The sequence below is a fragment of the Leucobacter coleopterorum genome (genome assembly GCF_011382985.1).
Lineage (GTDB): Bacteria > Actinomycetota > Actinomycetes > Actinomycetales > Microbacteriaceae > Leucobacter > Leucobacter coleopterorum.
Map to the genome: position 1 here is coordinate 57,672 of NZ_CP049933.1, position 57,671 is coordinate 115,342.

Genomic DNA, 57,671 nt, shown 5'->3' on the forward strand with positions numbered 1-57,671 from the left:
CAATTGCACACTTGGGAATCCCGGATCCGTTTGTCGAAGAACAGCAGCGGGGCCACGAGCGGACGCCGCCGTACGACCTTCTTGCCGAGCAGAGTGCACTCGGTGGCATGCTGCTTTCCAAAGACGCTGTCGCCGACGTTACAGGTCTGGTCAAAGGCGTCGATTTTTACGTGCCCAAGCACGAGGTCATCTACGAGGCAGTTCTTGCGCTCTACTCGCGCGGTGAGCCAACCGACGTGATTACCGTTACCGACGAGCTCACAAAGACCGGAGAGCTGCAGCGCGCCGGGGGAGCCGAATACCTCCACTCGGTAACCAGCATCGTCCCGACCGCCGCGAACGCAAGTTTCTACGCTGAAATCGTCGCCGAGAAGGCACTGCTGCGTCGCCTGGTTGAGGCCGGGACTCGTATCGCTCAGATGGGTTACGCCGGTGAGGGTGAAGCGATTGACCTCGTGAACGTTGCTCAGTCTGAGATCTACGGTGTTACTGGTGAGGCTCAGGGCGAAGACTACGTTCCTCTGCATCTTGCGGTCGACGCGGCCCTTGAAGAGATTAACAAGGCGAATAGCTCAGACGGTGGCATGCTTGGTGTGCCAACCGGCTTCAGCGAGCTTGATGCCATGACCAATGGCTTCGCCGGCGGCCAGATGATCATCATCGCCGCGCGACCGGCCATGGGTAAGTCAACGCTGGCTATGGACGTCGCCCGTAACGCCTCGGTGCACGCCAACGCACCAACCGTGTTCTTCTCGCTCGAGATGGGGCGTGCCGAAATTGCGATGCGATTGCTCGCTGCCGAGGCGAGTATTCCGATGCAGACCCTGCGTAAGGGCGCACTCGATAACCGCGACTTTCAGAAACTCGCGGCCACGCAGGCCCGCGTCGCAGAGGCGCCGCTCTTCATTGATGACAGCCCGAACCTCACACTCGTTGAGATCCGCGCTAAGTGCCGCCGGCTCAAGCAGCAGCACGGCCTCAGAATGGTCGTTATTGATTACCTGCAGTTGCTCTCCAGCGGCAAGAAGTCAGAGAGCCGTCAGCAAGAGGTCTCCGAGTTCTCGCGTGCGCTGAAGTTGCTCTCGAAGGAGCTTGATGTACCGGTGATTGCGCTATCGCAGTTGAACCGTGCATCGGAGCAACGCGCTGACAAAATGCCCGCAATTAGCGACCTTCGTGAGTCGGGCTCGCTGGAGCAGGACGCGGATATGGTAATCCTTTTGCACCGCGAGGCAGTGGGAGATCGAGATAGCCCTCGCGCGGGTGAGGCCGACTTCATCTTGGCCAAGCAGCGTAACGGCCCCACCGGCACGGTTACCGTGGCTTTCCAGGGTCACTACTCGCGTTTCCGTGACATGCCACAGGGAGTTTGAGTTGGTGTGCCTCCCGCAAGCGTCCCAGGCGGGCAGCTGACGACCCCGCGGGGAGAAGGCACAGCGCGGCAAGGTAGAGTGGATGCAGTTTGAAGGAAGGAAAGCCATGACAGCAGAGGTGTCGTCTGTCGCTCCTTCGCAGACCCCACTTCCCTCGCGTTCTGTTCGTCTCGTTCGAGTGGGCGTTCTGGCGGTCGTTGGGATTGTCATTGCGTTCTCTGCGACGCTGCACGAGCAGCTCGGTTTTGATGTCGCAGTTGCCGCTGTCGCCGTTGGTGCTGTGGGTATCGCGCACGTGATCGAGTGGATCTCGGTTCGTGCGGCGGGTGGTAATACTGTTCCTCTGTTGCTTGGCGTCATCGGTATTCTCGCTGCGGTCGCTCTCGCGTTCGCCTCGACAACGATTGGCTTCGCCATTGTCATTGCCGCTTGGGCGCTCGCGAATGCACTCCTCGAGTTCATCGGTGCTGCAACCAGGCCAGGCACGCGCCAAGACGCCACACTGCTGGGCGCTCTCGGTGTGCTGCTCGCCATGCTTGTTCTGTTTGTTCGAGAAGATCAGGTTGCGATCCTCGGCTTCCTCGGAACCTACGCCATCATTGCCGCAGTCTTCCTTGGCATTGCGGCCTTTGACCACGGGCGCGCAGCTGCCAAGCACCCCAACAACTCAGCTTCGGCCACACAGGCCTAACCTCACCCACTGCAGTACGTAGAAAGCACACGATGACCCAGACGCCCGAGCCCGCATCCCAGAACCCTGTGACCCCGTCACGCCGGGATCGCCTGCGACCGCTTGAACTCGTCGGCTTCGCTGGCGTGCTTGCCGTGTTCGCGGGTCTCATCGTACTGATGGCTACACGCGACATTGTGCTCGCGGCCATCAGCCTCGGCATCGCCTTTATTGCGTCCGTCATCATGGTTGCGCTTGTTGGCCTCGGTAAAAAGCCAAGCCAGGAAGACATCGAGGCACGCGTGGATCTGCAGCACCCCGAAGGCGATAAAAACTGGCACTAACGGGGCAACCCTCAGCAGGGTTGAGCTGGGAAGTCCCTAGCCAGCACTAATGGCGAAGTCGCCTCGCCCAAGCCCTTGCGTCACGACTTGAGAGTGCGAGCAGCACCAGAATGTCGAGCGCCAAGGTCAGCAGTGTCGTGCGAACGGTAATCTCCTCGCCGTTCACAAAGTAATCGATAGCGGAGACCGTGATGCTCAGTGTGGTCCACACCATTACGAGCACACGCGCTGTATTACTGCCCCGCCACACCCAGCGGGCAAGCAGTACCAAAAACAGGGTCCAGACAGCGCCGAGGCCGAGCAAGATACTGAGCAGTATCCGAGCGGTGTCGGGATCCTGAGCGAGATCCGTGTCGGCGATTGTATCGGGCCACTCGCGTATGAATGCGATCCACCACACCACAGCGGCAGCCGCACGCAATAGCACGATGACGGTGCCACCGACGATCGGTGCTGGCCGCGGGGCATTGTGGGGAGTCGAGACTCCTGACGGAACAGCTCGGCTGCGGGCTCGATAGCTGAGCGTTTTGTGTGACGGTCAGTCATGGTTCGCTCCCGTCACCCGGTTCACGTCAATAACCGGCAGATCACCGTCGGTGCGGATGGTATCGCCGCCCCGTTACGTGAGTGGTAGCCGGTGGAGAAGTTCTCGAGTGTTTGCACGGTTACGTCGGAGTCACCCGCGAGCACGGTAGCCACAACGTGATCACGCTCAACGTCAGTGTTGGCATCGATCCTGTGGGTGATCTGCAGCGTGAAGAGTGATAACCCAACGGCACGGTCGAACGTGCCTGCGGCGAGCCAGTCGACTCGCGTTCCACCCGGTAGCAACCAGCCCTTCGGAGTGCGCCAAAAACGCACGTGGTGACGCTTTGCTGGGTTCCCCTCGACCTCCTGTTGGTAAGCGAAGTCGTGCACCCGCCCGAACAGAAAGAGGGGACTGACCGGTGCCTCGTCGTAGCTGCGACGCTTCAGGGTGGCGGTGACGATGCGCCAGGACGAGCGCAGGGTGATGGGATCGGCGCGGATCCACCCCGCCCGCTCCATTACCGTGTGGAGCTGGGCCTCGTCGCCCAGCACCGCCACGTTGATGGGGTCACCCAGCAGGCCGTCGCTCGTGCGGGCGCGACCGATGAAGTACTCGGGCACGTAGATGGCGGTGAGGATCCGGTGCAAACGGGGGAGTACGAGGTAGGCGAGCATTCCCCAAAAAGCAACAAAGAACAGGATCCCGAACCAGCCGAACTGGAAGCTCTCGGTGAAGATGAGCCAGGCAAGCCAAATTGCTGCGATGCCCGCGAACACAAAAAAGAACTGGTCGAAGACGGCGGTTGCCGACAGGCGCCCGCGAGGCGGCTCGAGTTGATCTTCCTTGTTCCCCATGTTCACATCGCAAGTCACAGCGGCTTCCGTGTGGTGCGCAGTAGATTGTGAAAGCGAAAGGGCGCAGAGACGTGAGATGGCGAGGTGGCAGAGTTCTGGCGAAGCAACTTCTCCCACATACTGAATCGTTGATTCTCCATCGGACTTGTCGACTCGGGTGAGACCACATCTCGCGCAACAGACAAGCATCCCGTGACCCTGCATGCGGGGATGAGATCTTGCTGTCTGCGGGGCGTGTGAACCGGGGTTGCGTCAATCTCGGCGGCATCGGTGGGGGCGGGCGCATCGTGTGCGCCCGCCCCCACCTCATGGGTTCTACCTAACCTAGGTCGCCTCGATGGTCCCGGCGACGGCGGTGTGTCAGCACCACCAGTGCACCGAGCAGGGTGAGGATCGCGACCCCTCCGGCAAACGCCATGTTTGCCTCAGCGCCGGTCCGGGGCAGGTTGCCTGGAGTGCCTCCCGGCGGGTTCGGCCCCGGAGGCGGCTTCGGCGGGTTCTGCGGTGGCTGAGCCGCGCAGTTCGGTGTCGCCGGCGGGTAAACGAGGACCGCTGATGAGGACGGGTTGATCCTGATCTCCATCACGGCCTCGCCGCGCAGGTTGTAGAACGGAGCGTTAGGATCGAGGATCCAGGTGCCGTCTGGTAGCTCTGTCCAGCCCGGCCACGCGATCGGGTTGCCATCGGCGTCAACCGCGGCTCCCGGCCAGAGGATCTGACCCTCGATCTTTGTGCCGTTGGTCCAACCGACCGGAACCTCGATCGGGTCGACCTGCGAAGCGCCATCTGCAAGCAGCGCGGCGGCATCGCTCGCGTCGATTGTAGGATCACGCTTCTCGTAGGCATCCTTCGTCCACCAGATGAGCGAGATCTTCGGGATCGTCTGCAGGTTGGTCGGAGTGACCGAGTACGACGCGATCGGTGTGTCCTTCACACAGACGGCATCCGCGGTCACTGCGATCGTCTTCACCGGTGTGGTGTCCGATGCGCAATTGTCGGCCATATCGGAGTCCGTCTCACCCTCGGAAACACACGCGGTGTTGATGATCGGTGCATACGGGTCCGACTCGTTCGCACGGGGCAGATCACCAACGCTCACCTCAAAGGCGAACTCGGCGGTTGCCTCCGGATCAAACGGACCCTCAAACGTCGCGGTGAAGACACCATCGACAACCTCTGCGGTCCAACCGTCTGGAGCCTCCAGAGTGCCATCAACGTAGGTAAGACCGGTCGGCAGTGTGTCGGTCACCACGACCGCACTTGCCGGGTCCTTGCCCTTGTTGGTGACCACCAGGTTGTAGTCGATCTTGTCACCCTTGCCGGCATCGACGGCAACCTCTGGGATCGGATCGTGCGTCTTTGCGATCGTCAGGTTCACGTCGCGAACCCGCTCGGTTGTGTCGCAGTCGTCTCCGTCGGCCAGTATCGTGGGACCCCTGTCCGGCAGAACAATCTCTGGGATTGGGCACTCACCGCCGCCGAATGGCGTGACAACGTTCAGGATTGTCTCTCCAAACGAGTCAGGTTTAATAGTGACCTTGTAGCTCACCGTGACCTCTTGAGCGTCGGGCACCATTGTCGGAACATTCCACCTGAGCGTCTTTGCATCCGGATCGTAGACGAGCGACGGATCCAGCGGCTGCACCAGGTCGGCCTCGTCAAGAACACTGAGCAGGCTGTCGAGTGCGGTGGCACCCGTTACCGTTGCCTTGCTGATGTTCTTGGCGTGCAGTGTGTAGGTAATCGTGGACCCCGGGTCAACGACACTTCCGTCGGCAGGATCGCTGCTCTTGGTGAGCTGCCACTTCGGTGTGTAGTGTGTCGTCTCACAATCGCCAACACAGGTTGACCCCTCCGGCGGAGTGACTACGTTGTGCAGGGTCGCGCCCCACGCATCATCGTTCACCTTCACTGTGTAGGTCACAGTGGCTGTGCCGGTGAGAGTGTCCATGCTCCACTCAAGAGTGGTGCCGTTGAGCGTCGCCGTGCCGACCGAAGCGGTCGGGGTGCCCTGCAGCGTTGCGTCATCCAACACATCCGACAGGTCGTCGGTGATGAGGATGTCGTCGGGATCCACGCCCGCCGTGTGCGTTGCGGTCACCGTGTAGGTCACCGTGCCGCCCGGAAGAACCGTGGATCCGCTTGCCGGGCTGCTCGACTTCTCAACCGTCCAGGCCTGTTCGGCAGCGGTGTTCGTGATCTGGCAGGTCACGTCGTCACCCTCGGCGAGGGTGACGGTGCTTCCTGTCAACTGACCACCGTCGCAAGTCCAGGATCCCGCCGTATAGCCCGTTGCGGTTCCCGCCTCTGAGAGGTCGTACGCACCGACCTGAACGTTTGCCCCTGTGATGCTCGGGTCGGTTCTCTTGCCGCTGATGGGTGTTGGGCCCTGCGCGGTGAGTGTCCAGTCTCGCGGAACAGCATCACCGTCAGTGTCGCCATTGTCAACGTTCTTGATGAGCGTCAACTTGGGTGAAACTGCGGTGTTGGTGATTGTACAAATCACGTTGCCACCATTTGGAACCGTGACAACTCCGTCGTCAACGACACCACCGTCACAGACCCAATCGCCAGCATCGAAGCCCGAGGGGCCACTCTCAGAGAGCGTGTAGTCACCGGCGAAGATGCTGGCCGACTGTACGCCACCATCTGCGGTGACGCCGGTTCCGTTGCCGGTAACCGGATCTTGACCAGTTATGTTGCTCGGCGTTGCCGTCAACGTCCAGTCAGCCGGCACCTTCGTGCTGCCGGTGCTGTTCGCCTCAACATCCTTGATGAGCGTGATGGTCGCTGGCAGATCTTCGTTCGTGAACGTACACACCACGTTGTCTCCGAGGCCCAGTGTGACTGTTGGGTCAGCGACAGTTGTGCCGGTATCGACACCGCGGTTCTCACAGACAAGATCTTCGAGTGAGTAGCCCAGCGGGTCGATGTTGATCTCACTCAGGTCGTACGTGCCGATCGGCACGGGGACTGCTGTGACTTCGGGAGTGCCGCTAAATCCACCGACTGTACTGCCACCCGTAGCCGAGAGACTGAACTCCCCATCGGTTCGTTTGCCACCGTGGGTGTTGAGAACCTCTTTCTCAAGCGTGATCACTGGCCGCACTGCCGTGTTGGTGATGGTGCAGGTCGCATTCTCACCGGGTGTCAGCGTGACCGAACTCTCGTCAGAGGTTTCGGCTCCGGTGCAGCTCCAATCAGAAGCGGTGTAACCCGCGGGACCGCCGGCCTCACTGAGGTCGTAGACACCCGAGGTGACCTGCTGGCTTGTGACCTCGGGGCTATTGCCGGCGCCGGTAACCGTGTCGGGTCCCTCGGCAGTGAGCGTCCAGGCCGAGGGTGAGGTCGTTGCGCCAGAGGTGCCGTTGTCAACAACCTTCACCAGGCTGAGTGTTGCCTTCTGGTCATCGTTGACGAAAATACACGTGACGTCACCGAGTGCGGGAACCGATACCGAGGTGGCATCCACGAAGGTGCCGTCCGGTCCAACGTCGCACTTGAGCGAGCTCAGTGAGTAGCCGGCGAGACTCGACTCACTGAGGTTGTAGGTTGTGCCTGGGCGAACTGAAATCGTCTCGCCGTCAACATTGCCCGCAACTGTCTGAGCGACGAGCCCCACCGGGAAGGTGCCGGTTGGAGTTGCGGTCAGGCTCCAGTCGGCTGGAACCCTCGAGCCACCGTCGTCGTTGACGACCTGCTTGACCAGGTTGAGTGACGCTGTGCGGTTGACCGCGGTGCAGCGAACCTTGAACCCAAGAGGCACGATTACCGCGCCGTTAATGCCGTCCGCAAATCCCGGAACAACTTGGCCCTGCGAGTTGATCTGCACACAGCTCCAGCTACCTGTGGAGGGTGGCTGCGGATTACCACCCTGAATGATGCTCTGCGTGTAGAGTGGGCTGCCACCCGACTCAGCGAGTGGGTAGGAGATGTTTGGAGTGACCAGGGCGGTTGCGCCCGGCGATCCTGACGCCCCGTTCGGCCCCGGCAGCGCACCACCCGGTGCGACTGCGTCGAGTGTCCAGCTCGTGGGATCAGCGTTGCCACCCTGCACCTGCTTGACCAGCGTCAGCTCAGAGGTACAGGTCACCGTGTTGGTGAGCATGTAGGTGTTTGTTGCCGCGATGGTCGCGTTGTAGGGCACCGCCAGCGAGACCGTCGAGCCGTTCTGCTCCGTGATCTTTGAGTCGGTCAGTGTGCACAGATCACGACCGGTGAAGGTTGTGGTCTCTGAGATCGCCAGGTTGCTGCCGACCACAAGGCCGGTGCGCGGGTTGCCCCAGGCCTGGTTTGTGCCACCGAGCTGCAACTGTGCGTCAATGCCGATGGGCTGGTTGCCGTCTGCGTAGGTGACCCCGTTGACCACCCAGGTCTTGTCGACTACGAGACTCGCGAGAGGTTGCGGCGCTCGGTTGTACACGCGACAGCTGATCGCGGCCGTTGCCGGTGCATCAACCGAGAAGGCGTTTGGATCGACGGCATCATTTGTGACTGTCACCCCTGCGCCGGTTGCGATGTTGGTACACACCGCTCGTTTTCCGCCCTGTGTAACGAGGGTGTAGCCGGGCTGCTGTGCCTCAGCCACTTTGACGGTGCCGGTGGTGGTGCCGCCCGAGTAGCTCAGTGGGAAGTTGACCGCGCCGGTGCCGTCGGTTGCGCCGCTCTGTGAAGCAGGTGAGACTCCGGTTGTTGTGGTGCTTGCCGTGAAGTTCCAGCCGGACTCGGGGGTTGCACCAGTGATGTTCTCACCCGTGTTGCCCGAGGGGACAACCTGCTTCACGACCGAAATAGATCCCGCGCAGTTGCCGAGGGCAAGCTGTCGGAGCGTTGCACCCGCGGTTGCGTAGTCATCGGTCTGGTAGTAGTCGTCGTTTGCAACCGGGCCAGAGATCGCGCGCAGGTTGTCCGGTGAACCACCGACGCCGTCACCGACGCCGAAGGCGATAATCTTGGTTCCCTGTGCCTTCAGAGCGTTTGCCGAGAAGATGCCGTTCTCAACCTCACGGAAGCGGGTGCGGTCGCCGGGGCCCTCGGCCCCTGCATACACCGTCGGGTTACCGTCGGTGAGGACGATCGCAACGTCGTATATGGTCGGGCTGCCCACGGCCTGGAAGATGCCGCGGTCCCAGTTGGTCGTGCCGCCAGCGGTGTAAGTGTCGATGCGGTTCTTCACCGTTGTTGCACCTGCCGCTGTTGATACTGCCGTTGTGGTGAGGTTTGCGCCGGTTGGAGCGGGGGCCACGTTTGCGAAGGTGTACAGAGCCATCTCACTCGGTGTGCCGGTGAGTGCATCTACGAAGCCCTTAGCCGCGGTGCGCAGCTGAGAAACGTAGGGCGACACCGAACCCGAGAGATCCATGATCAGGGCGACACTCAGGCCACACTGCTGCGGGAAGGCTGGGTTATTGCGCGAGTTCTGCCAGACGCCACCCGATGCCTGGTTGTTCGTCGAACCTGATGCAATCATAAAGTCGACGGTTGAGGTGTAAGTGGTGTTTGGCAGCAGGTTTGAGCCGGTGCGGAACTGGTAGGCCGTGCTACTGGGGCTTGTGCCGGTAGCGATTGTGTTGTTTGCAAAGAAGCCGCTGGGAACGCCAGACTGCTTGATCCAGAAGCGAGCATTCCTGTTCACACCAGCGGGGTTTCCACCGCCCGCATTCTGGGTGTCGGGAATTGTAAAGCTACAGTCTCCGTCGGCGTCAGATACGCAGGTTGCCCATGCTTCTGGGCGAGGATTGGCATCGGGGCCACCCGCACCGCCGTTGTACAAACGCAGTGTGACACCAGCGAGCGGTGCAATGCTCGTGAGAGTTGTGCGGTCACCGCCCACTTTCACAGTAATGACTGAGGTTGAAGTTGTGGGTGCCGGCACCGACAGCGGCGTAATGACTGCCTCGGACGCTGCTGCCTTCGCGGCAGGTTTGCCAGCTTTGGGCTCGACTTTTGGCTCCGGCGCTGGAGTGGGCTCTGCGGTGGGATCCGTGCCCGTGTCTGTGGGAGTCGCAGGATCCGTTGGTGCAGGTGTCTCCACCTTTGGAGTGTCTGCCGGGTCCGCAGGTGGTGTGGTCTCCGTGGGCGTCGTTGCCCCGGGAGGCGTGGTCTGATCTTGTGCGGTGGTTTTTGCTGCCGAGGTGCTGTTATCAGCAGGAACCGTTGTCATGCTCTCGTCAACAGCCTGCGCGGCTAGAACACCACCCATGTCTGTGAGGGTCAGCCCAAATGCAAGTGCTGGTGTGAGCACAAGCGCTGCAATCGTTTTTGGCCGGAAGAGTCCCTTTTGATCACCTCCAGGGGGCTGTACCACCTGCCAGACGATGGTGTTCGGCGTTGCCGCCGCGGACTCGCATCCTTTAAAAACCGCATGTCGCGACCCTCCCCATATACAACTCTGTATGGCGCTGCGCAAGTGACGCCGTGGGGCAAGCGTAAATCCTGGAGGGGATTTTGCGTAAGTCCCCAAAGACCCTTGAGTAAACCCGGCCTCTTGGTGTATGCGCAATAAGTCGAAATCTCAAGTTCTTGCGCGACAGGCGTTTCGCTTATCATCGCATATGCGGAGTTTTGTCTATTTTTTGCAGGAGCTTGTTGGTAAATGTTTACCAAAAAGTAATACGGCTATTTGATTTCCTGCACCCGTCCAGTGTCTGCGGGGTGGTTTTTGGGTTTGGTCAATGTTTATCCACATCCGTAGTTGATGGGTTCTGCTAGCAGCACGTGGTCCAGGCGCTTCTTTCAGCAACTTCTTGAATCATCGGATGAATGTAAGTATATGCTTACCTTGATCCCATGTTTCGAAAAGGAGTGAATGTGACCTGGCCAACGAGCCCAAAAACCGCAGTTATCCGCAAGGCCTCGATTGTGCTGGCACTGGGGCAGCCCTGCTGCTCTCGGCGTGCAGCGGCGGTGATCCCGCAACTGAGGCTGAGGCCAGCGACGGTTCGGGATCCGCGGCCACCGTCACCATCACCGACAATCACGGCGAGATCGAGGTGCCGGTCAACCCCAAGACGATCGTGGCCCTCGACAACACCACCTTCGAAACGCTCAGCGAGTGGAACATCAAACTGGCGGCGGCCCCCAAAGGTGTCATGGGATCGGCCTGGCCCGGGTACACCGACGACACGAAGGTCGCCGACATTGGCAATCACCGCGAACCCAACCTCGAAATGATCGTCGCGGCGCAGCCCGACCTGATTATCGGCGGGTATCGCTTCGGTGACTACTACGACGAAATCAAAAAACAGAACCCGCAGGCCGCGGTCATCGAGATCGCACCGCGCCCAGACAGAGACGTGTTCACCGAGCTTGAGCGTCAGACCGAGATTCTCGGCCAAATCTTTAACCGCGAAGACGAGGCGAAGGCACTGAACGAAACACTCGACACAGCTATTGCGGGTGCAAAGGCCGCCTACAACGGCACGGACACGGTGATGGCCGTCAACACTTCAGCTGGCAAAATCGGCTACATCGCGCCGGAGGTTGGCCGGTCACTCGGACCCGTGTTCCCCGCGCTCGGCTGGAAACCAGCTCTTGAAGTTGAGGGCGCAACCGACAACCACCAGGGCGACGACATTACGGTCGAGGCAATCGCTGACTCCAACCCCGATTGGATCGTTGCGCTTGACCGTGACGCCGCCTTTGCCGCGGCAGACCGCGAGGCAGGATCGGCCCCCGCGACCGAGCTCATCACCAAGTCGGAGGCCCTGAAGCATGTGCCCGCGGTGCGCGAGGGACACATCGTGGTACTTGACCCGAACTTCTACTTGGAAGAGGGCATCCAGTCGTACACCGATCTCTTCAACCAACTGCAGAAGGCGTTCGCCGCTTAGCTCACCCGATGCTCACGACTCCCATCGAACCCCCACGTCAGAAGCGCCGCTGGCGGGCGCTTGCGACCGCGATCCTTGTTGTCTGCGGATTGCTCGTTGCCTCGCTCGCCATCGGTGTGTATGACATTACGGCTGACGACTTCGGTGCCGAACTGGTGTGGATCACGCGAGTGCCACGTACGCTTGCACTTGTGCTGGCGGGTGCCGCGATCGCCACGAGCGGGCTCGTCATGCAGATGCTCACACAAAACCGCTTCGTCGACGCGACAACCTCGGGTACAACCGAGTGGGCGGCGCTTGGACTGCTGCTGAGTGCCCTGTTGCTGCCGGACCTTGGGCTCGTGGGCAAGATGGTGGTCGCGAGTTGTTTTGCCTTCGCCGGCGCGATGCTGTTTATGCTGATCCTGAGCCGCGTGGTGATTCGCTCGACGCTGGTGGTGCCACTCATCGGGATCATGCTGGGGCGGTGGTGAGCGCCGCGACCACGTTTCTCGCTGCGCAGTTCAACCTGCTGCAGATGCTCGGCACCTGGTTTATGGGCAGTTTCACGCAGGTGGTGCGCGGTCGCTATGAGGTGCTGTGGGTGGTGGCGGTCGTCACGATCCTGGTGTTTGTGCTGGCGGATCGTATTACTGTGGCGGGGCTCGGTAAAGACGTGGCGACGAGCATTGGCGTGAACTACCAAACGATTCTTGTCAGTGGTACGGCACTCGTGGCGGTCGCCGCGGGCGTCACGGTTGTGGTGGTCGGATTTCTGCCGCTGCTCGGGCTGGTTGTGCCGAACATCGTGTCGATGATTCGTGGTGACAACGTGCGAGCCAACCTGCCATGGGTGGCGCTCGGTGGCATTGCGCTGGTCACGCTGTGCGACATCGTGGGGCGACTGATCATTCGTCCGTTTGAGGTGCCGGTGTCTATGGTGCTCGGGCTCGTCGGTGCGGTTGTGTTCATCACGCTGCTGTTTCGGCAGCAGCGTGCGTAGTCTTGTGGGCCGACTGTGGCCCGTGCTCGCGGCTGTGACGCTCGCAACTGTATTTGCGCTCGCGATCCTGAGCTACGACAACCCAGCCCCGCTTGGCAGCCCCGGCTACTGGGTCATCGTGCAGTCGCGAATGACCGCCCTCGCCACGATCGTGTTTGTTGCGGTGAGCCAGGCGCTCGCTACCGTGCTGTTTCACACGGCGACGAACAACCGCATCTTGACCCCGTCGATTCTTGGCTTTGATGCGCTGTACGTGCTCACCCAGACCGCACTCGTGTTTGTGTTTGGCACGGCGGCATCGAGCCTAGAGGGGATTCCGAAGATTCTCGCGCAGAGTGCCTTCATGGTGCTCTTTGCGACGGCGCTGTACGGCTGGTTGTTTTCAGGGAAGCGGCAGAACTTGCACCTGCTGTTGCTGGTGGGGGTGGTGCTTGGCATTGGCTTTGGATCCGTCTCGACACTCATGCAGCGACTGCTCACACCGAGCGAATTTGACGTGCTGAGCGCGCGGTTGTTCGGCAGCATCGGTAAGGGAAACCCCGAGTACCTGCCGTTTGCCGCCGGCATTGTCGGCGTGATCGTGCTGTTTGTGTGGCTGCGACGGCGCACCTACGACGTTGTTGCGCTCGGTCGTGATGTCGCGATTGGGCTCGGTGTGAACTACCGGCGCGAGGTGCGCACGATCCTGATTCTTGTTGCCGTGCTGGTGTCGGTTGCGGTGACGATGGTGGGGCCGATGACGTTCTTTGGGTTTCTCGTCGCGACGCTCACCTATCAACTCGCCCGGGGTGACTCGCACGCTGAGACGATTCCGCTCGCCATTTCGATTGGCCTCGCGACGCTGCTCGGGGCGACGTTTGTGCTGAAGCACGTGTTTGCGGCGGCGGGACTCGTCACGGTGATTATCGAGTTTGCTGGTGGGCTGCTGTTTTTTGTTGTGCTGTTGCGAAAGGGGATGCGGTGAGTGTGACTGCTGAGAATACCGCTGTTGCTGATGCCGGGATTGAGGTCTCGGGGGTCGGTAAACACTACGCTGGGCGTCAGGTGCTTGGGCCGATCGACCTGAGCATTGCGCGTGGCGGGGTGACCGCGTTGATCGGAGCGAACGGGGCTGGTAAGTCGACGCTGCTCACCATTATCGGGCGGTTGTTGGAACCCGATAGCGGCAGGATCACGGTTGGTGGTCTTGATGTGCGCGCGACCAAGTCGCGGCAACTCGCTACGGTGGTGTCGATCCTGAAACAGGAGAACCACTTCACCGCACGACTCACGGTGCAGCAGTTGGTCACGTTCGGGCGGTTTCCGCACTCCGCCGGGCGCATCACGGAGGCTGACCGGCGTGCGATCCACGCGGCCATCGCCTTTCTCGACCTGGCCGGCATGGAGGATCGTTTTGTCGACGAACTCTCGGGTGGGCAGCGGCAGCGTGCGTTTGTGGCGATGGTGCTGGCGCAAGACACCGATTACGTGCTGCTCGATGAACCCCTCACCGGACTCGACATGCGGCACGCGGTCGGCATGATGGCGCAGGTGCGAGCAGCGGCCGACGCCCTCGGCAAAACGATTGTGCTGGTGGTGCACGACGTGAACTTTGCGGCGGCCTACGCGGATCGGATCGTAGCGCTCGCCGACGGGCGAGTTGTTGCCTCGGGTACACCTCTCGAGATCATCACGCCCGAGGTGCTCGAGCGGGTCTTTGAGACGCCTGTTGACGTGATCCGCCACGGGGAGCACCCGGTTGCGGTGTATTACCGGCCGTGAGGGGCGTGGGGTTGGCGCGACAGTTCTGACCCTGTCAGCCACGCACGTTGAAGTGTGGCTCGAAGAGCAGCTCAACGGCGGCATGGGCTGCCGGGGCGTTGCCCGCGCGGCCTGCTTCGCGGATGCGCACCGAGGGGCGGTGTAACAGACGGCCAGCGAAGTGGCGCAGGGCCGCCTCTATCGCGGCGCGCTGCTGGGCGGGGCCGTCAGGATCGCCGGAGGTTTCGTGAGTCCCGGTCCCTCGGGGTGTAACGCGCTGCAACTCGTCGTCCAGCAGTTCGTAGACGTGACCGCGCAGGGCGACGAGAGCCGGCATCGCGTCGTTTTCGGCGCGCAGGGCCGAGAACTCCTCGACGGCGTCGCGCACGATCCCGCGCGCCTCGGCCTCGGCGCTCAGCTCGGCGAGCGGTGCGTGTTTTGCGATGAGATCAAGATCGAGCAGCTCAATGCCCGACACAAACTCGGCTGCCCGCTCGACGTTGCGGGGCACACCCAGGTCTATGACAAGCCGTGGCCTCGCCGCGCTGAGAAGTACCGAGCGGCCGGGCTTTGAGTCCGCCGAGCGACCCGCCACAGTTTCACAGAAGGGCCTTCGGGCTGGGCGCTGCGTACGAGAAAACAGCTCCGCACTCAGGATCGGCTCTTGTGCGAGGCTTGTCGTGACGATCAGGTCGGCCTTGGCAAGCGCATCCTCAAGTTCGTGCGCTGCGATCGCCGAAATGCCGTGTGAGGCAGCGAATGTCTCGGCTCGCCCCGAGGGTGAGAACACCGACACACGAGTGGCACCACGTGCACGAAGCGCGGCGAGGCTTGCGCCCGCGTACATGCCGGTGCCAACGAGCACAATTTGCGCGGTCGCCCAGTCGCCGATGCGACTCTGCGCCATGGCGAGGGCTAGCCGCACCAGTGAGCGCCCCGCGGTCTGCACACCGGTGCGATGTTTGATCTGACGAGAGGTACGTGCCGCAAACTGAAACAGCCTCTCTAACTCGCTTGAGGTGCTGCCCTGATCCCGAGCTTGCTCAAGTGCTCGCCGCACCTGGCCGGCGATCTCACCCTCACCAACAACGACCGACTCGAGGCCACCCGCGACGGAGAACAGGTGCTCAACGGCGTCGAGATCCGAGCGGAGCACAAGCCGGTCGCGCAGGCGCCGCTCTTCGATGCCCGTGACTCCCGACACGCGGCTGATGCTCTGCTCAATCGCCGCGGGTGACTTGACGTCAAGGTACGCCTCAAAGCGGTTGCAGGTTGCGAGTACAACTGAGCCGTCTGTGAGGGACGAGTCTGCGAGCGCCTCGACCACCGACCCGGTGTGTTGCTCAATGGCTCCCAAAAAGTCAAGGTTGACGTTTCTGTGCTCCAGGGAGAGACAAACTAACACGTCGCGCGGCCAACTTTCGTCGAATCGTCAGTGGTGTAGATGGCCGAAAAACGGCTAATTCTGCCGCTCACGGGCGGGCGAAATACACCCGGATCCTGCGAACAACTTCATCAGATGAACATGCTAGCATCAACATCTGATGAATACGTTACCCATCACGCACCCCCTCAGCGCAGGTCGTACAGGGGCCGCCCCGCTTATTCAGTCACTCGGGGGAATACGCCCGGATCGGCTCCCCGTGTGGTTCATGCGGCAGGCCGGCAGGTCACTACCCGAGTACCGCGCGCTGCGCGCGGAGACGTCGATGCTCGATGCCTGCCTCGATCCAGCGCAGGCCGCCGAGATCACCCTGCAACCGGTGCGCCGTCACGGAGTTGACGCCGCGATCTTCTTCAGCGACATCGTTATCCCGCTCAAGATGGCGGGAGTGGAAGTCGACATTGTGCCCGGTCGCGGCCCGGTGTTTGCGAGGCCCGTTCGCACCGCGGCTGAGGTTGAGCGGCTGCGCGCGGAGCACCCGGTGGAACGGCTGCGTGAGGCGATGGCACCAATTCGTGAGGCGGTGCGGTTGGTGACAACCGAGCTCGGTGAGACACCCCTCATCGGGTTTGCGGGTGCCCCCTTCACCCTTGCCGCGTACCTCGTTGAGGGAGGCCCCTCCCGCGAGCATCTCCGCGCTCGCACACTGATGCACGCCGATCCCGCCGCCTGGAACGACCTGCTCAACTGGACCGCCGAGCTGAGTGGGGTGTTTCTCGAGGAGCAGGTGCTTGCGGGGGCGAGCGCCGCACAGCTGTTTGATTCTTGGGCTGGATCGCTGAGCACCCACGATTACGCGGCGCGCGTTGCCCCCTCTTCGGTGCGCACGCTCAAGCGGGTGCAGCAGTTGCGCTGGATTGATCCGGCTGTGGGTGACGGCACCGAGCACAAGGTTCCCACCATTCACTTTGCGGTGGGGCGGATCACCTGCTCGAGGAGTTCACAAAACTGCAGACGAGCGCACTCGGTGTCGACTGGCGGATCCCTCTTGATCTCGCCAGTGCACGGCTTGACCATGCGGTTCCGCTGCAGGGAAACCTCAACCCGGCGCTGCTGTTTGCGCCGGAAGCGGCACTCGAGGCGCACCTTCACGATGTGATTGAACGCGGGCGGAGCGCGCCGGCTCATGTGCTCAACCTCGGCCACGGTGTTCCGCCGGAAACCGACCCTGAGGTGCTGACTCGAATTGTGCGGCTGGCGCATGCTGAGTGACGATGGTGAGACTCCTCGCGTCGCAATTATCGGAGGGGGCATCGCGGGGCTCGTCGCCGCCTGGGAACTCGCGCGCAACGGTATCAACGTGGTGGTTTTTGAGCGTGAAGCTCGGCTCGGCGGTCGAGTCTGCGCCGGTGAACTTGGTGGTGTTCGTTTTGATCTCGGCCCTGAATCGTACGCAACACGAGGTGGTGAGGTCGAGCGACTGCTTGCGGACCTGGGTCTGCAGGGTGGCATCACCGCAACCTCCGGTGGTCGCAGCTGGATAGTGGGCGACGGTCGGGAGTCGCCCCTGCCAGCGGCGGGAGCTATTGGTATTCCCTCGCGTCCCTGGAGCGCCGAGTCCAGGCGAGTCATTGGGATTGTGGGAGCCGTGCGCTGCGCGATCGAGCCGTGGTTACCGCGGCGGATCGGCCAGCAGCAGCCTTCGCTCGGAGGTCTCGTTCGGGTGCGCCTCGGGCAGCGCACCCTGGACCGTCTGGTCGCACCCGTGGTCAGGGGCGTCTACTCTGCAAACCCGTACGAGCTGCCACTCGAAGCGGTGCCGGGGCTCGCGAAGTCTTTTGCCGAGCGGGGGTCTTTGCGTTCGGCCGCACGACAACAACGCGGCAGCGCACGGGCGTCGGGGGCGGCTGTGGCGGGGTTGCGCGGTGGTGTGCACACCCTCGTTGCCCATTTGGAGCAAGAGCTGGAGCGGCTCGGTGCGCGGATCCATCTTGGTGCCGGGGTGACCGAGGTGCGTGCGCTCAACGATGGTGATGCCGTCTCCGGGAGCGCGGGCGGGAGCTGGAGCGGTCCGGTGCCCGATTACCCTGGCCGCGGCTACGAGGTTGTGGCCGACGGGCAAGTTGACGCGACTGAGGCGGTTGTTGAGACGGTTGACGCGGTTCTCGTGACTGTTCCGGGCATCCTGACGGCGATCAAGCGGGGTGCTGACCCCGTGCCAGCCGCTCTGCAGCAAACCCACCTTTCATCAGATGAATCAACCAGGTCTGATGAATCTGCACCACCCGAGTCTGCCCCAAATGCAGCGACCCCGATCGAGGTCATTGCGATCCTTGTCGACGATGCCCGTCTCAACTCGGCACCCCGCGGCACGGGAGCACTCGTTGCGGAGGACGCTCGGCGCGCAACACCGTCCATCGCGGCGAAGGCACTCACCCACGTCAATGTGAAGTGGGCCTGGCTCGCGGAACAGCTCGCGGCGGACCACCACCTGCTGCGACTCTCGTACGGAGAACACGGGGCCGCTGCGGTCACACTTGACATGTCTGACTCCGAGGTGAAACGGCTCGCCCTCGCAGACGCAGGCGCGATCCTCGGCCTTGATCTGCAACCGGCTGCACTGAAGGGCATGGCCAGGCGAGTGCATGCCATGCCGCGGAAAAGCGCAGCCCCGCTCGAAGACCCCTCACCATCGCAGCGCATTTTCACGGCGGGTGAGTGGGTTGCCGGGACGGGGTTCGCGGCGGTCATTCCCTCCGCGCGAGCTTCTGCTCAGGCGCTTCGAGAGGCGCTCGCAACAACCGCGCGGCCAAGTCACGCCTGAAATAGAAGTCCGAACACCAGCCACACGAAGGAGTTACACATGAGCACCGGTCACACGAGTGAGCCGAGCGCTGAAACGGCCACCCCGCAGGGGTACGCGCTCTGGGCAATCTATCGCCGAGACGCGCACCGCCCGGCTGGCGCCGACACCGCGTTCGATCCTTTCGCCGAGGCTGCCGAGTTGCAGCAGGTGCAGGCCGAGGTCGAAGCGAGCGGCGTCACTGTACGCGGCTGGTACGACGTCTCGGGATTGCGTGCCGATGCCGATCTGATGGTGTGGTTGCACGGCCCGACGGCCGAGGGGCTGCAGGCGGAACTGCGACGTCTGCGCCGAACCGCGACGCTCGAGAGGCTGCTCCCCACCTGGCACGCGCTCGGCGTGCACCGCGATGCGGAGTTCAACCGCGCACACGTGCCTGGCTTCTTGCGGGGTGAGCACGCCCGCGAGTGGCTATGCCTCTATCCCTTTGTGCGCAGCACCGAGTGGTACCTGTTGCCGACCGAGGAGCGCAGCGCAATGCTCGCTCATCACGGTCGGGTTGGTGCCGCGCACCGCGGTGTGGTTGCAAACACCGTGTCGGCGTTTGCGCTCGGTGACTACGAGTGGCTGCTGCCGATGGAGTCCGACGAACTCACCGAGTTGGTCGACATGATGCGGGATCTGCGCGCGACCGAGGCCCGGAGGCACATGCGCGAAGAGACGCCGTTTTACACGGGCCGCCGTATCGAGGCGGCAGAGATTCTGGAGGTCGTACGGTGAGCACACGCGAGGCACAACAGGTAGCGGACCAGGAGGTTGCCACCGCCCAGGCGACCGTCCCTCACGCGAGTGAGGCCGCGCGATCCGGACCGGAGCACGTTGAAACCCCAACGGCCTACGACGCCATTTTGCTCGCGGGTTTTGGTGGACCGGAAGGCCAAAGCGACGTGATCCCGTTTTTGCGAAACGTGACGCGCGGTCGCGGCATCCCCGACGAACGCCTTGAAGAGGTCGCGCACCACTACCGTCACTTCGGCGGTGTGAGCCCCATTAACGACCAGAACCGTGAGTTGAAGGCTGCCCTTGAGGTTGAGCTTGCCTCGCGCGGCATCGATCTGCCGGTGCTCTGGGGGAACAGGAACTGGGATCCGTACATCACCGACGTGCTCAAGGACGCTCATGAGCGGGGCCACGAGCGGATCATCGCGATCGCGACGAGCGCCTACTCCTCGTTCTCGTCGTGCAGGCAGTATCGCGAGAACTTTGCGCAGTCACTCGAAGACGCGGGACTTGTTGGCAGCATGACGATCGACAAGGTGCGTCCGTTTTTTGATCACCCGGGGTTTGTTGAGCCATTCATAGAGGGCGTTCGGGCGGGGATCCAGCAGCTGCGCAAACAACTGCCCGACCTTGACGTTGCGCGCGAGCTCCGTATCCTCTTCGCCACACACTCCATTCCGACCACCGATGCCGAGCGCTCGGGGCCCCGAGACCGCGATTACGGCCCCGGTGGTGCCTACGCCGCGCAGCATCTGGCGGTGAGCGAGGTTGTTGCTCACGCGGCGGGTGAGGGTGCCGCGTGGGATCTGGTGTACCAATCGCGAAGTGGCCCCCGTCGCAGCCGTGGCTTGAACCCGACATCAATGACGCGATCGCGCTGCTGCCCGAGGCGGGTGTGCGGGCGGTTGTGATCGTGCCGATCGGCTTTGTGAGTGACCACATGGAGGTGCTGTGGGATCTCGACACCGAGGCGCTTGAAACCTGCGAAGAGCACGGACTCGCCGCCGTGCGTGTGCCGACCCCGGGCAATCACCAGGCTTATGTGAAGGGTCTCATTGATCTGGTGCTGGAGCGCCGCGATGGCACTCCGGCGAGTGAGCGACCCGCTCTGACGAAGCTTGGACCGTGGTTCGACGTGTGTCGCCCCGGCTGCTGCGAGAACGTTCGGGCCGGGTTCAAACCCGCGGCTGCGGGGATCGCGCCGTGACCGGACGTGTGTTTGCGCCGGGAGAGCATCCCGACTCCAGGCTCGGCGTGCGGGGGGACACGTATCTGTCGCCGCAGCCCGGCCTGATCCGTTTTGGCACGCGGCGTAGCCGTCTCGCAGTGGCGCAGACAACGCAGGTCGCCGAAAAGGTTGCACGTGAAACGGGTGCCGATGTGGCGCTCGTGACGGTCACCACAAAGGGAGATGTGTCACGTGCCCCGCTGGCAGAACTCGGGGGCACCGGTGTGTTTGTGAGTGCGCTGCGCGACGCGCTGCTCGATAACCGCTGCGACCTTGCGGTGCACTCCTTTAAGGATCTACCGACCGGACCCTGCGAGGGCATCGTGGTTGGTGCGGTGCCCGAACGTGCCGATCCGCGCGACGCACTCTGTGCCCGTGACGGGCTGACTCTTGCTGAGTTGCCGACGGGGGCGCGTGTTGGCACCGGCTCGCCCAGACGGGCGGCTCAGGTGCTTGCGGTGCGCCCCGATCTGCAGGTCGAAGACATTCGCGGCAATATCGACACCAGGCTCAGCTTTGTTGGTGACTCGCTCGACGCGGTTGTGCTTGCCGCGGCCGGGCTGGATCGTGCGGATAGCTCGAGTGTGATCACCGAGCGCTTCGACCTGAGTGCGGTGCCCACCGCGGCTGGGCAAGGTGCGCTCGCAGTTGAGGTGCGCGGTGCAGACTCGGGATCAGGCGCGACCGTGCTGACAGAGCCACGTATTGTGACGGCGCTGCGGGCTCTTGAGCATCCGGCTTCACGAATGACGGCTGAAGCAGAACGTTCAGTGCTATTGACGCTGGAAGCGGGATGCGCCGCCCCGATCGGCGCGACGGCGCACATCACAGGTGGCAAGCTGCAACTGCGGGCGACCGTGTACCGTACCGACGGGACTGCGCAGCTGGAGGTCGTTTCGGCGGTGCCGCTTGGCAACGGAACGGCAGGTGAGGCCATTGTGCTTCAACTGGGCCGTGACGTGGCCGGTGAACTGCTGAGCCGAGGGGCTGCCGAGCTGACCGATCTCGGGGCGGTGCTCGTGCGCCAGGGCAACAGGTAGCGCTGATTGATGGCTGAGACGGGAGGGCTGATTCCCGCAGACGCTTCGCTTCGCGGGGCACGCGTGATGATCCTGCGTGGTGGATCATGGGGAGAACGTGTCTCCCGGCAGGTGCGTGATCGTGGGGGTGAGCCGGTCGTTCACCCGCTGATTGCAGTTGTGCCCGCGGAGACACCCGCGTTGCGCGAGGCGATCGGGCGCTGGAACCGGGGGACCTACGACTGGGTTGTACTGACCAGTGCAAACGCGGTCGAGGCGATACTGGCGGTGGCTGGTGCCTGCCCAGGCCGGGCTAACGCACTTGGCGCAGGATCAAAGACGCCAACCCGTATCGCAGTTGTCGGTCCGGGCACCGCCACCGCAGCGCGGGCTGTCGGTCTTGGCGTTGATGTGATGCCCGAGCGCGACTTCTCGACCGAGGGACTGATGGTGGCACTCGGTGTCGAGTTGGGTGCCGAGGCTACCGCCGAACGGCAGCGCTTCCTCTTGCCCCTGTCGAATCTGAGCGATGATCGCCTGCAGACCTGGCTGGAGGCAGCCGGGCACCACGTTGATCGGGTGACCGCCTACGAAACGGTCCAGGTTGATCAGGATGCGCGATCCCGAACCGCGTTTGCCACCGCCGTTGCCGAGAGTGACGTGATACTCGTCACCAGTGGATCAGCCGCTCGTGCGCTCGCCGCAAACCTCGACGCTTTCGATGCTGCCGTGCTGCCCACCATCGCGGCCATTGGCGAACCGACGGCCGCCGCCCTTCGTGGTGTGGGCCTTATACCCCAGCTTGTCGCAGGTTCCCAGACCATAGACGGCCTGCTCGCCGCCGTTGCCGCACAAACAAACGAACCCCACCAACAGAAATGACAGTGATGCACACGACCGTCCCCACTAGCCTTCGACCGCACCGGCCCCGGCGCCTGCGCAGTTCGCCCGCCATGCGTCGCCTAGTCGCCGAGACCCGATTGCACCCGGCAGACCTCGTGCTGCCGGTGTTTGTGCGCGAGGGTATTCACGAGCCAAGTCCGATCACCTCTATGCCCGGGGTGATGCAGCACACGCTTGATTCCGTGCGTGCGGTTGCCGTTGAGGCTGCCGCAGCCGGGTTGGGTGGCATCATGCTGTTTGGGGTGCCCGCGGAGCGCGATCCTCTGGGGAGTGCCGCGGTGGATCCCAATGGCATTTTGAATCGTGCCCTTCGCGCGGTGGCTGCCGAGGTCAGCGGTGATCTCGTCGTACAGAGTGACCTTTGCCTCGACGAGTTCACCTCGCACGGACACTGCGGTGTGCTCGATGAGGTGGGGCGGGTCGACAACGACGCAACGCTGCAACACTACGCGCGCATGGCCGTCGCGCAGGCGGAGGCGGGGGCGGAACTGCTCGGTCTCTCGGGCATGATGGACGGCCAGGTTGCGGTGGTGCGCGAGGCGCTCGACGAGGCTGGTTTTGTCGATGCGGCGATTCTGGCGTACGCCGCCAAGTATGCGTCCGCCTTTTATGGCCCGTTTCGCGAGGCGGTCGACTCGCAGTTGCAGGGGGACCGGCGTAGCTACCAGCAGGATCCAGCCAACCGCCGCGAAGGTCTGCGGGAGGCTTATCTCGACCTCGATGAGGGTGCCGACATCGTGATGGTCAAACCCGCGATGAGCTACCTCGATGTGCTCTCTGATGTCGCGCGGGTGAGCACGGTGCCGGTCTGGGCGTATCAGGTTTCTGGCGAGGCGGCGATGATCGAGGCTGCCGCGGCGAACGGCTGGATCGACCGTGAGGCCGCGATCCGCGAGTCGCTGCTCAGCATCTCCCGCGCCGGAGCCGACACCATTCTGAGTTACTTCGCGCTTGAGGTTGCGGGGTGGCGGCGGTGATCCGCTGTGTTGGCCTCCCGCGCGGCCACTCTGCCAACATTGCCGACCTCAACAACCTGGAGCTACGACCATGACACACCTAACCAACACTGAGCTCGAATCCCGCGCCGGGCGGGTGATCCCCGGCGGGGTGAACTCTCCTGTGCGGGCCTTTGCTTCGGTGGGCGGCACGCCACGCTACTTCGTCTCAGGGAGTGGACCCTACGTCACCGACGTCGAGGGCCGAGAGTACGTCGACCTGGTGGGAGCCTGGGGCCCCGCTCTGCTGGGCCACGCGCTGCCCGAGGTGGTGACTGCGGTGCAGGAGGCCGTCGGTCGCGGCTTCGGCTTTGGGGCGTCGGCACCGGCCGAGGTTGAGCTGGCTGAGTTGCTGGTGGCGAAGCTGCCCGACGTTGACAAGGTGCGGCTTGTGTCGACCGGCACCGAGGCGACCATGACGGCTATTCGCATCGCCCGCGGCGCGACCGACAGGCCGCTGATTATCAAGTTTGCCGGACACTATCACGGCCACTCAGACGGCTTGTTGGCGGCTGCCGGATCGGGGCTCGCGACGCTTGCCCTGCCAGGATCAGCCGGGGTGACCGCCGAGACAGCGGCCCAGACCATTGTGCTGCCCTACAACGATGTGCCTGCGCTTGAGCGGGCCTTCAATGAGCACGGCTCGCGGATCGCGGCGGTGATTACTGAGGCCGCGGCGGCAAACATGGGAGTGGTGGCTCCGCTGCCCGGATTCACCGAGAGCCTGCTTGAAATTGCTCACCGGCACGGTGCTCTTGTGATCGTTGACGAGGTGCTCACCGGGTTCCGTGCGGGGCCTTGTGGTTATTGGGGGTTAGAGCGGGATCAGGTGCTTGCCGCGCTGAGGCCCGACCTGTTCACCTTCGGCAAGGTGGTGGGCGGTGGGTTGCCGCTCGCGGCTCTTGGGGTCGCGCAGCGCTGATGGATCTGCTTGCTCCTACCGGTCCGGTCTACCAGGGCGGCACTCTCTCCGGCAATCCCGTCGCGGCGACCGCCGGGCTAGCGACACTGGAGGCTGCCGACACCGCGGCGTATGCTCGCCTGGGAGGGGCCGCCGACGCGCTCGCCGCGGAGGTATCGGCAGCGCTGAACGCTGCGGGCGTCGCCCACCGGGTACAGCGCGCCGGCACCCTCTTCAGTGTGCTGTTTGGTGATTTTCCCGAGGCACCAACGGGGTACGTCGATGTGCAGCGCCAGAACACCACGCAGTACGGTGCATTTTTCCACGCGATGCTCGACGCGGGTGTCTCGCTGCCGCCGAGTGCCTACGAGACCTGGTTTGTGTCGGCGGCGCACGATGCCGCCGCGCTCGACCGTGTGGTGCGGGCGCTGCCGGAGGCTGCTCGTCGGGCTTCCGCCGCGGCCTGAGTAGACTCCACGCCGATTGAGAAGCCTTCTATTTATCGGGATTTTAAGATAGAGTTGTAGTATCTGGAAATTCCGATAAGGGGGTTCAGGGATGAAATACACCGCAAGACTGCGCGCTCCTGCTGATTTTGGCCTTGCGATCCAGCAAGCGCGCTTAGACCGCGGTCTGTCGCAAACAGAATTGGCGGAAGAGGCCTCGCTGCGTCAGAGCACCGTCAGCGAGATAGAGAGTGGCAAGGCCACAATTTACTTACGCCAGATGCTTGAGCTCGCGCGAGCGAGCGGGTGCGAAATCTTCGCGAGCTGGGGCGAAGAGGATGCTGATGCGCCTCGCAGTTGAACTGTACGGCTCGAAAGTCGGCACGCTGAGCGGCGAGAGCTCTCGCACCTTCGACTTCACTCCGAGCGAAGAGGGGCTTCAGCGCTTTGGCGTGAACAGTACGACGCTGTCGGTTGCGATCCCGCTGTCGCCCACTCTGCGCCGTGACCAGGCAGGCCGTCGCCGGAACTGGTTTGCGGAGTTGCTTCCAGAGGGTGATCAATACGAGTACATGCTTATGCAGAGCGCGCTACGAGCAGGTGACACGCTCGGATTTTTGGCTCGATATGGCCGAGACGTTGCTGGTGCCCTCCAGATATGGGATCTTGACAACCCCTCCGAGCCACCCGTACCGGCTTTGCAAGCTGTGTCCGCACGACAGATTCGAGAACTGCTTGAGAATCCGATGCGCGCTCCTCTCGCGAACGATCCAATTGCCGGAAAGTCATCGCTCGGCGGTGTGCAGCCTAAGGTGGTGCTTGTGCGCACGGAGAGCGGCTGGGCACAAGGTCTGGGAGGTTATCCAACCACGCACATTCTGAAGCCGCAGCTTCGTGGCGCGAGCGAGAGTGTGATTTTCGACGAAGAGTATGGGTCGCGCCTTGCCCGACGCTTGGGGCTGTCGGCTTTCGCCACGACCATCGAAGAATTTGATGGTGCCCGGGCCTTAGCGATCGAGCGTTTTGACCGCAGCGCGGGGGAGCGTGTCCATCAGGAGGATTTCAGTCAGGTTCTTGGCGCCGCGCAGAATCAGAAGTACCAACGGATGGGAGGAGTAGTCAGTTTGGGTCGGATCGCACAAGTTCTTCAGCAGCACACCTCCCGGACTGAACTCGATAATCTTGCGCGAATGCTAGTGCTGGCTGTTGGGAGCGGAAACCTCGACATGCACACAAAGAACATCGGCCTTCTTCACAAGGTTGATGGCGAGGTTGAGCTTGCCCCGGCATATGACGCCGTTCCCCAGGCACATATGACTAACGACGGGGAACTGGCTCTTTCCGTGAATCGAAAGTATCGACATGCGGACATAACCCGAGAGGATCTCGTTGATGAGTGCGCGAGCTGGGGGCTTCGGAGCGCGCGGCAGATTGTGGAAGAAACTCTCGTTGAGTTGAGTGAAGCAATCAACGAGCACACTCCACTGGTCGGCGCATTTCCAGGGCTTCAGGAGCAGCTTGCGCGCTTCGTGGGCAACCTCAGCGAGGGGTGCCAGTCGGGTCGCCACTGCGATCTGCGTAGATTGCAAGCCCACCCGAAGGCTTTGTCCGCCGCGCCGCAGGCGCTACCGCTTCAAGTAGTCGAGCAGACGCACCGCGTCGCCGATGTACGTTGCCGGGGTCAAAGCGAGCAGCCGATCCCGAGCCTCGTCGCCGATCTCAAGCGCCTGCACAAACTCGATGAGATCCTGCTGGCCAATGCGGCGACCGCGGGTCAGATCCTTGAGGGCCGCGTAAGGATCGCTGATGGTCGAGCGGCCCGAGGCCACCTCGGCACGAATCACGGTCTGGATCGCCTCACCCAGCACCTCCCAGTTCGCGTCGAGATCGGCGGCAAGCACGTCGGGTGCCGCGTCGATCTGGCCGAGCCCCTTCAAGATGTTGTCGAGCGCGAGCACCGAGTGCCCGAAAGCGACACCGATGTTGCGCTGCGCCGAAGAATCGGTCAGGTCACGCTGCCAGCGGCTCGTCACGAGGGTCGCCGCGAGCGAGTCGAGCAGTGCGTTCGACAGCTCAAGGTTTGCCTCGGCGTTCTCGAAGCGAATCGGGTTGACCTTATGCGGCATCGTCGAGGATCCGGTAGCCCCGGCAACCGGGATCTGGCGGAAGTACCCGATAGAGATGTAGCTCCAGATATCGGTTGCGAGGTTGTGCAGGATCCGGTTCGCGTGCGCGATGCGCGTGTAGAGTTCGGCCTGCCAGTCGTGCGACTCAATCTGCGTGGTCAGTGGGTTCCAGTCGAGCCCGAGCCCCTCGACAAACTCCTGCGACACCTGCATCCAGTCGGTGTTGGGGTCAGCCGCGAGGTGCGCCGCAAACGTGCCGGTCGCCCCCGAGAACTTGCCCAGGTATTCGACGTCGTCGATCTGGTTCAGCTGGCGCTCAAGGCGGTACACAAACACCGCGAGCTCTTTGCCAAGGGTCGTTGGTGTGGCCGGCTGGCCGTGGGTGCGGCTCATCATCGGCAGCTCGCGGTACTGCTCGGCCTGGCGCGCGATCTCGGCGATGACCTTCTCAAACCGCGGACGCCACACGTCGGCAACAGCTTGCTTCACGGTGAGTGCGTACGACAGGTTGTTGATGTCTTCGCTGGTGCAGCACACGTGGGTCAGTTCGGCAATCGCGTCGAGCCCCTGTGCGCTCAGCTGATCCCGAACCAAGTATTCGACGGCCTTCACGTCGTGCTGTGTGGTCGCCTCGATCTCGGCGAGCTTGTCGATCTCGGCCTGGCCGAAGTTCGCGGCCCACTCGCGAAGTGTTGCGACCTGAGCGTCAGGAAGCGGTGTGCCGCCCAGCAGCGAGTGCGAGGTGAGGTGGATGAGCCACTCGACCTCGACGTGCACGCGCGCCTTGTTCAGCCCCGCCTCCGAGAGGGTGTTGCCCAGGTCAGCGACCGCCGCGCGGTAGCGTCCGTCGAGCGGGCTGATGGGCTGCGGGGCATGGGCGTCATTGGGTCTCCGTGCTTGTTGGGGGCTCAGGTGTCGAGCCGAGTGCGAGGGCCGAGTCCATTCTCCCATGCAACCTGTGGCGGGTCAGCGCAAGACCGCGATCGTGATCCCAAGAGCGAGAAAAAGGAGTGCGAGCCCGATGGCAAAGACCGCTGAGCGCCGCGAGAATCAGACCAGCCCGCACAAACGCCGAAACCGGTTCGAGCTCTTATTCTTCCGTTAACGGTCACCGCTCAGTCGTTCAAGCAGCACTCGGCAACTGCGTTCAACCTGCTCAAGCACGCGGTCGAACGCGTCTTCGTCAGACCAGTACGGGTCAAATACATCGGGGTCGTCAGGCTGTTCGGGATCGAATTCGGTCAGCAGAACAACTCGCTCGGGATCCGCGCCGCGATCCAACATGAGTTGTTCGTGCCCGCGATCCAGCGCGATGAGCAACTGGTGCTGAGCAATGTCGGCGTCGCTCAGCTGTGCGGCCCGGTGTGGTTCTCCGTCGTAGCCGCGCCTCGCGAGTGCGGTCAGGGTGCGGGGGTCGGCTTGGTTGCCGACGTGCCAGTCGCCCATGCCGCGAGAGGTGATGACAAACTGCTCGGCGATCCCGGCGTCTTCGACCAACCGCCGAAACACAACCTCGCCCATGGGCGAGCGGCAGATGTTGCCGGTGCAGACGAAGCTGATGTGGAGGGGGATGGGGTGGTCATCTCTCCAGTTTGCCTGAGATTCAGCGATCCTGGTCATACTTGCGATTTGTGCCCAGCAGGCCGTTCAAGATTCCAGACAGGATCGACAACACCAGCGCCGCGATCACACCCCACCAGAAACCATCAATGCGAAGTCCGAAGCCAGCGAGATCAGACAACCACGCGACGATCGCAAACATGATGCCGTTGACGATCAAACCGAAGAGCCCCAGCGTCAGAATATAGAGCGGAATCGACACAAACCGTACGATCTTGCCGAGGGTCCCGTTGACGATTCCGAAGACCAGGGCTACAAGTACCAGTGTGATCAGATATCCGTCGTTGCCCTCTCCGAACGGCTCGACCCACACGCCGTGATCGCCGCTGCCACCGACGATGAGTGTGGTGAGCCACAGGGCGAAGGCGCTGACGAGAATGCGGGCGAGTGTGCGCATGGGTCTATTCTGTCACTCGCGCGGCTCTTCTGCTCTTCTGCGTCTTCGCGTGCTCCGTGCTGCCCTGACGCGTTTCCATGCATCGGTTCCCGCACGAGGACCTGCCCTAGCAACGAAAGGCCCGCTTGCCCACGCGTTGGTATGGGGGCCTCTCGTCGGGTAGGCGTGCACTCGTCGGTGGGGCGGTGGCTGGGTGGTGGGCTGGTGGCACGGCGGTCTGGTGACCTGGCGGTGGGGTGGCGGATCGACGGGGCCTGTTGGAAGCCCCGAGACCCCGACCAGAGCACCTCACTACACTGAATCCCATGACCAACACCCCCGTGCGCCTGCGCGCAGACGTACTCGCCGTTCCCGCATACCGGCAGGGCGCAACCCCCACGAAGCCGGGGTACAAACTGTCGAGCAACGAGAACCCGTTCCCGCCGCTGCCCGCTGTGCTCGCGGCGATTCAGGATCGCGGCGACATCAACCGTTACGCCGCAGCAGCGATGCCAGACCTGCGTGCCGCGATCGCAGCAGAGTTCAACGTGGGCAGCGATCACGTTCATATCGGGGCAGGATCGGCAGCCTTGCTTTACCAACTCGTGCAGGCGGCGGCCGGACCAGGTGACGGGGTCATGTTTGCGTGGCCGAGCTTCGAGGCCTACCCGTCACTTGGTCTTGCATCAGGTGCCGAAAACATCGCGGTCCCGCTGAACGATCAGGCCGAACACGACCTCGACGCGATGGCCGCCGCGGTCACCGAGCGCACGCGCGTGATCCTGCTCTGCAGCCCCAACAACCCGACCGGGCCAACCATCCGCCGTGACGCGTTCGACCGCTTCATGCAGCGGGTGCCCGCCGATACGCTCGTGATCCTCGACGAGGCCTACCGCGAGTTTGTCACTGATGCAGAGGCCGTGTTCGGTGAGCAGGTGCTTAGTCTGCACCCGAATCTCGTGGTGCTGCGCACCTTCTCGAAGGCGTACGGGCTCGCTGGTCTGCGACTCGGTTACGCCATCGGGGATCCCGCGATCCTCGCCGCCGCCGCGAGTGTTGCCGTGCCGCTCTCGGTGACCGGGCTTGCTGAGTCTGCCGCCCTTGCCGCGCTCACGCCGGAATCCCAAAAAGAACAGCGCGACCGCATTGCCGTGCTGACTGAGCGTCGCGACGCGCTCGCCGCCGGGCTGCGCGAACTCGGGCTCGATGTTCCGGTTGCGCAGGGCAACTTCGTGTGGATCCCGCAGAGCGTCAGCGTTGACGCGGTGGCGCTGGCGGCGGCGTTCGCCGAGGAGGGCACGCTTGTGCGGCCATTCCCCGGGGCGGGCGTGCGCATTTCGGTCGGTGAGGCAGAGAGTCTGCCAGTGGTGCTTGAGGTGGTGCGCGGATATCTCGCATCGTAGGGTGAACGCTTCCCAGCCTTATGACGAGGCGTAGGTTTAGGAAGCGTCCACCGCGCGAGGCCCGCCAGCGCCCACCCGCCCACATTCCCTGACGAAACGCCATATATCCGCGCGATGTCGATGGTGCTCGTTACACTTGGTCGGGATGAATACGCACACGATTGATGTCCCTCTTCACGGGGGTGCAGATCCAGAACCGATCCGCTTTCTCGACGAGGCTGGCAACTACGCTCCCTCCGATTCGGCGGCCGCATTTGCCGACGAACTCGCGGGTGTTGGCGTCGCAGAGTTCAAGCAGTGGTACCGCGACATGGTTACCACTCGCGCATTCGACACCGAGTGCACGCACCTGCAGCGTCAGGGCCAGCTCGCCCTCTGGGTGCCGAGCGTTGGGCAAGAGGGTTGCCAGGTCGGGCTGGGTCGCGCGAGCGAGCCCCAAGATCACATCTTTCCCGCGTACCGTGAGCACGCAATCGCGGGGATCCGCGGTGTTGATTTCGTTGACGTCGCCAAGCTGTTCCGTGGGCTGACTCACGGCGGCTGGGACGTCACAGATCCCAAAAATGGCAACTTTCACCTCTACACACTTGTGCTCGGCGCACAGGCGCAACACGCGACGGGCTACGCGCTCGGGCAACTGCTCGACGCCAAGCGCGCGGTGGGCGATACGACACTCGACCCGGGTGAGGCGGGCACCAACACCGGCGAGGCCACCATGGTCTTCTACGGTGACGGCACCTCAAGCCAGGGCGACGCAAACGAGGCGATGGTGTTCGCAGCGAGCTACCAGACCCCCGAGGTTTTTGTTGTGCAGAACAACCGCTGGGCCATTTCGGTGCCCGTCGCGCGTCAGTCACGCACTCCGCTCTACCGTCGTGCCCTCGGGTTCGGGATCCGGGCCGTGCAGATCGACGGCAACGATCCACTCGCGGCCTACGCCGTTGGCCGCCGCTTCCTTGGCCTCGCGCGCACGGGTCAGGGCCCTGGTTACATCGAGGCCCTCACCTACCGTATCGGCGCACACACCACGAGCGACGATCCCACCCGCTACCGAGAAGACGGCGAGCTTGAGAGCTGGCAGCAGCGCGATCCTATCGAGCGGCTCGAAGTGTACCTGCGCTCGCTCGGCGTGACCGACGAGTTTTTCGAAGAGGTGCGTGTCGCCGCCGATGTTGAGGCGAAGCGCGTGCGCGATGTGATCCTGACCCTGCCGTCTCCGACGGCCGACTCGATGTTTGCGAATGTCTACTCCGAGCCGCACCCGCGCATCGAAGAGCAGCGTGTCTGGCTCGAGCGCTACGAGGCCTCGTTTGAGGACGCAGACGCAGGTACAGCCGCACAGGAAGGGGCAGCCAAGTGAGCACCGAAGTTCAAGCTCTGAGTGAGCGCGCGACAATGCCCCTCGCGAAGGCGATTAACGAGGGTCTGCGCGCCGCAATGCTGGCTGACGAGCGCGTGATCCTCATGGGCGAAGACATCGGCCCCTGGGTGGCGTCTTCCGCGTGACCGACAAACTGCAGGCAGAGTTCGGCTCAGCTCGAGTGCTCGACACTCCGCTCGCTGAGTCGGGAATCATCGGCAGCGCCATCGGCCTCGCAATGCGCGGGTACCGCCCTGTTGTTGAGATCCAGTTCGACGGCTTTATCTTTCCCGGCTTCAACCAGATCGTCACGCAGCTTGCAAAGATCACGAACCGTCACGACGGCAAGGTGTCGATGCCCGTGGTCATTCGTGTGCCCTACGGCGGCCACATTGGTGCCGTTGAGCACCACCAGGAGAGCCCGGAGGCGTACTTCGTGCACACCCCTGGTCTGCGTGTTGTCGCACCGTCGACCCCGCACGACGCCTACTGGATGATCCAGCAGGCAATTCAGTCGAACGACCCGGTGCTGTTTTTCGAGCCCAAAGCCAAGTACTGGCACAAGGGTGAGGTTGATCCCGCTGCCCCCGCCGGTGAACTGCACCAGACGCGCGTTGCCCGCATCGGCAGCGACGTCACTGTGGTCGGCCACGGTGCGATGGTCGCCACGATGCTGCAGGCCGCCGAGGTCGCCTCGCGAGAGGGCACGAGCCTTGAGGTGGTCGACCTACGCAGCATCTCACCGATCGACTACGAACCGCTGCTCGCCTCCGTGCGTAAGACCGGGCGTCTCGTGGTGGCCCAGGAGGCGCAGGGAGGTGTGAGTCTCGGCAGCGAGATCGCGGCTCACGTTGCTGAGCACGCGTTCTATTCACTGCAGGCCCCCGTGCTGCGGGTCGCCGGGTATGACGTTCCCTTCCCTCCCGCGCGGCTCGAAGGCCTCTACCTGCCCGACGCCGATCGTGTGCTTGAAGCCGTCGACCGTACAATGCACTACTAGACCCTGCATCACAGAAGAACCAAGGAGCTGCCATGAGCGAAATGACGTTCCCCCTTCCCGATGTGGGTGAGGGATTGACCGAGGCCGAGATTGTCACGTGGCACGTGGCGGCCGGAGACACCGTCGAGCTGAACCAGGTGATCTGCGAGATCGAGACCGCGAAGTCGCTGGTTGAGCTGCCCTCGCCCTTCACCGGCGAGGTGACCGAGTTGCTCGCCGAGGTGGGGCAGACGGTTCCCGTTGGTGAGCCAATTCTCAAGGTTGCCGTGAACGATGGGGTCGAAGCCCCGTCGCCCGCTGCTCCCGTCATACCGGCCGCCCCCGCGGCCGTCAGGGAAGATTTTGCACACGCAAGCGCCGATATCGCCAACTCGATTCAAAAAGACGACGAGGGAGGTGCCGTGCTCGTCGGCTACGGCACCGCGGGCGCAGTGCAATCGCGTCGTCGCAGTGGTGGAGAGCCGCTGTTGGGCGGTTCAGGATCGACTGGCCCTCGATCCCTGTAGCTCACGCCTTGCCTGTCATCGCAAAACCGCCGATTCGCAAGCTGGCGAAAGACCTGGGTGTAGAGCTCTCCCACATTTCGGGCACCGGGATCGCGGGCGAGATTTTGCGCGATGACGTTGTGCGGCAGGCCTCGCAGGCCAGCGTCTTCCGTAACATCGTGACCCCCGAGGTGCCGTCGGAGCGCGAAGAGCGCATCCCGGTTAAGGGTGTACGTAAGCAGGTTGCCCAGGCGATGGTTGCCTCGAAGTTCACGGCGCCCCACGTTAGCGTGTTTACCGAGGTCGACGCGACCCGCACGATGGAGTTCGTGAAGCGCCTCAAAGCCTCGACCGATTTTGCTGGCGTGAAGGTGTCGCCGCTGCTCATCTTCGCGAAGGCGATGCTGTGGGCGGTGCGCCGCAACCCGCAGGTCAACTCGAAGTGGACCGACGAAGAGATCATTCGCCACAACTTCGTGAACCTCGGCATCGCCGCGGCGACGCCGCGTGGTCTGCTTGTGCCAAACATCAAGGATGCTCAGGATCTGAGCTTGCTCGAACTCGCTCGGGCTATTGAGCAATTGACCATCACCGCCCGCGATGGCCGCACGCAGCCGGCAGAAATGGCGAACGGCACGATCACGCTCACCAACATCGGTGTGTTCGGCATGGACTTCGGTCTGCCGATCCTGAACCCCGGTGAGGTCGCGATCCTCGCAATGGGCACGATTAAGCAAAAGCCGTGGGTTGTTGACGGTGAGGTGCGCCCCCGCATGGTGACCACCGTTGGTGGCTCCTTCGACCACCGCGTGGTCGACGGTGATGTGGTGTCGCGCTTCGTGGCTGACGTCGCCTCGGTGCTTGAGGAGCCCGCGCTGCTGCTTGACTGAGTGATGTGTACTCAGCCGCGTTTTTGCGCTCGATCGGATGGCTCCCCGGGACTCGTTCAATACCCCGGGCTAGGGCTACTCAGCACCGGCGGCAAAGATCCTAACCAGGGCAAGGCAACTAACTGGTTAGGATCCTTGCCTCCCGTGAGCTTCTTTGCTTCTCGTCGGTGCGTTTTTCGCTGACCGCACTCCTATCGCCCGGCTTTCAGACGGGTGCTTTCGCGCGAGTTCGCCACTAGTTCTTCGGGTCAGAGAGGCCAACCTCGCCCGTGTCACCGTTGTACTCGAAGACCCTGCCGTCTTGCATGGTGTACTTGATGCTTGTGCCGAGGGGCTTCTGGGCGAGGAGTTGATTCTCCATGTACTTTGCCTCCTTGGCCCACTGGGTGGCTTGCTCCTCACTCACCGAGCCAAACCGCGTGGCTGATTTCATGTCGGTAAGGGTGAACCGCAGTGCGAAGAGGGCTCCCCGGTTCTCTTTTGTGTCGGGAATCTGCTGCCAGAGCGAACCGTCGTTGTCGGACTGTTCGAGTTTTGCGAGAAAGGCATCGAGTCTTTCCTCGATGGGGCCGGTGCCTTCGATTTCAGGGTCGTTTGGTCCAAACACCCTTTCCTCGTCGGGTGAGTCCTGTGATTCTTGTTTTGCTTCGGGCGACGGAGTAGCTTTGCTCGTGGCCGATGGTGTTGGTGTTGGTGCAGCCTCAGGATCGCCGGAACTCTCACCGGTCAGGAGCACCACTGCGGTCACGGCGGCTGCGGCGACGAGCAGCACACCGCCGACGATCGAACCGATGAGAAGGCCGAGCCTTCGCTTCTTCGGCTCTTGCGCGGGCTGGTGGGCATGCCGTACGGCGGCTGCATTGCCGGAGCCGCGTACTCCCCTGTAAATGTGGGGTTGGGGCCGTGCGCATAAGCAGGCGAGGGGTAAGAAGACGGTTGCTGGTGCGGTGCGGCGTAGAGCGGCTGCTGGGGCGGCTGTTGCGTTGGCATCTGTGGCATCTGTGGCATCTGTGGCGCCTGTTGTGGCTGTGGCGCATAGGGCGAGTTCTGTTGTAGCGGGTATGGGCTGGCCGGTGGTTGTGTGGCCTGTGGCGGAACGTTGCCCTGATTCGGTGTTTGTGAGGGATCCTGGCCCTGTTGATCTGTCACTGCTTCTCCGTTGTCGTGCTTCGCGGCTGTTTTCTGAGCTCGCTGTTGATGATCTGTGGACTTCCCCGCCACTTAGATTACCCAATTTTGGGAGGCCTCTGAGAACAGTGGGATTACCTAGTGTCTAGAAGCGCAAAGAGGGGCCACCCCAAACGGGTGACCCCTCTTTTCTGCTCGGAACTCCGCGTTCAGCGCGTTCGACTAGCGCAGATCGAAGCGGTCCAGATCTGCAACCTTGGCCCATGCTGCAACGAAGTCGGCGACAAACTTGTCGGCCGCGTCATCGCTCGCGTAGACCTCGGCAACCGCGCGCAACTCGCTGTTCGAGCCGAACACGAGGTCGGCACGGGTGCCGGTCCAGCGCTCGGTGCCGGTGGCCTCGTCGGTGCCGACAAAGGTGCGCGAGTCGGCGTCGGCTGCACGCCACTGTGTATTGAGGTCGAGCAGGTTCACGAAGAAGTCGTTCGTGAGCACACCCGGGCGTTCGGTGAGTACACCGTGCTTCGAGCCGTCCCAATTGGTATCGAGCACACGCATGCCACCGATCAGCACCGTCATTTCGGGTGCCGACAGGGTCAGTAAGTTGGCGCGATCCACCAGCAAGTGCTCGGCCGGCATGCCGAGTGCGCGGGCGCTCTCGTAGTTGCGGAAGCCGTCTGCTGCAGGGTTGAGGTAGTCGTATGACTCAACATCGGTCTGCTCCTGCGTGGCATCGGTGCGACCCGGCGTGAACGGAATCGTGACCGAGTGCCCCGCAGCCGCAGCAGCTTGCTTCACGCCGACATTACCCGCGATCACGGTGAGGTCGGCGAACGAAACCTGCTTGCCGCCGGTTGCCGATGCGTTGAACTCGGCCTGGATCTTCTCGAGGGCCGAAACAACGCGGGCCAGCTGCTCGGGACGGTTGACCTCCCAGGAGCGCTGCGGCTCAAGGCGCACACGACCACCGTTTGCGCCGCCACGCTTGTCGCTGCCGCGGAACGAACTGGCCGAAGCCCAGCCGGTAGAGACGAGCTCACCGACGGAGAAGCCAGCCTCTGCGATTGCGGCCTCGAGTGCCGCAACGTCTGCCGCGTCAATGAGCTCGTAGTCGCGAGCGGGAATCGGATCCTGCCAGATCAGCTCTTCTGTCGGAACCTCGGGGCCGAGGTAGCGCGACTTCGGGCCGAGATCGCGGTGGGTCAGCTTGAACCAGGCGCGACGGTAGGCCTCGGTGAACGCCTCGTGGTCTTCCTTGAAGCGCAGCGAGATCTCGCGGTAGGCGGGATCCTCGCGCAGCGAGATGTCGGTGGTGAGCATGCGCGGCTCGCGGCGACCGTCGCCCTGCGCCATCGGCACCATGTCGGAGCCGCCGCCGTCCTTCGGACGCCAGTGGTAGTGACCGCCCTCGCCGGTGACGCACTCCCATTCGTAAGCAAAGAGAATGTGGAAGAACTCGTTGTCCCAGCGGGTCGGGTGGTAGGTCCAGGTGACCTCAAGGCCAGAGCCGATCGTGTCGTTGCCAACCCCGGTGCCGAAGTTGCCCTTCCAGCCGAGACCCATCTGCTCCATCGGAGCATCTTCGGGGTCTGGCCCGACGTACTCGCTGTCAGGAGCGGCACCGTGGGTCTTGCCGAAGGTGTGACCACCGGCAATCAGGGCGACGGTCTCCTCGTCGTCCATGGCCATGCGCTTGAACGTCTCGCGGATCTGTTCGGCAGCCAGAATCGGGTCGGGATTCGCGCCAGGGCCCTCGGGGTTGACGTAGATGAGACCCATCATGGTCGCTCCGAGCGGCTTCAGCAGCTCTTTGTTGCCGTCGAAGCGGGCGTCGTCACCGAGCCACGACTTCTCTGAGCCCCAGTACACGTCGTCGTCGGGCTCCCAAACATCTGGACGTCCGCCAGCAAACCCGAACGTGGGCATGCCCATCTGCTCGTGCGCAACGTTGCCCGCGAGAATCATCAGGTCACCCCACGAAAGTGACTTGCCGTACTTCTTCTTGACCGGCCACAACAGGCGTCGTGCCTTGTCGAGGCCAACGTTGTCGGGCCAGCTGTTCAGGGGAGCAAAGCGCTGCTGCCCCGTGCCGCCGCCGCCGCGGCCATCAAAGACGCGGTAGGTGCCTGCGCTGTGCCATGCCATGCGGATCATGAGTGGTCCGTAGTTGCCGAAGTCGGCGGGCCACCACGGCTGCGACTCGGTGAGCACACCCGCGATGTCTTGTTTGACCGCAGCGAGATCGAGGCTCTCAAAAGCGGCTCTGTAATCAAAACCTGCACCCTGAGGGTTCGCGACGGCGGGGTTCTTCGCGAGAATCTTCAGGTTAAGCCGCTCGGGCCACCAGTCAGTGTTGCTCGTGGCCGCCATTGGGGAGGCTTTGGAGGCGGATCCTGCACCGCCGTGATCGACGGGGCATCCATTCTCTGCTGACACTGTCATTCCTTTCTTTGGGTACTGCCGTGAGTGTGGCATACGCCACAGACATTTAGGGTTGAGGACGTTTGTCGCACTCCCCGCACACTCCGCGGAACGTTACGTCGGCCTGCAAAATGCGCATTCCGTGTGTGCTGTGTGGCGTGAGGCACGGGGCCGCACCGACCGCGCAGTCGATGTCTTCGATGCGACCGCAGCGCACGCATTGCAGGTGGTGGTGGTTGTCGTCGGTGCGGGTTTCGTAGCGAGCGCCACCGGGGCCGAGAGGATCGATGCGCCTGATAATGCCGTGCGCTGTGAGATCTTGCACAATGTTGTGCACCGACTGCAGCGTGAGTGCGGGCAGCTCTTTGGTCAGAGCGGTATGGATCTCATTGGCCGTTGTGTGCGGATGTGTGCTGAGGTGCTCGAGTGCCGCGACTCTGCCCGAGGTGCTCTTGAGTCCGGTTTCGCGCAGGCGCTCGCTCCAAGCGGCGGAGTCGAGGGGCGCGAAGGGAAGCACGCTCCCACCCTATCTTATTTTGAATGAATCAAAATTGCTGGGCTCTGGGCTCTGGGCTCTGGGCTCTGGGGTCTGGTGGTCCGCCGGTACTTCGGGTGCTACAGCCCCATTGCGTCCGACGAGTGGGCCCCTTAGTAACGAGGTCCTGCCTTAATCACAGTAGGTAAGCTGGTCACTCGTCGCTAAGGGGCCCACTCATCGGACGTGGCGCGAACAGGGCGGCGCGAACAGGGCGGCGCGAATAGGGCGGCGCGAACAGGTCGGCGCGGGCCCCGGGCAGAGCGGAGTGGATCATCTCAGCTCAGATCATCACAGCGCGGAGGCGCACGAGTTCTGCGAAGATGGAAGCTGGCCGAGATGGCGCACGCCAACTCGAAGCTGAGTGCAAAGGAGGCTCCATGAAGCTTCAGAACATGAGCGCGCTTGTCACCGGTGCTGCCTCCGGCCTTGGTGCCGCCACCGCGGTACTGCTCGCGGAGCAAGGGGTGAGCGTAATCGGGATCGATCTCGCCGCGAGCATCGACGCAGCAGACACGCCACCGAAGGGAGTGCAGTACCGCGCCGCAGACGTGACCAACGAGCAGTTGGTGGCTGAGGCACTGCAAGCGCTCGATGATCCCGCGATCCCACCCCTGCGCCTCGTGGTGAACTGCGCCGGAATCGCACCGGCCAGGCGACTGCTCTCTTCGCGCGGCGTGCACGACCTTGAGACGTTTCAGCGCACCATCAACATCAACCTGGTGGGCACTTTCAACGTGCTGCGTCTCGCGGCGGAGCGGATGGCCGCGCAGGACCCGGTTGACGAATCGGGGCAGCGCGGGGTCATCGTGAACACCGCCTCAGTCGCCGCTTACGAGGGGCAAATCGGGCAGGTCGCCTACGCCGCCTCGAAGGGTGGGGTCGTTGCAATGGGCATCGCCGCGGCTCGGGATCTGGCGCGCAGTGGCATTCGCGTCAACACCATCGCGCCGGGTGTTGTTGAGACACCAATGCTCGCAGGTCTCGGTGCCGAGGTGAGTGAAGCGCTCGCCGCCTCAGTGCCATTCCCACACCGGCTCGCGCGGCCCGACGAATTCGCGCAGCTCGTAACCATGATCGCCGAGCATGACTACCTCAACGGCGAAACGATTCGCATGGACGGTGCGCTGCGCATGGCACCGCAGTAGCTGATCCCGAACCCCCAAAGGAACACACATGGACGTCTTATTTCGCCGCCTCGCCGAGAACCGCTTCCTCGCGACCGAGAAGGTCGGTGGCGCCTGGGATCCGCGCGAGCAGCACATCGCGCCCTCGCTCGGGTTGCTCGCGCACCTGGTCGAGCAGGATCGCGACGCGCGTCGCAGCGATGGCCTGCAGATTGCGCGGGTGTCCTTCGACATTCTGGGACCGTTTCTTGTGGGTGAGGTTGAGGCGGCAGTGCGAGTGCTGCGACCCGGCCGCACGATTGAGCTCGTCGAAGCGACGCTCGCCTTTGAAGGACGGGTGGTGCTGACGCTGCGCGCGTGGTTGATGCAGCGTACCGGCACGGAACAGCTCGCGGGGTCGGCGCTGCCCGCGATCCCGAGCCGACACGAAATGGAGCCCGCCCTGATGGACGACGGTTGGCCCGGGGAATTCGTGCGTTGCTTTGAGATGCGCAGGCAGCGGCTCGGAGTTGGGCGCGCGCAGGCGTGGATGCGCCCCAAATATCCGCTCGTTGATTCGGAGCCGGTGAGCCCGATGGCGCGCATGATCGCGCAGCTCGACTTAGCTAATGGGATCACACCCCGCGTTGACGCAACCGAGCTGCTGTTTCCGAATCTCGACCTCGACGGTTCGTTCTTTCGCGCTCCGCAGGGCGAGTGGCTCGGCTTTGACACTTCGGTCTCGTTTGGACCGAGCGGTGTGGGCCAGACACAGAGCACGCTGCACGACGAGCTCGGCCCGCTCGGCACGGTATCTCAGACGCTGACTTTGCGGTATCGCTAGGCCGTCGGAGGCATGCTGCCGAGAGCTCAAAAATGCAGGTTTTCCTTCGAGCAAAACCTGCATTTTTGAGCTCTCGACCATGTTTCGCGGTCTAGGCAACTAAGCCCTCACCACATCCGCTGCGCACCGCCGCGATAGTCAGGCCAGGGCAGGTCAATCGGTGGCTCGAAGTCTTGCGAAAGCAGCGCGGGCATTGGATCAGCCGCCGTGCGCTCCTCAAACTCACGACGCGCGGAAGCGAGTAAAGACGGCCGTGTGAGCAGGTCGAGGAACGTGCCCGCGACGGTCTTGCCGGCGACATCGATTGTGGGACTGATGGTGGCGGGAATGCCACCGAGTGCGTTCATCACCCAGGCGGGGTAGGCCCCGCGCCCCGGCACTGGCTGCAGCGCAGGGCGCGACACATAGAAGCGCACGGTGGGGGCGTAGTGGGTCATTTCGACGTAGTCGTCGCTCGTCCAGTTCTGCTGCCACGCTGGCATGTGCTCCCGCAGTGCGCGCTCTGCCTCCTGCGGCGAAATGAGCTGCTCGGTTTCGGCCAAAAACGGATGATCGGTCGCCTCAAGACCCAGGTTGCGCTGAATCTCTTGGGCAACCGCGACGGCCTCGGCTCCGTAACTCGGGGCTCCAACGGCCTCAAGATTGGCGTAGAGTACCTCCGCCATCACGTGGTTCGTGCGCCCCGGCCTGCTGCGCGCGATCCAACGATCCTCCAGATCACAGTGCGCCATTTCGGCGGCGAGCCGCGCGTTTCGATCGAGCACCGCGAGCACGTGTTCGGCCATGGCGATGTCGGGGGTGCGCCACGAAAACTGGACGCGGGCGACGCGGGCTGGCAAGTTGTCGGCTGTCGCCTGGCCGTCGCTCAGGATCGCATCCGAGATGCTCCACCCGCCCACACTCGGCAGCATCGCGTCTTGCATCACCCGCGAGGCGGTGTACATCTGCATGAGCGCCACGTTTGCGCCCGGTGCACGGGCGGCGGAGTGGGAGGCGGGGATCGGGGAATTGGGATCGGCGGCAATCTGCCAGGTCTCCGCGCTGTCGCAGGTGAAGGTGTAGACCTTACTGTAATACGCACCGCACGGGGTGTCCCAGCGCGCGGTGTTGCACAGCGGCAGCATGTAGAACGGGTGGAAGCTGACGATCGCGTCGACGTTGTCGTAGTAACCCCGGAGCCCGTGCACAACCTTTGACCCGTGCATTTTCTCGGCGGGTTCGCCGGTGTACTTGAGAGTGCCCGTGATCCCGTGCTCGCGCATGGCGTGTTGGGTGGCGAGCAACCCGGCGAGCGTTGAGATGCCGAGCACAGAGTGGGGATCGGTGTGCCCCGGCGCGAAGCGACTGAGACCTTCGCTCGGCTGCTCGCTTGTTGTGGCCGCCTGACTGTTGCCGGGCACCGCGTCGTATTCCGCGTAGGTGAGCAGCGTGGGCCCGTCACCGTTCGACCACTCGGCGCTGAATGCCGTGGGCATGCCGCCGGACCCGGCCTCCACCTCAAAACCCTCCGCGCGCAGGCGGTCGACGTACCAGTTGACGGACCGGTACTCTCGCCAGGCTGGTTCCGCGAACTCCCAAATCTGGGTGTGCCACTCGGTGAGGCGCGCGAGGTTGTTATCGATCCAAGTTTTGGCGGTGGCCTTGGCGGCCACACTGAGTTCGATGGCAAGGGTTTCGGTCATGGGTAGTGCTCACTTTCGGTTTAGAGGTAGGGATGCCCGGGGTGACAGGGGCCAGGCAACACGGCTCAAGGCAACAGCGCCCAGTCAATAGGGGTCCGGCAGGATCGCAGGCCCGCTCAGGCGAAGAGCGCGAGCGGCACGTGCACGAGCGTGACCCCGGGGTGTGCGAGCGCCTGCTCAACGAGGGTTTCCAGCTCGTCAGCGTGCCGCACCGCAAAACCGGTGCCGCCAAAGGCTTCCACGAGTTGCGGCCAGTTGGGTTGCGAGAGCACAACCCCGATCGGCTCGATACCACGGTCGGCCTCGTTTTGCTGGATCTCGCCGTAGCCGCCGTTATCGACGCAAACGATGGTGATGTCGAGGTTCTGCTCAACCGCCGTCTGAAACTCCTGGACGGAGAACATCAGGGCACCGTCGCCGATCACCCCAACCACGGGACGCTCGGGCGAGGCGATTTTTGCCCCGATCGCGGCGGGTAGGCCGTAGCCGAGGGTGGCGTAGGCGGCCATGTACAAAAAGGATCCGGGTTCCTCTGAACGCACGCTACTGGTCATGCCGTAGTAGGTGATCTGCGAGGAATCACCGGCCACAATTGTGTTTGTGGGAAGAACGCTCGCGATCCTCGTGGCAACCCGCGATTCGAGGGGAGCGAAGGAGGCGGCCTCGGCACGCATCGTCTCGCGAACGGCTTCAAGAGCGGGGCCCTCGGTATCGTGTGAGTCAGACCCTGCGCCCACCGCCTCGACAAGCTGCGGCAGCACGGCCGCCGAGTCCCCGATGAGAGCCTGGGTCGCGGCAAGGTTCTTGTTGCGCTGCGACGCGAGAATGTCAACACGGATCACCTCGCCCTGCGGCGCGACCTGGCCGCCCCACAGTTCGGACTCCCCAATCTTCGAACCAACAACCAGCAGTGCATCGGAATTGTTCAAGACCTCGCGGGCCGACTCCAAACGAAGTTCTGAGCCGAGCGCGAGCGGGTGCGATTCCGGCAGCACTCCCTTGCCGTTGAGGCTGGTCACCACTGGTGCCCCGAGTCGCTCGGCCAGGTCGCGAAGCGCGTCACGCCCGGCAATCGCACCACCACCGGCGAGGATCGCGGGGCGCTTTGCGGCCGTCAGTACCCGGGCGGCGGCCGCTACCGACGACTCGTCCGCGCGCTGCGGTGCCGGGAGGGGCTGCGGCACGAGGGCGCCCGGGTCCACATCTGCCGCCGACTCAAGCAGATCGAGTGGCACTTCAAGATAGACCGGGCGAGGCCGACCCGTGCGAAAGAGCCGGAAGGCGTCGTGCACCGCATCGACCGCCTCCTGCGCGGTCTGCGCGCGGCGCGCCCACTCGACGATGGCACCGGCCGCCGCGAGCTGATCCTTGGTTTCGTGAAGCGCCCCAATGTCGGCGAACTCGGCTCCGCGGGCGACCCCGGGTGCGAGAATCAGCATGGGTCGCGACTCGCAGTAGGCCGTGCCCGCCGCGGAGAGTGCGTTCAATAGACCGGGTCCCGAGGTGGTAATCACGACCCCCGGCAAGCGCGTGCGCTGGGACCAGCCGTCGGCGGCGTACCCGGCGCCCTGTTCGTGTCGTGAGGTGACGGCCCGGATCCCGAGCCTGCTGAAGTGTCGGTAGAACTCGAGGTTGTGAGTGCCCGGAATGCCGAACACCGTGTCAACGCCGTAGGCGCGAACGAATTGCAGGATCGCGAGCCCCACATTTTCGGGTGCCACTCCGGCGGCGATCGCAGCAGCCCGCTCCTGCTCGGGAATCGGGCGCATCATCGGGATACCCGCGAGAGAAATGACTGCGTGCGTTCGTGCTGCGGACGGTCGAGCAGATCGTTGGGGGCACCGCGCTCCACGATCACACCGTCGTCCATAAAGACCACCTCGTCGGCGACCTCGCGCGCGAACCCCATCTCGTGGGTTACGACGATCATGGTCATGCCTGAGCGCGCGAGCTCCCGCATCACCTCAAGCACCTCACCCACAAGTTCGGGATCGAGCGCCGAAGTGGGTTCGTCAAAGAGCATCACCTTGGGCTCCATCGCGAGCGCACGAGCAATCGCCACGCGCTGCTGCTGGCCACCCGAAAGCTGCGAGGGGTAGTTTTCGAGGCGATCCCCGAGACCAACTTTCTCGAGCAGCGCGACGGCCTGATCCCGCGCCTGCTGCCGCGGCGTCTTCTTCAGCTTGAGCGGCCCGAACATGACGTTTTCGAGCGCGGTCATGTGGCCAAAGAGGTTGAACGACTGAAACACCATGCCAACGCCCTCGCGCCGCTGATTGATCTCGGCTTCGCTCGCCTCAACGAGCCGGTCACCGCGCACGTTGTAGCCCATCATTTGGCCATCGACCAGGATCGCGCCCGCCGTGGCAGTCTCCAGGTGATTGACGCAGCGCAGCAGCGTTGACTTGCCTGAGCCTGACGGGCCGATGAGGCACACAACCTTGCTCGCGTCGACGGTGAGGTTGATGCCCTTCAGCACCTCGACATCACCGAAGCTCTTGTGCACGTTGAGAAAGTTGACCTTTGACATTAGCGCGCTCCCTTCTTTGCAATCGTGCCGGCTGCGCCGCGCGAGAAGCGCTTTTCGAGGCGACCCTGGAAGTAGGTGAGGATCGTGGTGAGCAGGATGTACCAGATGCTCGCCACGATGAGCAGCGGGATCTGCTCAAGGTTCTTCGCGTAGATCTGCTGCGTGTTGTAGAGCAGGTCTCCAACACCAAGCACGATCACGAGCGAGGTGGTTTTGAGCATCGAAATGACGTTGTTGGCGACCGGGGGAATAATCACCTTCATGGCCTGCGGAATCACGATGTGGCGAAGGGTTGATGTGTGGCTGAAACCCATAGCTCGCGCCGCCTCGGCCTGACCCGCCGGCACCGAGAGGATGCCGCCGCGCACGATCTCGGCCATGTAGGCGGCCTCGTTCAGGCCGAGGCCGAGCACCGCGGCGGTGAACAGGGAGATGACCGTGTTGGTGTCCCACTCAATGAAGGTTGGCCCGAACGGCACACCCAGGGCGATGGTGGGGAAGAGGATCGCCGCAAAGCCCCAGAACAGCAACTGCACGAGCAGAGGAGTGCCTCGAAAGAACCAGATGTAGGCACCCGCGACGCCGCGAATGAGCCAGTTTGGCGACATGCGCATGACGGCCAGCAGAAGACCCACAACAAACCCGAGCACCATGGCGAGCACGGTGAGCTCAAGCGTCACAAACAATCCGTCGAGAATGCGCACGTCGAAGAGATATTTCGCTACGGTGGGCCAGCCGAAGCCGGGGTTGGTCACCACGGTGATCGCGACCAGCACGAGCGCGTAGGCCACAACAACAACGCCGATAATCTGGCCGATGTTCTTGCGCTTAATAACGGGACGCTCAGTGAGCGCGAGGAAGTCCGTTGAAACGGAGGTGGTCTGGGGTCCCGCGCTTTGATCGGGCAAAACGGTCATGGCTCGTTATCCCACCTTCGGATTGATCTTGGCGGTCTCGAGTGCGGTGTTGCCGAGGCTCCAGGAGTCGAGAATCTCTTGGTAGGTGCCATCGTCGATCAGCGATTGGATCGCGGCGCGGTAGGCCTCTGCGAGTTTGCTGTCGTTGATGCGCGGCATGGCCACGCCGATGAGTGCTGGTTCAACGAGGATGCCGGGGACGGCCGCGTAGACCGTCGGCTTGACCTGCGCGTAGTAGGCGACGAGTGCGTTGTCGGCGATCATTGCCTGCGCGCGACCCGAGGAGACGGACTGATTTGCGCTGTCTTGCTGGGGAACCACGAGCGGAGTGATGGCCTTCAGACCCTTGTCCTTGCACATCTGCTCGAACTTCGGCATGACCTCAAGGGCTTGCGTGGTGCCGGTTTGCACTGCGATGGTGAGGCCGCAGAGGTCCTCCTCTTTTTTGATACCGTTCTCTTCGCCCTTTTTCGTCATGATGGCGGTGCCCGCGTTCATGAAGCTGACCATGTCGACGACGGCCGTGCGGTCGGGGGTGATGCTGAATGCCGCCCACGAGGCGTCGTAGCGGTTGGATTCAAGACCCGCGATGATGCCGTTGAAGTCGGCCTTGCCGTTGTCTATTTTGAGACCCATTTTGTTTGCTGTTGCGAGGGCGAAGTCGGGTTCAACCCCGATGATGTTGCCGGCGTCATCGGTGAAGTCGATGGGGGCGTACGTTGGGTCGGTTACCAGTTTCAGGGTTCCTTTTTGGCGGAGGGCCTCGGGAACCAGCGCGGCAACCGCGGGGTCTTGCTTCACAGCCTCGGCGGCCTCGCGACCACCCTTGCCAAGGGTCACTTCGCTACTCTCAGAGCTGGTGTTGGTATCGGCGGCATCGGCCGGTTCGTCACTGTTGGTGCACGCGACGAGACCGGAGAGAAGGATCGCCCCCACCGCGACTCCGGCGAAACGAGCGATGGTCTGTTTGTGCCTCATATGTGTCCCCTTCGACGGAATATGATCTTGCCAAAAGAATAATCTCTTATTATTCTTACTTGCAGATCATAGATCTGGTTGGCCGAAGTTGCAATAAAAACAAGTAAGTTTGCACGTGATGTTTCAGGCTCGCTTGAGCGAGCCGACCGGGCAGATTGTTTAAGGGAGAACGATGAGCGAAACGCGCATACGCACACACGCGGTGACAGACGAGGCCATCAGCCGATTGCGCAACCGCATTCTGCAGCAAACCTCGCACGTGATCGCGAAGCGGGGAGTTGATGGCTGTTCACTCACTCTCGTGGCGGCGGCTGCAGGGTGCAGCATAGGCATGATCCAGCACCACTTTCAGACACGGAACGCACTCGTGCTAGCGAGCATCGCCTACCGCAGTGAGCGGGCGACCGACGAGTGGCAGCGCATCTCAGAGACCGTCACAGACCCCATTCGCAGAATCGGGGACCTGCTCAGCTTTGCCGTTGAGGGTGAGGAGTCCTTTGCCGATGCCTGGGGTTTCTGGGTGCAGGCGTACGCAGCCGCACCGCGTGACCCAGAGGTGCGCGACACGATTGCGGTGGCGCTCCAGATGTGGCGATCGCTGTTCGTGACGGCTCTGCGGTCTGCGCGCGACACCAATCGCATTGCCTCGAACCTCGACCCCGAGCGCCTCGCGACCTACGTTGTTGCGGCTGCCGACGGCCTTGCGATGCAGACCCTCGGTGGTTTTTACGGAGGCGACAGCTCGACCATGCGCAGCACACTGAACGGACTCGTCGCGCACCTGTTGGGCATCAACGAAGAAGCACTCACCGAGAGCGCTGACGCCCCAGGGAACAGCGAAGCGGTGCCAAGATGAAAACAGTCGATGCGGTGATGGATCCTGTTGCGGTGCTGCACAGAGAGGCGGTTGAGTTCACCTCAGCCCTCATTCGCATCGACAGCACAAATACTGGCGATACTGCGACGATCGGAGTCGGAGAGAGCGAGTGCGCCGAACTGATTCGTGGGTGGCTCGCAGAGGTTGGTTACACCGGAGTGTGGCGTGAACGCACGCCGGGCCGGGGCAATCTGGTAGTCAGGATCACGGGATCGGATCCCGCGGCTACCGCTCTGTTGGTCCACGCCCACACCGATGTGGTGCCAGCCGACGCGACGCTCTGGCGAGTCGATCCGTTTGCTGGCGAAGTGAATGAGGGTGAGCTCTGGGGTCGTGGCGCGGTCGACATGAAAAACATGATCGGCATGCTGGTCGCGGCGATTCGCTCGCTGGCCGCGGAGGGATGGCAGCCCCGACGCGACATCGTGCTTGCGTTTGTGGCAGATGAAGAGGTTGAGGGTGCCGACGGCATGGCCTTTCTTGTGCAGCAACACCCCGAGTTGTTTGCAGGAGTGACCGAGGCGATCGGAGAGCTGGGCGGGTTCTCGATTGAGGGTCCTGCGGGGCGACACTACGCGATCGGCATCGGTGAGAAGGGTGTTGCGTGGGCGACGCTGCGAGCCAGAGGCGCCACGGGCCACGGGTCCCTGATCCCGAACGCGAGCAGTGCGGTCGCAAGACTCACTTCGGCCCTTGCGCGCATTGTCGCCCACGAGTGGCCGCTCGCAGATGATCCCGCAATGCAGATGGTCATCACGCACCTGCGAAGTGCGGTCGGAGCTGATCTTGAGGCCGCGACTCTCGAGCGCGACATCGCGTCGCTCGGGCCAATAGCCCGATGCTGAGCAGCGCGTTTCGCACCAGCTCCGTGCTCACGCAGGTGCACGCTGGCTCGAAAACCAACACCGTGCCCGGGGAGGCTATAGCCACGGTCGACTGCCGGATTGCGCCGGGCTACGAGCACGAATTTCACGAGGTATTCGCGAGCCTCGTTGGTCCGGACATCGACGTGACATGGGAGAGTGCGCCAAGTGTGACCGCATCGTACGGCACGGAACTCACCGAGGCCATTCGCGGGGCGCTGAACGCGGTGGACCCGGGAGCCGGGGTGATCCCCTTCGTTACCGGCGGCGCGACCGACGCAAAGACGCTGACCCGCCTCGGAATTCAGTGCTACGGATTTGTGCCGCTGCTGCTGCCGAAACAGTTCGATTTTCCCGGCATGTTCCACGGTATCGATGAGCGTGTGCCCGTGGCCTCTCTCGAGACCGGGGCCGCGATCCTGCAAGAGTTTTTGCGTAATCAATGATGATTCATCTCGTGGCACGGGGATTATCCCGTGTCACACCCGATTGAGGAGCCTCACCGCATGACACAGAACGTATTTGCCGAGAACTACGCCGATCGCGCCGCGGGGTTTCGGCCGTCCCCTGTCCGGTCTGTGTGGGACGTATCGACGGCACCGGGCATGATTTCGCTGGCCGGTGGCAACCCCGATCTGCACGGTCTGCCGCTTGAGCAGCTTGCCCTGGCTGCCCAGCGCCTTATTGGTGAGCAGGGGCTCGATTCCCTGCAGTACGGTTCCGGTGCGGGGCTGCCCGAGCTGCGCGAAGCGGTGACAGCAATCATGGCGTACTCAGGCGTCCAGGCCAGCGCAGACGACGTGCTGATTACTCCCGGTTCTCAGATGGGCCTTGAACTTGTCACCGCCATGTTTTGTAATCCGGGCGACGTGATCCTTGCCGAGGCCCCAACCTATGTTGGTGCCATCAGCACGTTTGTGGGGCTCGAGGCCGAGGTCTGCCACGTCGAGTGCGACGACGACGGGCTCATTCCCGAGGAGTTGGAGGCACGCATCACCCACTTGAAGGCAGAGGGTCGCGCCGTGAAGTTTCTTTACACGATCCCCAACTTCAACAACCCCTCCGGTGTTCGACTGGCTCAGGATCGGCGCGAGCGCATCGCCCGTATCTGCGCCAACGCGGGTGTGATCGTGGTCGAGGATGACCCATACGGTCTGATCTCGTTTGACGGCCAGGTCACCCCGGCTATTCGCTCATTCGACAGCAACGTGATCTACCTCGGCTCGATGAGCAAGATCTTCTCACCCGGCATTCGCGTCGGGTGGGTGCTGGCTCCAGCCGACGTGCGCGCTCGCCTGCAACTGCTCTCGGAGGCGATGGTGATTCACCCGTCGATTCTCAGCCAGTACCTGGCGCTTGAGTACCTCACCGCGTTCGATTGGCGGGCAACGCTTGCGCGGTCGATTGAGCGCTACCGCGAGCGCGCCTCCGCGCTTCTGGAATCGCTCTCCAGATCCGAGGGAGTGCTTCCGGCCGGGAGCACTTGGACCAAAGCCCGGGGTGGGTTCTTTGTGTGGGCGACTCTTCCGCAGGGTTACTCCGCCGACGAACTCTTTGAGCTCGCGGTTGAGGAGGGTGTGGTGTTTATTCCGGGCAGCGCCTTTTTTGCGGACGGTTCGGGATCGCGCAGCCTGCGTCTTTCGTTTTCGCTTGAGTCGCCCGAGGCGATTCGCGAGGGAATGCGGCGGCTCGCTCGGGCAAGTCGGAGGCTCACGCCGCGCTACGAGCTTGTTTCTGGCTAGCGGTGCGCCTGATCCTCACCCGCGTGGCTTGCGGGTTCCAGCTGTAGTGTGACGTGATCGGTCGTGAAGTGGAGGCGCAGGCAGGCTCTGAGCTCGTCGAGAATCGCGTGATAACCGAGCTCATCCCAGGCCTTGTCGCTGACCGTGACGTGGGCTGAGAACGCGGGCACGCCCGAGGTGATGGTCCACGCGTGTACGTCGTGGACTTCTGAGACACCCGGAACCGCGAGCATGTGCGTGCGAGCCACGTCGACGTCAATATTTTTCGGTGTTGCCTCAAGTAGCACATTCACGACGTCGCGCAGCAGGCTGATCGCCCGCGGGAAGATGAGCACCGCGATGGCCATTGAGGCGATCTGGTCGATCATGTTCCAGCCGGTGAACATAATGACGAGAGCGGCGATGATTACCGCGATGGAGCCCAACAGGTCGCCCAGCACTTCGAGGTACGCACCGCGAATGTTGATGCTCTCTTTTTGGCCCGATTGCAGAATGAGCAGTGAGACGAGGTTCGCCACAGCGCCGATAGCGGCGGCAATGAGCATTGGGCCGGACTCGATTTCAACTTCGGTACCGAAACGAGCAATGGCCTGGGCGAAAATGACGACGGCGATCACACCGAGCACGATGCCGTTGACGAGCGCGGCCAGCACCTCAACACGCAAATAACCGAAGGTGCGCTTTGACGTGGCGGGCAGCGCCGCGATGAGGCTTGCGATCAGGGCGATCGCAACTCCGGTTGCGTCAGTGAGCATGTGCCCGGCGTCGGCGAGCAGGGAGAGTGAGTTTGAGATCAGCGCGCCGATCACCTGAATGACAAAGACGCTGAGGGTTATTGAGAGAACGAGGATCAGCTTCTTGCGGTGTTTGCCCGTTGCGGTGCTCGCACCGCCGAGTCCGTGGTCGTGATCATGCGCCTTTTTGGCGGGGCTTTCAGGCGCGAGCGGGGAACCCGGGTGCCCCTGGCTGAACCCGGATTCGGCGAATTCTGCCTCGCAGTTGTCGGGCTGCCCATTTCCGACCTGTTCAGGGGGAGTGCGATCTCTTGCCATGCCCGCCACTATACCCCCTTGGGGTATGTGAACGGAAGAGTATCCATGGCTTCACTCATCAACGCTGATCGTTCGGATGCCAACGTTTCGGGCGGCCTCCGCGAGGCGGTTGTCGTAGGTGAGCATGCCGTCGAGCTGGCTGCCGAGGGCGAGCGCTGCGGCGAGGTGGATCGCGTCGAGCGAGCGGAGTTCGTGGGGTTCGAGGCGGCCTGCTTCCTCGTAAAGTGAAGGGTCGAGTCGCACGAACCCGCAGCGGCTGAGCATTTCACGAACCGAGGGAGTTTTGGATTTGTTTGCTCGCCGCACCGCGCGCGTAAACTCTGTGATCGTGAGATCGCTGGTCATGAGCCGAACTTCGGGTCGCTCTGACCAGGTGAGAAGAGCTTCATGCTCTGGTTCGGGCAATACGAACTTTACGAGGGCGGAGGTGTCGACGTAGACGAGCATTACAGGCGTTCCTCCTTGAGTTCTTCGAGAATCTGCTCCATGCTCAGCCCGCTTGTATTGCCCGTGGGGAGGCCTTGAGACGTGAGGTCATCGTCGAGCTCGTTGAGGCGGTTGCGAAAACCCTGGAGGCTGAGTGAGGGTGGCGTAATTTGCCCAGACTCAACCATCTCCTGATACTTGCTCGTGCGAAGTGGCACGATCCTGGCAACGGGACGACCGCGATCCGTGATCTCGATCGTCTCCCCTTTTGCCGCGCGCGCCACTACCTCGGAAGCATTCTGTTTTAAGGCCCTAATTCCTACTGCACTCATGTTCTACATTGTAGATCATTGGTTCGACCGTAGGGAAGGGCGAGATCTAACGAGTCTGTTCATTCGGCGGGTATCGGACACACACGATACGCTCGGTCTATGGATTTCCCCCCTTTGTCAGTCGGCTTTGTCATGGTGCACACCTCACCGCTCGACGTGCCGGGCACCAAAGACGCCGGGGGCATGAACGTTGTTGTCAGCGCGCAGGCCGACGCGCTTGCACGTGCGGGGCACCGGGTGTACATCTACACTCGGCGCTCAGACGAAGCCTTGCCCGAGCGCGTGGAGCTCCCCTCGGGGTCACCGTCGTGCATCTCAACGCCGGACCCGCGCGACTACTCGCAAAGGGTGAGCACGAGGGTGTGATCGAGGAGTTCGAGCGAGCGCTCGCCACAGAACTCACCCGCGAGCCGACACAGGTATTGCACGCCGAGCACTGGTTTTCTGGCATCGCTGCGCTTGCACCCGCGAGAGACGCCGGGATCCCGCTCGTGCAGAGCTACCATTCGATCGCGGCCGCACCCGAGACACCGCTCACCGAGGGGGAGCGCCCGGAGTCGCCCGGTCGTTTGGCGGGCGAGCGCCTGCTTGCCCACGAGGTAGACCTGGTGATCGCGGTAAGCGAGGCCGAGAGGCGCACGGTGCTGGAGCGCTTCGGTGCTGATCCTTCGCGTGTGAGCGTGGTGCCGCTCGGCGTTGACACTGAGCTATTCCACCCGCTCGAAGGTGGCGAGTGCGACGAACAGCGCGACTGGTTGGAGCACGGTGGGCGGCCCGAGGTGCTGGTGGTCGGTCGTTTGCATCCCCTGAAAGGGTTCGACCTCGCTATTGATGCGGTCGCGGCCATTCCCGAGGATGCTCGCCCCGTGCTCCGCATCGTGGGTGCTCCGCCGCCCGACGGTGACGACCATGCACGCGAGTTGCACGAGGCGGTCGCCAGGCACGGCATGATTGCCACGACGGCGTTCGACGGCGCCCTGCGCCGCGGTGAATTGGCAGAGAGGATCAGGCGCGCGACGATCCTGCTCGTTCCCTCGCACACGGAAACCTTCGGATTGGTGGCACTCGAAGCGTCCGCCTCCGGCATTCCAGTGATCGCGCGTGACACCGGTGGGCTGCGCGAGGCCGTTCTCGACGGCGAAACCGGGTTGCTGGTCTCGGGCGATAACCCCGCCGACTGGGCGCGGGCCATTGAGAAGCTCCTCGCGGATCCCGAACTGGCCGCCCGCATGGGCACGGCCGCTCGCGAGCACGCGCTCTCCACAAGCTGGGAGTCTTCGGCGGGGCACCTGCTTGAGGCCTATCGAGGCTTGCTCGCTTCGCGCTAGAGAGCTACTTCGCCACGAGCGTCGTTTCAAAGCGGTAAAGCTCGGGACGGTAGCAGTGATGACCGTACTCGATCGCCCTGCCCGAGTCGTCAAACGCAATACGCTCCATGGTCAGCAAGGGGCCGCCGCGGGATTCACCCAGCAAATCGGCCTCATCGGCGGTGGCGCGACGCGCGCTGATGGACTGGTTCGCGATGCGAATCGTCACGCCCCGAGCGCGCAGCAGCTGGTACAGCCCCTTCGATTTCAGGTCTGCCTCAATAATGTCGGTGAACTCCTTAGGCAGGTAGTTCTCGAGGATCGCCACCGGCACACCGTCCGTGCCGCGCAGACGGCGGATCCTCAGCACATCTGAACCAACCGCCACACTCAGTTTCTCGGCGACCTCTTCGGGGGCCGGGATCACCTCGTAGCTGAGCACCTCGGTGCTGGGTTCGTGATGGCCGTGTTTCAGATCTTCATAGAGGCTGGTGAGCTCAACCGGCCTGCTCACCTGGCCCTGCACAACCTGCGTGCCGATCCCGCGCCGCCGCACCAACAAGCCCTTGTCGACAAGTTCTTGAATCGCGCGCCGCACGGTGGGTCGCGAAAGGCCGAGTCGTTCACCAATAGAAATTTCGTTTTCGAGACGTGATCCGGTTGGGATTGTGCCACTGCGGATCGCCTGCTCAAGCCGACTGGATACCTGGTAATACAGTGGCACGGGGCCAGTGCGATCGAGATCGGTGAAGAGCTCGTCCGGCCAGACTGGGGTCACACTCACGGGGTCCTCTTCCTGCACGCCTCGTCGATGCGGCTATGTACCGACAATAATACGTCTAGTGGGTGCGCTTCCAATCACCAGATTGTGATATTGTTAGGACATATTGGCTTGAGGGTGCGCCGGTGGTGGTGCCAAGGCTTTGAGAGGCGACGATTGCACTATGACTGACGGTACAGTGGCTGATCACACGACGTTCGACGTTCTGGCGTTTGGCCGACTCGGCGTTGATGTGTACCCCCTGCAAGACGGGGTTGGGCTTGAAGACGTTGAAACGTTTGGCAAGTACCTGGGTGGGAGCGCGGCGAATGTGGCCGTGGCGGCCGCGAAGTACACCCACTCAAGCGCACTGATTTCGCGTGTGGGTAATGATCCCTTCGGACGCTACCTGCTGCGCGAACTCGACAGACTCGGGGTGGATCCGCGCTACGTCGGCACCGATCCCGAGTATCCAACGCCCGTCACGTTCTGCGAGATCTTTCCGCCCGATGACTTCCCGCTCTACTTCTACCGCAAACCGAAAGCCCCCGATCTGCAGGTTGCGCAGACCGAGGTTGACCTGCAGGCTGTGCGCGACGCAAAGATCTTCTGGTTCACACTGACCGGCCTGAGCGAGGAGCCCAGCCGCGCGGCACACCACACGGCGCTTGAGGCCCGCGCGGGCAAACAGCACACTATCTTTGATCTCGATTATCGCCCGATGTTCTGGGCCAACCCGGCCGAAGCAACCGCCGAGGTGGCACACGCCATCGAGCACGTCACGGTCGCGGTCGGCAACAAAGAGGAGTGCGAGGTTGCCGTCGGTGAGACCGAGCCGATGCGCGCCGCCGATGCACTGCTGGAGCGTGGCGTCGAGCTTGCGATCGTGAAGCAGGGGCCAAAGGGTGTACTCGCCAAGACGCGCGACGAGGCCATCGAGGTTCCGCCCCACTTTGTCGACGTGATTAATGGACTGGGATCGGGCGACGCTTTTGGCGGCGCACTCTGTCACGGTCTGCTTGAGGGTTGGAATCTTGAGCGGATCCTGCGCTTTGCAAACGTCGCCGGGGCGATTGTCGCAACCCGTCGCGAGTGCTCCACTGCTATGCCCAATGCTTCGGAGGTCGAAGCGATCCTACAGAAGGGTGCGTGATATGACCGTGGCTCACGTTCCAACCGCTTCCGACTTCGCCGAACTGCGCCGCATGCGCGCAGAAAACCCCGAGGCGATCGCCCAGGCGCTCGCCGGCCGTCGCCGTCGCCGGGTACTTGAGGGCGATGGTCGCCTCTTTATTGTGGCGGCGGATCACCCCGCACGCGGTGCGATCGCGGTGGGATCGAACGCGACCGCGATGGCCAATCGTTACGAGTTGCTTGAGCGCATGGCGCTTGCCCTTTCGCGGCCTGGTGTTGACGGTGTGCTGGGCACCCCCGACATCATCGACGACCTCGCGGCTCTCGGCCTACTCGACGACAAGATCGTTGTGGGATCCATGAACCGCGGTGGCTTGCGGGGAGCGTCTTTCGAACTTGACGATCGCTACACCGCGTACAGCGTCGACTCGATGGTGCGCGACGGCCTCGACTTTGCCAAGACGCTGATCCGGGTGGATCTCGATGACGCTGGCACGGCATCTACCCTTGAGGCGACAGCCCGCGCCGTTGACGCTGCTGCTGCGGCAAAACTGCCCATCATGCTGGAGCCCTTTATGAGCAGCCGGGTCGGCGCGGTTGACGGAGGCGGTGGTCGTGTTGTGAACGATCTCTCGGCCGAGGCCGTGATCCTGTCGACCGCGATCGCTTCGGGTCTTGGCAACTCCAGCGCCTACACCTGGATGAAGCTGCCCGTGGTGCCCGAGATGGAACGCGTGATGGAGGCGACCACCATGCCGACGTTGCTGCTCGGCGGTGACAACGGCGGTGATCCCGACGACATTTTCAGTTCGTGGCAAAACGCCCTGGCACTGCCGGGAGTGCGCGGTCTCACTGTTGGCCGCACCCTGCTCTACCCCGCGGACGGAGATGTTGCTGCTGCGGTTGACACCGCTGCCCGACTCGTTCACCCTGGGCTTGGGTCTTCAGCCTCTTAACCGTAGATAAGGACAACATTATGACAACTACCCCCGTCATCCCCCATTGGATCAATGGTGCCCGCCGCGAGTCCACCAGTGGAAACACCGCGCCCGTGTACAACCCCGCGACCGGTGAGGTGCGCGCGCAGGTTGCGTTGGCCAATGAGGCCGAGATTGCCGAGGCGATTGAGTCGGCCCGGCGCGGGTTTGAAATCTGGAGCGAGTTCTCTATCGCGAAGCGCCAGACGATCCTCTTCAAGTTCCGCGAGTTGCTGAACGCACGTAAGGGTGAACTCGCCGGGATCATCACCGCCGAGCACGGCAAGGTGCTCTCGGATGCCATGGGCGAGATTCTGCGCGGCCAGGAGGTTGTGGAGCTCGCGACAGGCTTCCCGCACCTCATCAAGGGAGCGTTCTCAGAGAACGCCTCGACCGGCATCGATGTCTACTCGATCAAGCAGCCCATCGGGGTTGCGGCCGTCATCTCTCCCTTCAATTTCCCGGCAATGGTGCCGATGTGGTTCTTCCCGATCGCGATCGCCGCGGGCAACGCGGTCATCGTGAAGCCGAGCGAAAAGGATCCCTCCGCTTCGCTGTGGATGGCCGAGCTGTGGAAGGAAGCCGGTCTGCCCGAAGGTGTCTTCACCGTGCTCAACGGTGACAAGCTCGCCGTTGATGGCCTGCTCACCTCGCCCGATATTGCCTCGGTTTCCTTCGTCGGCTCGACCCCGACCGCGCAGTACATCTACGAGACCGCCTCGAAGCACGGCAAGCGCGTGCAGGCACTCGGCGGCGCGAAGAACCACATGCTCGTGCTGCCCGACGCGGATCTCGACCTTGTCGCAGACCAGGCGATCAACGCGGGCTACGGTGCCGCGGGTGAGCGCTGCATGGCGATCTCGGTTGTGCTCGCGGTCGAGCCTGTTGCTGACGAGTTGATCGAAAAGATCAAGGAGCGCATTTCGGGGCTTCGGATCGGCAACGGCGCTTCGACACCCGAGCCCGACATGGGGCCGCTCATCACCGACGTGCACCGCGACAAGGTCACGGGGTACATCGATATTGCCGAGGCCGATGGCGCGACCATCGTGGTTGACGGTCGCAACTTCAAGGTCGAGGGCCACGAAGAGGGCTTCTTCGTTGGGCCGACCCTCATCGACAACATCCCCACCACCTCGCGCGCCTACACCGAGGAGATCTTCGGGCCTGTGCTCGAGATTGTGCGCGTCAAGACCTTCGAAGAGGGTGTTGAACTCATCAACTCGGGTGCGTTCGGCAACGGCACCGCAATCTTCACGAACGACGGAGGGGCCGCGCGCCGCTTCCAGCACGAGATTCAGGTTGGCATGATCGGCATCAACGTGCCGATTCCCGTACCCGTTGCGTACCACTCCTTCGGCGGATGGAAGGCCTCACTGTTCGGCGACGCGAAGGCGTACGGCGTGCACGGCTTCGAGTTCTTCACACGCGAGAAGGCCATCACGAGCCGCTGGCTTGATCCCGCGACGCACGGCGGCATCAACCTCGGCTTCCCGCAGAACGACTAGTAGTTCCGAGAGGGGAACACATGACTGAGCAACGCTGGTTCCACCGCCGCGGCGAACTTGCCGAGGCGGGCTGGGAAACCGTCGTCGACGAGCGTACTCCCGGCTGGGAGCACACCGGTATTCGAGTGGGCAGACTTGAATCTGGGACCTCACTCGCTCTCGAAGGCACCGGCGTTGAGCGGTTGGTGGTTCCCCTTTCGGGATCATTCTCGATCACTCGAATCGAGGACGGTGTTGAGACCGTCACCGAGTTAAACGGTCGCGCCTCGGTGTTCGATGGCCCGACTGATGTGATGTATCTCTCGGCTGCCACAACCGGCAAGGTCACCGCGACCGGACCCGGTGATAGCCGATTCTTGGTTGCCACCTCACCAACCGATATCGTGCGGCCAAGCGTCTACATGCCGGTCGAAGAAGTTCCCGTTGAACTGCGTGGCGCGGGCGCTTCGAGTCGCCAGGTGCACAACTTTGGCCGCAAGGAATCACTCGATGCAGCCCGCTTCATTGTG

At 63.0% G+C, this 57,671-nt stretch carries 46 protein-coding genes and 7 pseudogenes (2 of these 53 cut by a window edge); 33 read left to right on the plus strand and 20 right to left on the minus strand.

The genetic code is table 11. The features are described from left to right. The 3 genes from dnaB to G7066_RS00325 all read left to right on the plus strand — a co-directional run. Positions 1-1,373, plus strand: partial view of a replicative DNA helicase gene (dnaB, locus tag G7066_RS00315; protein ID WP_166328172.1) — the 3' portion only. Its footprint begins 4 nt before the window's first position; only the last 1,373 of its 1,377 coding nucleotides appear in the window; the start codon falls outside the window, past its left edge; it ends in the stop codon at positions 1,371-1,373. Between the two features lie 106 nt (positions 1,374-1,479). Continuing rightward, entirely contained in the window at positions 1,480-2,064 is a 585-nt protein-coding gene (locus G7066_RS00320; protein ID WP_166328174.1) for a hypothetical protein, read from the plus strand. A gap of 32 nt (positions 2,065-2,096) precedes the next feature. Then, the gene (locus G7066_RS00325) at positions 2,097-2,387 is read left to right on the plus strand and encodes an ABC transporter ATP-binding protein (RefSeq protein WP_166328176.1); all 291 of its coding nucleotides are present in this window, start codon (positions 2,097-2,099) and stop codon (positions 2,385-2,387) included. Between the two features lie 46 nt (positions 2,388-2,433). Here the strand turns inward: G7066_RS00325 and G7066_RS17170 are convergent, their stop codons facing one another. From G7066_RS17170 to G7066_RS15395, 4 genes are all read right to left on the minus strand, one after another. Then, positions 2,434-2,814, minus strand: coding sequence for a hypothetical protein (locus G7066_RS17170; protein ID WP_166328178.1), 381 nt, complete (start codon positions 2,812-2,814; stop codon positions 2,434-2,436). 140 nt (positions 2,815-2,954) lie between these two features. Further along, the gene (locus G7066_RS17175) at positions 2,955-3,770 is read right to left on the minus strand and encodes an LssY C-terminal domain-containing protein (protein WP_341873819.1); all 816 of its coding nucleotides are present in this window, start codon (positions 3,768-3,770) and stop codon (positions 2,955-2,957) included. Positions 3,771-4,089: 319 nt separating this feature from the next. Beyond that, on the minus strand, positions 4,090-10,077 hold the full coding sequence (locus tag G7066_RS00340) for a DUF7927 domain-containing protein (RefSeq protein WP_166328180.1): 5,988 nt from the start codon (positions 10,075-10,077) through the stop codon (positions 4,090-4,092). Positions 10,078-10,546: 469 nt separating this feature from the next. After that, a complete protein-coding gene (locus G7066_RS15395) occupies positions 10,547-10,750 on the minus strand; it encodes a hypothetical protein (protein ID WP_244303102.1) in 204 nt (67 codons plus the stop codon). Between G7066_RS15395 and G7066_RS00345 the strand changes: the two genes are divergently transcribed. From G7066_RS00345 to G7066_RS00360, 4 genes and pseudogenes are all read left to right on the plus strand, one after another. Continuing rightward, positions 10,652-11,602, plus strand: coding sequence for a siderophore ABC transporter substrate-binding protein (locus G7066_RS00345; protein WP_244303422.1), 951 nt, complete (start codon positions 10,652-10,654; stop codon positions 11,600-11,602). The two genes, G7066_RS15395 and G7066_RS00345, sit on opposite strands and share 99 nt — an antisense overlap. 8 nt (positions 11,603-11,610) lie before the next feature. Then, positions 11,611-12,584: pseudogene (locus G7066_RS00350) on the plus strand (ABC transporter permease). Continuing rightward, positions 12,577-13,548: an iron chelate uptake ABC transporter family permease subunit gene (locus tag G7066_RS00355; RefSeq protein ID WP_244303104.1), complete on the plus strand. Its 972-nt coding sequence runs from the start codon at positions 12,577-12,579 to the stop codon at positions 13,546-13,548. Before G7066_RS00350 ends, G7066_RS00355 begins: the two are co-directional and overlap by 8 nt. A gap of 2 nt (positions 13,549-13,550) precedes the next feature. Beyond that, positions 13,551-14,345: an iron ABC transporter ATP-binding protein gene (locus G7066_RS00360; RefSeq protein WP_425280741.1), complete on the plus strand. Its 795-nt coding sequence runs from the start codon at positions 13,551-13,553 to the stop codon at positions 14,343-14,345. 34 nt (positions 14,346-14,379) lie between these two features. On the opposite strand, the gene G7066_RS00365 is transcribed toward G7066_RS00360, so the two are convergent. After that, positions 14,380-15,681: a glutamyl-tRNA reductase gene (locus G7066_RS00365; RefSeq protein WP_244303105.1), complete on the minus strand. Its 1,302-nt coding sequence runs from the start codon at positions 15,679-15,681 to the stop codon at positions 14,380-14,382. 187 nt (positions 15,682-15,868) lie between these two features. Between G7066_RS00365 and hemE the strand changes: the two are divergent. From hemE to G7066_RS00415, 10 genes and pseudogenes are all read left to right on the plus strand, one after another. Then, positions 15,869-16,980: pseudogene (gene hemE, locus G7066_RS00370) on the plus strand (uroporphyrinogen decarboxylase). Next, a complete protein-coding gene (locus G7066_RS00375; protein ID WP_166328186.1) occupies positions 16,970-18,532 on the plus strand; it encodes a protoporphyrinogen/coproporphyrinogen oxidase in 1,563 nt (520 codons plus the stop codon). Before hemE ends, G7066_RS00375 begins: the two are co-directional and overlap by 11 nt. A gap of 39 nt (positions 18,533-18,571) precedes the next feature. Next, positions 18,572-19,291, plus strand: coding sequence for a hydrogen peroxide-dependent heme synthase (gene hemQ, locus G7066_RS00380; RefSeq protein ID WP_166328188.1), 720 nt, complete (start codon positions 18,572-18,574; stop codon positions 19,289-19,291). Continuing rightward, positions 19,288-20,498, plus strand: a pseudogene (locus G7066_RS00385) (ferrochelatase). Before hemQ ends, G7066_RS00385 begins: the two are co-directional and overlap by 4 nt. Before the next feature lie 47 nt (positions 20,499-20,545). Then, positions 20,546-21,559, plus strand: coding sequence for a hydroxymethylbilane synthase (gene hemC, locus G7066_RS00390; protein WP_166331825.1), 1,014 nt, complete (start codon positions 20,546-20,548; stop codon positions 21,557-21,559). 9 nt (positions 21,560-21,568) lie between these two features. Continuing rightward, positions 21,569-22,420: a uroporphyrinogen-III synthase gene (locus G7066_RS00395; RefSeq protein ID WP_166328190.1), complete on the plus strand. Its 852-nt coding sequence runs from the start codon at positions 21,569-21,571 to the stop codon at positions 22,418-22,420. Beyond that, positions 22,417-23,418: a porphobilinogen synthase gene (gene hemB, locus G7066_RS00400; RefSeq protein WP_244303106.1), complete on the plus strand. Its 1,002-nt coding sequence runs from the start codon at positions 22,417-22,419 to the stop codon at positions 23,416-23,418. Before G7066_RS00395 ends, hemB begins: the two co-directional genes overlap by 4 nt. A gap of 70 nt (positions 23,419-23,488) precedes the next feature. Beyond that, positions 23,489-24,804, plus strand: a pseudogene (locus G7066_RS00405) (glutamate-1-semialdehyde 2,1-aminomutase). A 91-nt stretch (positions 24,805-24,895) separates the two neighbouring features. Next, on the plus strand, positions 24,896-25,144 hold the full coding sequence (locus G7066_RS00410) for a helix-turn-helix domain-containing protein (protein WP_166328192.1): 249 nt from the start codon (positions 24,896-24,898) through the stop codon (positions 25,142-25,144). Next, positions 25,128-26,180, plus strand: a pseudogene (locus G7066_RS00415) (type II toxin-antitoxin system HipA family toxin); the annotation flags it as partial. The gene G7066_RS00410 and the pseudogene G7066_RS00415, both read left to right, overlap by 17 nt. A 228-nt stretch (positions 26,181-26,408) precedes the next feature. Here the strand turns inward: G7066_RS00415 and purB are convergent. From purB to G7066_RS00430, 3 genes are all read right to left on the minus strand, one after another. After that, positions 26,409-27,860, minus strand: a complete 1,452-nt coding sequence (purB, locus tag G7066_RS00420; RefSeq protein ID WP_166328194.1) for an adenylosuccinate lyase — start codon at positions 27,858-27,860, stop codon at positions 26,409-26,411. Positions 27,861-28,010: 150 nt separating this feature from the next. Beyond that, positions 28,011-28,529, minus strand: coding sequence for a low molecular weight protein-tyrosine-phosphatase (locus G7066_RS00425; protein WP_166328196.1), 519 nt, complete (start codon positions 28,527-28,529; stop codon positions 28,011-28,013). Beyond that, a complete protein-coding gene (locus tag G7066_RS00430; protein WP_166328198.1) occupies positions 28,513-28,926 on the minus strand; it encodes a phage holin family protein in 414 nt (137 codons plus the stop codon). Before G7066_RS00430 ends, G7066_RS00425 begins: the two co-directional genes overlap by 17 nt. A 305-nt stretch (positions 28,927-29,231) precedes the next feature. Between G7066_RS00430 and G7066_RS00435 the strand changes: the two genes are divergently transcribed. From G7066_RS00435 to G7066_RS00450, 4 genes and pseudogenes are all read left to right on the plus strand, one after another. Further along, positions 29,232-30,308: a histidinol-phosphate transaminase gene (locus G7066_RS00435; protein WP_166328200.1), complete on the plus strand. Its 1,077-nt coding sequence runs from the start codon at positions 29,232-29,234 to the stop codon at positions 30,306-30,308. A 145-nt stretch (positions 30,309-30,453) separates the two neighbouring features. Beyond that, positions 30,454-31,668, plus strand: coding sequence for a thiamine pyrophosphate-dependent enzyme (locus G7066_RS00440; RefSeq protein ID WP_166328202.1), 1,215 nt, complete (start codon positions 30,454-30,456; stop codon positions 31,666-31,668). 35 nt (positions 31,669-31,703) lie between these two features. After that, positions 31,704-32,668: pseudogene (locus G7066_RS00445) on the plus strand (alpha-ketoacid dehydrogenase subunit beta). 32 nt (positions 32,669-32,700) lie between these two features. Beyond that, a pseudogene (locus G7066_RS00450) lies at positions 32,701-34,043 on the plus strand (dihydrolipoamide acetyltransferase family protein). Between the two features lie 235 nt (positions 34,044-34,278). Here the strand turns inward: G7066_RS00450 and G7066_RS00455 are convergent. From G7066_RS00455 to G7066_RS00465, 3 genes are all read right to left on the minus strand, one after another. After that, positions 34,279-34,815: a hypothetical protein gene (locus G7066_RS00455; protein ID WP_166328204.1), complete on the minus strand. Its 537-nt coding sequence runs from the start codon at positions 34,813-34,815 to the stop codon at positions 34,279-34,281. A gap of 578 nt (positions 34,816-35,393) precedes the next feature. Beyond that, a complete protein-coding gene (katG, locus tag G7066_RS00460; RefSeq protein ID WP_205881475.1) occupies positions 35,394-37,613 on the minus strand; it encodes a catalase/peroxidase HPI in 2,220 nt (739 codons plus the stop codon). A 46-nt stretch (positions 37,614-37,659) separates the two neighbouring features. Next, on the minus strand, positions 37,660-38,109 hold the full coding sequence (locus G7066_RS00465; protein ID WP_205881476.1) for a Fur family transcriptional regulator: 450 nt from the start codon (positions 38,107-38,109) through the stop codon (positions 37,660-37,662). A gap of 398 nt (positions 38,110-38,507) precedes the next feature. Between G7066_RS00465 and G7066_RS00470 the strand changes: the two genes are divergently transcribed. Beyond that, positions 38,508-39,275 carry an SDR family NAD(P)-dependent oxidoreductase gene (locus G7066_RS00470; protein WP_166328208.1) on the plus strand — a complete coding sequence of 256 codons (768 nt, stop codon included), beginning with the start codon at positions 38,508-38,510 and terminating at the stop codon, positions 39,273-39,275. Positions 39,276-39,303: 28 nt separating this feature from the next. After that, positions 39,304-40,077, plus strand: coding sequence for a thioesterase family protein (locus G7066_RS00475; RefSeq protein WP_166328210.1), 774 nt, complete (start codon positions 39,304-39,306; stop codon positions 40,075-40,077). 107 nt (positions 40,078-40,184) lie between these two features. Here the strand turns inward: G7066_RS00475 and G7066_RS00480 are convergent, their stop codons facing one another. The 5 genes from G7066_RS00480 to G7066_RS00500 form a co-directional block, all read right to left on the minus strand. Then, complete coding sequence (locus G7066_RS00480; RefSeq protein WP_166328212.1) at positions 40,185-41,759, minus strand: amidohydrolase; 1,575 nt, start codon at positions 41,757-41,759, stop codon at positions 40,185-40,187. 116 nt (positions 41,760-41,875) lie between these two features. After that, positions 41,876-43,531, minus strand: a complete 1,656-nt coding sequence (locus tag G7066_RS00485) for a thiamine pyrophosphate-binding protein (protein ID WP_341873821.1) — start codon at positions 43,529-43,531, stop codon at positions 41,876-41,878. Then, a complete protein-coding gene (locus G7066_RS00490; RefSeq protein WP_166328214.1) occupies positions 43,528-44,289 on the minus strand; it encodes an amino acid ABC transporter ATP-binding protein in 762 nt (253 codons plus the stop codon). The genes G7066_RS00485 and G7066_RS00490 overlap by 4 nt, the downstream gene beginning before the upstream one ends. After that, positions 44,289-45,206, minus strand: a complete 918-nt coding sequence (locus G7066_RS00495; protein WP_166328216.1) for an amino acid ABC transporter permease — start codon at positions 45,204-45,206, stop codon at positions 44,289-44,291. The genes G7066_RS00490 and G7066_RS00495 overlap by 1 nt, the downstream gene beginning before the upstream one ends. A 6-nt stretch (positions 45,207-45,212) precedes the next feature. After that, on the minus strand, positions 45,213-46,184 hold the full coding sequence (locus G7066_RS00500) for an ABC transporter substrate-binding protein (RefSeq protein WP_166328218.1): 972 nt from the start codon (positions 46,182-46,184) through the stop codon (positions 45,213-45,215). Between the two features lie 172 nt (positions 46,185-46,356). Here G7066_RS00500 and G7066_RS00505 point away from each other — a divergent pair, with 172 nt between their 5' ends. Genes G7066_RS00505 through G7066_RS00520 form a run of 4 tightly spaced genes read left to right on the plus strand, consistent with a single transcriptional unit; the run spans position 46,357 to position 49,666 of the window. Continuing rightward, the gene (locus G7066_RS00505; RefSeq protein ID WP_166328220.1) at positions 46,357-47,040 is read left to right on the plus strand and encodes a TetR/AcrR family transcriptional regulator; all 684 of its coding nucleotides are present in this window, start codon (positions 46,357-46,359) and stop codon (positions 47,038-47,040) included. Next, complete coding sequence (locus G7066_RS00510) at positions 47,037-47,906, plus strand: M20/M25/M40 family metallo-hydrolase (RefSeq protein ID WP_166328222.1); 870 nt, start codon at positions 47,037-47,039, stop codon at positions 47,904-47,906. The genes G7066_RS00505 and G7066_RS00510 overlap by 4 nt, the downstream gene beginning before the upstream one ends. After that, positions 47,900-48,370 carry a M20/M25/M40 family metallo-hydrolase gene (locus G7066_RS00515; RefSeq protein ID WP_166328224.1) on the plus strand — a complete coding sequence of 157 codons (471 nt, stop codon included), beginning with the start codon at positions 47,900-47,902 and terminating at the stop codon, positions 48,368-48,370. Before G7066_RS00510 ends, G7066_RS00515 begins: the two co-directional genes overlap by 7 nt. Positions 48,371-48,430: 60 nt before the next feature. Beyond that, positions 48,431-49,666 (plus strand): aminotransferase-like domain-containing protein, encoded by a 1,236-nt coding sequence (locus G7066_RS00520; RefSeq protein WP_166328226.1) that lies wholly within the window; start codon positions 48,431-48,433, stop codon positions 49,664-49,666. Here G7066_RS00520 and G7066_RS00525 read toward each other — a convergent pair. The 3 genes from G7066_RS00525 to G7066_RS00535 are packed head-to-tail and all read right to left on the minus strand — an operon-like array spanning position 49,663 to position 51,476. Continuing rightward, positions 49,663-50,718 (minus strand): cation diffusion facilitator family transporter, encoded by a 1,056-nt coding sequence (locus G7066_RS00525; RefSeq protein ID WP_166328228.1) that lies wholly within the window; start codon positions 50,716-50,718, stop codon positions 49,663-49,665. The two genes, G7066_RS00520 and G7066_RS00525, sit on opposite strands and share 4 nt — an antisense overlap. A 51-nt stretch (positions 50,719-50,769) precedes the next feature. Next, a complete protein-coding gene (locus tag G7066_RS00530) occupies positions 50,770-51,165 on the minus strand; it encodes a type II toxin-antitoxin system VapC family toxin (RefSeq protein WP_166328230.1) in 396 nt (131 codons plus the stop codon). Beyond that, positions 51,165-51,476, minus strand: a complete 312-nt coding sequence (locus tag G7066_RS00535; protein WP_166328232.1) for a type II toxin-antitoxin system Phd/YefM family antitoxin — start codon at positions 51,474-51,476, stop codon at positions 51,165-51,167. Before G7066_RS00535 ends, G7066_RS00530 begins: the two co-directional genes overlap by 1 nt. 99 nt (positions 51,477-51,575) lie before the next feature. Here G7066_RS00535 and G7066_RS17650 point away from each other — a divergent pair, with 99 nt between their 5' ends. Both G7066_RS17650 and G7066_RS17180 read left to right on the plus strand, forming a co-directional pair. Continuing rightward, a complete protein-coding gene (locus G7066_RS17650) occupies positions 51,576-51,842 on the plus strand; it encodes a glycosyltransferase (protein ID WP_425280742.1) in 267 nt (88 codons plus the stop codon). Continuing rightward, the gene (locus G7066_RS17180; RefSeq protein ID WP_425280743.1) at positions 51,785-52,804 is read left to right on the plus strand and encodes a glycosyltransferase; all 1,020 of its coding nucleotides are present in this window, start codon (positions 51,785-51,787) and stop codon (positions 52,802-52,804) included. Before G7066_RS17650 ends, G7066_RS17180 begins: the two co-directional genes overlap by 58 nt. Positions 52,805-52,808: 4 nt before the next feature. Here the strand turns inward: G7066_RS17180 and G7066_RS00545 are convergent, their stop codons facing one another. Continuing rightward, the gene (locus G7066_RS00545; protein ID WP_166328234.1) at positions 52,809-53,567 is read right to left on the minus strand and encodes a GntR family transcriptional regulator; all 759 of its coding nucleotides are present in this window, start codon (positions 53,565-53,567) and stop codon (positions 52,809-52,811) included. Positions 53,568-53,727: 160 nt separating this feature from the next. On the opposite strand from G7066_RS00545, the gene iolC reads away from it, so the two are divergent. The 4 genes in view from iolC to iolB are tightly spaced (at most 20 nt apart) and all read left to right on the plus strand, a layout consistent with a single transcriptional unit that may run on beyond the window. Then, a complete protein-coding gene (gene iolC, locus G7066_RS00550; RefSeq protein ID WP_166328236.1) occupies positions 53,728-54,696 on the plus strand; it encodes a 5-dehydro-2-deoxygluconokinase in 969 nt (322 codons plus the stop codon). Position 54,697: 1 nt separating this feature from the next. Further along, on the plus strand, positions 54,698-55,633 hold the full coding sequence (locus G7066_RS00555) for a Cgl0159 family (beta/alpha)8-fold protein (protein WP_205881477.1): 936 nt from the start codon (positions 54,698-54,700) through the stop codon (positions 55,631-55,633). 20 nt (positions 55,634-55,653) lie between these two features. Continuing rightward, complete coding sequence (locus tag G7066_RS00560; RefSeq protein ID WP_166328238.1) at positions 55,654-57,162, plus strand: CoA-acylating methylmalonate-semialdehyde dehydrogenase; 1,509 nt, start codon at positions 55,654-55,656, stop codon at positions 57,160-57,162. Positions 57,163-57,182: 20 nt separating this feature from the next. Beyond that, positions 57,183-57,671: the 5' portion of a 5-deoxy-glucuronate isomerase gene (gene iolB, locus G7066_RS00565; RefSeq protein ID WP_166328240.1), read on the plus strand. The gene runs 444 nt beyond the window's last position; 489 of the gene's 933 nt are visible here — the first part of the coding sequence; it begins with the start codon at positions 57,183-57,185; its stop codon lies off the right edge, out of view.

Bases quoted from the DNA above. Each gene is read 5' to 3' on its own strand.
- G7066_RS00500 (WP_166328218.1), bottom strand. From the start codon at position 46,184: ATGAGGCACAAACAGACCATCGCTCGTTTCGCCGGAGTCGCGGTGGGG.
- G7066_RS00475 (WP_166328210.1), top strand. From the start codon at position 39,304: ATGGACGTCTTATTTCGCCGCCTCGCCGAGAACCGCTTCCTCGCGACC.
- G7066_RS00320 (WP_166328174.1), top strand. From the start codon at position 1,480: ATGACAGCAGAGGTGTCGTCTGTCGCTCCTTCGCAGACCCCACTTCCC.
- G7066_RS00530 (WP_166328230.1), bottom strand. From the start codon at position 51,165: ATGCTCGTCTACGTCGACACCTCCGCCCTCGTAAAGTTCGTATTGCCC.
- G7066_RS00430 (WP_166328198.1), bottom strand. From the start codon at position 28,926: ATGCGCACACTCGCCCGCATTCTCGTCAGCGCCTTCGCCCTGTGGCTC.
- G7066_RS00470 (WP_166328208.1), top strand. From the start codon at position 38,508: ATGAAGCTTCAGAACATGAGCGCGCTTGTCACCGGTGCTGCCTCCGGC.
- G7066_RS00520 (WP_166328226.1), top strand. From the start codon at position 48,431: ATGACACAGAACGTATTTGCCGAGAACTACGCCGATCGCGCCGCGGGG.
- hemQ (WP_166328188.1), top strand. From the start codon at position 18,572: ATGAGCACCGGTCACACGAGTGAGCCGAGCGCTGAAACGGCCACCCCG.
- G7066_RS00525 (WP_166328228.1), bottom strand. From the start codon at position 50,718: ATGGCAAGAGATCGCACTCCCCCTGAACAGGTCGGAAATGGGCAGCCC.
- iolC (WP_166328236.1), top strand. From the start codon at position 53,728: ATGACTGACGGTACAGTGGCTGATCACACGACGTTCGACGTTCTGGCG.
- G7066_RS00480 (WP_166328212.1), bottom strand. From the start codon at position 41,759: ATGACCGAAACCCTTGCCATCGAACTCAGTGTGGCCGCCAAGGCCACC.
- G7066_RS00435 (WP_166328200.1), top strand. From the start codon at position 29,232: ATGACCAACACCCCCGTGCGCCTGCGCGCAGACGTACTCGCCGTTCCC.
- katG (WP_205881475.1), bottom strand. From the start codon at position 37,613: ATGACAGTGTCAGCAGAGAATGGATGCCCCGTCGATCACGGCGGTGCA.
- purB (WP_166328194.1), bottom strand. From the start codon at position 27,860: ATGGGAGAATGGACTCGGCCCTCGCACTCGGCTCGACACCTGAGCCCC.
- G7066_RS00495 (WP_166328216.1), bottom strand. From the start codon at position 45,206: ATGACCGTTTTGCCCGATCAAAGCGCGGGACCCCAGACCACCTCCGTT.
- G7066_RS00375 (WP_166328186.1), top strand. From the start codon at position 16,970: ATGCTGAGTGACGATGGTGAGACTCCTCGCGTCGCAATTATCGGAGGG.
- hemB (WP_244303106.1), top strand. From the start codon at position 22,417: ATGACAGTGATGCACACGACCGTCCCCACTAGCCTTCGACCGCACCGG.
- G7066_RS00560 (WP_166328238.1), top strand. From the start codon at position 55,654: ATGACAACTACCCCCGTCATCCCCCATTGGATCAATGGTGCCCGCCGC.
- G7066_RS00325 (WP_166328176.1), top strand. From the start codon at position 2,097: ATGACCCAGACGCCCGAGCCCGCATCCCAGAACCCTGTGACCCCGTCA.
- G7066_RS00505 (WP_166328220.1), top strand. From the start codon at position 46,357: ATGAGCGAAACGCGCATACGCACACACGCGGTGACAGACGAGGCCATC.
- G7066_RS00510 (WP_166328222.1), top strand. From the start codon at position 47,037: ATGAAAACAGTCGATGCGGTGATGGATCCTGTTGCGGTGCTGCACAGA.
- G7066_RS00515 (WP_166328224.1), top strand. From the start codon at position 47,900: ATGCTGAGCAGCGCGTTTCGCACCAGCTCCGTGCTCACGCAGGTGCAC.
- G7066_RS00410 (WP_166328192.1), top strand. From the start codon at position 24,896: ATGAAATACACCGCAAGACTGCGCGCTCCTGCTGATTTTGGCCTTGCG.
- G7066_RS00490 (WP_166328214.1), bottom strand. From the start codon at position 44,289: ATGTCAAAGGTCAACTTTCTCAACGTGCACAAGAGCTTCGGTGATGTC.
- G7066_RS17650 (WP_425280742.1), top strand. From the start codon at position 51,576: ATGGATTTCCCCCCTTTGTCAGTCGGCTTTGTCATGGTGCACACCTCA.
- G7066_RS00425 (WP_166328196.1), bottom strand. From the start codon at position 28,529: ATGACCAGGATCGCTGAATCTCAGGCAAACTGGAGAGATGACCACCCC.
- G7066_RS17175 (WP_341873819.1), bottom strand. From the start codon at position 3,770: ATGGGGAACAAGGAAGATCAACTCGAGCCGCCTCGCGGGCGCCTGTCG.
- G7066_RS00395 (WP_166328190.1), top strand. From the start codon at position 21,569: ATGGCTGAGACGGGAGGGCTGATTCCCGCAGACGCTTCGCTTCGCGGG.
- G7066_RS00440 (WP_166328202.1), top strand. From the start codon at position 30,454: ATGAATACGCACACGATTGATGTCCCTCTTCACGGGGGTGCAGATCCA.
- G7066_RS00555 (WP_205881477.1), top strand. From the start codon at position 54,698: ATGACCGTGGCTCACGTTCCAACCGCTTCCGACTTCGCCGAACTGCGC.
- G7066_RS00535 (WP_166328232.1), bottom strand. From the start codon at position 51,476: ATGAGTGCAGTAGGAATTAGGGCCTTAAAACAGAATGCTTCCGAGGTA.
- G7066_RS00485 (WP_341873821.1), bottom strand. From the start codon at position 43,531: ATGATGCGCCCGATTCCCGAGCAGGAGCGGGCTGCTGCGATCGCCGCC.